This window comes from Saccharopolyspora montiporae, assembly GCF_015209505.1.
Taxonomy (GTDB): domain Bacteria; phylum Actinomycetota; class Actinomycetes; order Mycobacteriales; family Pseudonocardiaceae; genus Saccharopolyspora; species Saccharopolyspora montiporae.
Map to the genome: position 1 here is coordinate 1 of NZ_JADEYC010000004.1, position 57,243 is coordinate 57,243.

49 protein-coding genes and 2 riboswitches (1 of these 51 only partly in view) are annotated in these 57,243 nt (G+C 71.3%); of the genes, 28 read left to right on the plus strand and 21 right to left on the minus strand.

The annotated features are described in order from the left end of the window. Positions 1 to 99: 99 nt before the first annotated feature. Positions 100 to 1,200 carry a glycine cleavage system aminomethyltransferase GcvT gene (gcvT, locus tag IQ251_RS01910; RefSeq protein ID WP_193926657.1) on the minus strand — a complete coding sequence of 367 codons (1,101 nt, stop codon included), beginning with the start codon at positions 1,198 to 1,200 and terminating at the stop codon, positions 100 to 102. 117 nt (positions 1,201 to 1,317) lie between these two features. Beyond that, positions 1,318 to 1,417: riboswitch (glycine riboswitch) on the minus strand. Further along, positions 1,418 to 1,507: riboswitch (glycine riboswitch) on the minus strand. 77 nt (positions 1,508 to 1,584) lie between these two features. Next, a complete protein-coding gene (locus tag IQ251_RS01915; RefSeq protein WP_193926658.1) occupies positions 1,585 to 2,241 on the minus strand; it encodes a TetR/AcrR family transcriptional regulator in 657 nt (218 codons plus the stop codon). A 138-nt stretch (positions 2,242 to 2,379) separates the two neighbouring features. On the opposite strand from IQ251_RS01915, the gene IQ251_RS01920 reads away from it, so the two are divergent. The 5 genes from IQ251_RS01920 (at position 2,380) to IQ251_RS20180 (ending at position 7,484) form a co-directional block, all read left to right on the plus strand. Continuing rightward, entirely contained in the window at positions 2,380 to 3,558 is a 1,179-nt protein-coding gene (locus IQ251_RS01920; RefSeq protein WP_193926659.1) for an acyl-CoA dehydrogenase family protein, read from the plus strand. Positions 3,559 to 3,682: 124 nt separating this feature from the next. Next, on the plus strand, positions 3,683 to 3,835 hold the full coding sequence (locus IQ251_RS01925) for a hypothetical protein (RefSeq protein WP_193926660.1): 153 nt from the start codon (positions 3,683 to 3,685) through the stop codon (positions 3,833 to 3,835). 390 nt (positions 3,836 to 4,225) lie between these two features. Further along, a complete protein-coding gene (locus tag IQ251_RS01930) occupies positions 4,226 to 5,188 on the plus strand; it encodes an NAD-dependent epimerase/dehydratase family protein (protein ID WP_193926661.1) in 963 nt (320 codons plus the stop codon). Then, entirely contained in the window at positions 5,185 to 6,615 is a 1,431-nt protein-coding gene (locus tag IQ251_RS20175; RefSeq protein WP_370591146.1) for a hypothetical protein, read from the plus strand. Before IQ251_RS01930 ends, IQ251_RS20175 begins: the two co-directional genes overlap by 4 nt. A 56-nt stretch (positions 6,616 to 6,671) precedes the next feature. Then, complete coding sequence (locus IQ251_RS20180; protein WP_370591147.1) at positions 6,672 to 7,484, plus strand: glycosyltransferase family 2 protein; 813 nt, start codon at positions 6,672 to 6,674, stop codon at positions 7,482 to 7,484. Here the strand turns inward: IQ251_RS20180 and IQ251_RS01940 are convergent. Further along, the gene (locus IQ251_RS01940; RefSeq protein ID WP_193926662.1) at positions 7,453 to 7,950 is read right to left on the minus strand and encodes a GtrA family protein; all 498 of its coding nucleotides are present in this window, start codon (positions 7,948 to 7,950) and stop codon (positions 7,453 to 7,455) included. The genes IQ251_RS20180 and IQ251_RS01940 overlap by 32 nt on opposite strands. A 213-nt stretch (positions 7,951 to 8,163) precedes the next feature. Between IQ251_RS01940 and IQ251_RS01945 the strand changes: the two genes are divergently transcribed. After that, on the plus strand, positions 8,164 to 9,351 hold the full coding sequence (locus tag IQ251_RS01945; RefSeq protein WP_193926663.1) for an NAD-dependent epimerase/dehydratase family protein: 1,188 nt from the start codon (positions 8,164 to 8,166) through the stop codon (positions 9,349 to 9,351). A gap of 66 nt (positions 9,352 to 9,417) precedes the next feature. Here IQ251_RS01945 and IQ251_RS01950 read toward each other — a convergent pair whose 3' ends face one another. After that, a complete protein-coding gene (locus IQ251_RS01950) occupies positions 9,418 to 9,888 on the minus strand; it encodes a DUF6069 family protein (RefSeq protein ID WP_370591148.1) in 471 nt (156 codons plus the stop codon). Between the two features lie 1,151 nt (positions 9,889 to 11,039). Between IQ251_RS01950 and IQ251_RS01955 the strand changes: the two genes are divergently transcribed. Then, positions 11,040 to 11,789: a M23 family metallopeptidase gene (locus IQ251_RS01955; RefSeq protein WP_193926664.1), complete on the plus strand. Its 750-nt coding sequence runs from the start codon at positions 11,040 to 11,042 to the stop codon at positions 11,787 to 11,789. A 97-nt stretch (positions 11,790 to 11,886) separates the two neighbouring features. On the opposite strand, the gene IQ251_RS01960 is transcribed toward IQ251_RS01955, so the two are convergent. From IQ251_RS01960 to IQ251_RS01975, 4 genes are all read right to left on the minus strand, one after another. Next, the gene (locus tag IQ251_RS01960) at positions 11,887 to 12,711 is read right to left on the minus strand and encodes an RNA polymerase sigma factor SigF (RefSeq protein WP_370591149.1); all 825 of its coding nucleotides are present in this window, start codon (positions 12,709 to 12,711) and stop codon (positions 11,887 to 11,889) included. Then, positions 12,708 to 13,148: an ATP-binding protein gene (locus IQ251_RS01965; RefSeq protein ID WP_193926665.1), complete on the minus strand. Its 441-nt coding sequence runs from the start codon at positions 13,146 to 13,148 to the stop codon at positions 12,708 to 12,710. Before IQ251_RS01965 ends, IQ251_RS01960 begins: the two co-directional genes overlap by 4 nt. A 96-nt stretch (positions 13,149 to 13,244) precedes the next feature. Further along, the gene (locus IQ251_RS01970; RefSeq protein WP_193926666.1) at positions 13,245 to 13,874 is read right to left on the minus strand and encodes a vitamin K epoxide reductase family protein; all 630 of its coding nucleotides are present in this window, start codon (positions 13,872 to 13,874) and stop codon (positions 13,245 to 13,247) included. Then, on the minus strand, positions 13,871 to 14,602 hold the full coding sequence (locus tag IQ251_RS01975; protein WP_193926667.1) for a DsbA family protein: 732 nt from the start codon (positions 14,600 to 14,602) through the stop codon (positions 13,871 to 13,873). Before IQ251_RS01975 ends, IQ251_RS01970 begins: the two co-directional genes overlap by 4 nt. A 142-nt stretch (positions 14,603 to 14,744) precedes the next feature. Between IQ251_RS01975 and ligD the strand changes: the two genes are divergently transcribed. The 10 genes from ligD to IQ251_RS20410 all read left to right on the plus strand — a co-directional run bounded on the left by ligD (position 14,745) and on the right by IQ251_RS20410 (position 28,801). After that, a complete protein-coding gene (gene ligD / locus IQ251_RS01980; protein WP_193926668.1) occupies positions 14,745 to 15,740 on the plus strand; it encodes a non-homologous end-joining DNA ligase in 996 nt (331 codons plus the stop codon). 377 nt (positions 15,741 to 16,117) lie between these two features. Continuing rightward, a complete protein-coding gene (locus IQ251_RS01985; protein WP_193926669.1) occupies positions 16,118 to 16,978 on the plus strand; it encodes an acyl-CoA thioesterase in 861 nt (286 codons plus the stop codon). Between the two features lie 62 nt (positions 16,979 to 17,040). Then, a complete protein-coding gene (locus IQ251_RS01990; RefSeq protein ID WP_193926670.1) occupies positions 17,041 to 18,267 on the plus strand; it encodes a PucR family transcriptional regulator in 1,227 nt (408 codons plus the stop codon). A gap of 217 nt (positions 18,268 to 18,484) precedes the next feature. Beyond that, on the plus strand, positions 18,485 to 19,945 hold the full coding sequence (gene lpdA, locus IQ251_RS01995) for a dihydrolipoyl dehydrogenase (RefSeq protein WP_193926671.1): 1,461 nt from the start codon (positions 18,485 to 18,487) through the stop codon (positions 19,943 to 19,945). A 33-nt stretch (positions 19,946 to 19,978) separates the two neighbouring features. Next, a complete protein-coding gene (gene pdhA / locus IQ251_RS02000) occupies positions 19,979 to 21,103 on the plus strand; it encodes a pyruvate dehydrogenase (acetyl-transferring) E1 component subunit alpha (RefSeq protein ID WP_193926672.1) in 1,125 nt (374 codons plus the stop codon). Between the two features lie 114 nt (positions 21,104 to 21,217). Then, entirely contained in the window at positions 21,218 to 22,210 is a 993-nt protein-coding gene (locus IQ251_RS02005; RefSeq protein ID WP_193926673.1) for an alpha-ketoacid dehydrogenase subunit beta, read from the plus strand. 28 nt (positions 22,211 to 22,238) lie between these two features. After that, positions 22,239 to 23,540, plus strand: a complete 1,302-nt coding sequence (locus tag IQ251_RS02010; protein ID WP_193926674.1) for a dihydrolipoamide acetyltransferase family protein — start codon at positions 22,239 to 22,241, stop codon at positions 23,538 to 23,540. 265 nt (positions 23,541 to 23,805) lie between these two features. Continuing rightward, complete coding sequence (locus IQ251_RS02015) at positions 23,806 to 25,053, plus strand: acyl-CoA dehydrogenase family protein (RefSeq protein WP_193926675.1); 1,248 nt, start codon at positions 23,806 to 23,808, stop codon at positions 25,051 to 25,053. Between the two features lie 548 nt (positions 25,054 to 25,601). Then, positions 25,602 to 26,153 (plus strand): DUF4232 domain-containing protein, encoded by a 552-nt coding sequence (locus IQ251_RS02020; RefSeq protein WP_193926676.1) that lies wholly within the window; start codon positions 25,602 to 25,604, stop codon positions 26,151 to 26,153. Between the two features lie 29 nt (positions 26,154 to 26,182). Beyond that, positions 26,183 to 28,801, plus strand: coding sequence for a DUF8189 domain-containing protein (locus IQ251_RS20410; RefSeq protein WP_228045984.1), 2,619 nt, complete (start codon positions 26,183 to 26,185; stop codon positions 28,799 to 28,801). Between the two features lie 118 nt (positions 28,802 to 28,919). Here IQ251_RS20410 and IQ251_RS02035 read toward each other — a convergent pair whose 3' ends face one another. Continuing rightward, the gene (locus tag IQ251_RS02035) at positions 28,920 to 29,237 is read right to left on the minus strand and encodes a hypothetical protein (protein ID WP_193926677.1); all 318 of its coding nucleotides are present in this window, start codon (positions 29,235 to 29,237) and stop codon (positions 28,920 to 28,922) included. A 230-nt stretch (positions 29,238 to 29,467) separates the two neighbouring features. Here IQ251_RS02035 and IQ251_RS02040 point away from each other — a divergent pair, with 230 nt between their 5' ends. Together IQ251_RS02040 and IQ251_RS02045 are read left to right on the plus strand one after the other, a co-directional pair. After that, complete coding sequence (locus IQ251_RS02040) at positions 29,468 to 30,343, plus strand: helix-turn-helix domain-containing protein (RefSeq protein ID WP_228045985.1); 876 nt, start codon at positions 29,468 to 29,470, stop codon at positions 30,341 to 30,343. Then, positions 30,340 to 30,582, plus strand: coding sequence for a DUF397 domain-containing protein (locus IQ251_RS02045; RefSeq protein WP_193926678.1), 243 nt, complete (start codon positions 30,340 to 30,342; stop codon positions 30,580 to 30,582). Before IQ251_RS02040 ends, IQ251_RS02045 begins: the two co-directional genes overlap by 4 nt. Positions 30,583 to 30,655: 73 nt before the next feature. On the opposite strand, the gene IQ251_RS02050 is transcribed toward IQ251_RS02045, so the two are convergent. Together IQ251_RS02050 and IQ251_RS02055 are read right to left on the minus strand one after the other, a co-directional pair. Then, a complete protein-coding gene (locus IQ251_RS02050; RefSeq protein ID WP_370591150.1) occupies positions 30,656 to 31,063 on the minus strand; it encodes a DoxX family protein in 408 nt (135 codons plus the stop codon). Positions 31,064 to 31,119: 56 nt separating this feature from the next. Further along, positions 31,120 to 32,133, minus strand: coding sequence for an ABC transporter substrate-binding protein (locus tag IQ251_RS02055; RefSeq protein WP_193926679.1), 1,014 nt, complete (start codon positions 32,131 to 32,133; stop codon positions 31,120 to 31,122). 197 nt (positions 32,134 to 32,330) lie between these two features. Here IQ251_RS02055 and IQ251_RS02060 point away from each other — a divergent pair, with 197 nt between their 5' ends. The 5 genes from IQ251_RS02060 (at position 32,331) to IQ251_RS02080 (ending at position 38,079) form a co-directional block, all read left to right on the plus strand. Next, positions 32,331 to 32,546 (plus strand): hypothetical protein, encoded by a 216-nt coding sequence (locus tag IQ251_RS02060; protein ID WP_193926680.1) that lies wholly within the window; start codon positions 32,331 to 32,333, stop codon positions 32,544 to 32,546. 79 nt (positions 32,547 to 32,625) lie between these two features. Beyond that, positions 32,626 to 33,939 (plus strand): M20 family metallopeptidase, encoded by a 1,314-nt coding sequence (locus tag IQ251_RS02065; protein ID WP_193926681.1) that lies wholly within the window; start codon positions 32,626 to 32,628, stop codon positions 33,937 to 33,939. A 74-nt stretch (positions 33,940 to 34,013) separates the two neighbouring features. Next, complete coding sequence (locus IQ251_RS02070; protein WP_193926682.1) at positions 34,014 to 34,721, plus strand: M50 family metallopeptidase; 708 nt, start codon at positions 34,014 to 34,016, stop codon at positions 34,719 to 34,721. Positions 34,722 to 34,770: 49 nt separating this feature from the next. Next, the gene (locus tag IQ251_RS02075; RefSeq protein WP_370591151.1) at positions 34,771 to 35,667 is read left to right on the plus strand and encodes an oxidoreductase; all 897 of its coding nucleotides are present in this window, start codon (positions 34,771 to 34,773) and stop codon (positions 35,665 to 35,667) included. A gap of 249 nt (positions 35,668 to 35,916) precedes the next feature. Beyond that, complete coding sequence (locus IQ251_RS02080; protein WP_193926683.1) at positions 35,917 to 38,079, plus strand: diguanylate cyclase domain-containing protein; 2,163 nt, start codon at positions 35,917 to 35,919, stop codon at positions 38,077 to 38,079. Between the two features lie 73 nt (positions 38,080 to 38,152). On the opposite strand, the gene IQ251_RS02085 is transcribed toward IQ251_RS02080, so the two are convergent. Beyond that, positions 38,153 to 39,547, minus strand: a complete 1,395-nt coding sequence (locus IQ251_RS02085) for an LVIVD repeat-containing protein (protein WP_193926684.1) — start codon at positions 39,545 to 39,547, stop codon at positions 38,153 to 38,155. Positions 39,548 to 39,850: 303 nt separating this feature from the next. Between IQ251_RS02085 and IQ251_RS02090 the strand changes: the two genes are divergently transcribed. Then, positions 39,851 to 40,606: a DUF305 domain-containing protein gene (locus IQ251_RS02090; protein ID WP_193926685.1), complete on the plus strand. Its 756-nt coding sequence runs from the start codon at positions 39,851 to 39,853 to the stop codon at positions 40,604 to 40,606. Positions 40,607 to 40,667: 61 nt separating this feature from the next. Here IQ251_RS02090 and IQ251_RS02095 read toward each other — a convergent pair whose 3' ends face one another. From IQ251_RS02095 to IQ251_RS20195, 5 genes are all read right to left on the minus strand, one after another. Then, positions 40,668 to 41,027, minus strand: a complete 360-nt coding sequence (locus IQ251_RS02095; RefSeq protein ID WP_193926686.1) for a GntR family transcriptional regulator — start codon at positions 41,025 to 41,027, stop codon at positions 40,668 to 40,670. 2 nt (positions 41,028 to 41,029) lie between these two features. After that, on the minus strand, positions 41,030 to 42,016 hold the full coding sequence (meaB, locus tag IQ251_RS02100) for a methylmalonyl Co-A mutase-associated GTPase MeaB (RefSeq protein ID WP_193926687.1): 987 nt from the start codon (positions 42,014 to 42,016) through the stop codon (positions 41,030 to 41,032). A gap of 30 nt (positions 42,017 to 42,046) precedes the next feature. Further along, positions 42,047 to 44,245, minus strand: a complete 2,199-nt coding sequence (gene scpA / locus IQ251_RS02105) for a methylmalonyl-CoA mutase (RefSeq protein WP_193926688.1) — start codon at positions 44,243 to 44,245, stop codon at positions 42,047 to 42,049. After that, positions 44,242 to 46,110 carry a methylmalonyl-CoA mutase family protein gene (locus IQ251_RS02110; protein ID WP_193926689.1) on the minus strand — a complete coding sequence of 623 codons (1,869 nt, stop codon included), beginning with the start codon at positions 46,108 to 46,110 and terminating at the stop codon, positions 44,242 to 44,244. Before IQ251_RS02110 ends, scpA begins: the two co-directional genes overlap by 4 nt. Positions 46,111 to 46,360: 250 nt before the next feature. After that, entirely contained in the window at positions 46,361 to 46,741 is a 381-nt protein-coding gene (locus IQ251_RS20195; protein WP_370591152.1) for a DUF8847 domain-containing protein, read from the minus strand. Between the two features lie 45 nt (positions 46,742 to 46,786). On the opposite strand from IQ251_RS20195, the gene IQ251_RS02120 reads away from it, so the two are divergent. After that, positions 46,787 to 49,312 carry a DEAD/DEAH box helicase gene (locus IQ251_RS02120; protein WP_193926690.1) on the plus strand — a complete coding sequence of 842 codons (2,526 nt, stop codon included), beginning with the start codon at positions 46,787 to 46,789 and terminating at the stop codon, positions 49,310 to 49,312. 83 nt (positions 49,313 to 49,395) lie between these two features. Then, complete coding sequence (locus tag IQ251_RS02125; protein ID WP_193926691.1) at positions 49,396 to 49,809, plus strand: universal stress protein; 414 nt, start codon at positions 49,396 to 49,398, stop codon at positions 49,807 to 49,809. A 3-nt stretch (positions 49,810 to 49,812) separates the two neighbouring features. Here the strand turns inward: IQ251_RS02125 and IQ251_RS02130 are convergent, their stop codons facing one another. Beyond that, complete coding sequence (locus IQ251_RS02130) at positions 49,813 to 51,048, minus strand: benzoate/H(+) symporter BenE family transporter (protein ID WP_228045986.1); 1,236 nt, start codon at positions 51,046 to 51,048, stop codon at positions 49,813 to 49,815. 338 nt (positions 51,049 to 51,386) lie between these two features. Between IQ251_RS02130 and IQ251_RS02135 the strand changes: the two genes are divergently transcribed. After that, entirely contained in the window at positions 51,387 to 53,480 is a 2,094-nt protein-coding gene (locus IQ251_RS02135; RefSeq protein ID WP_193926693.1) for a tetratricopeptide repeat protein, read from the plus strand. On the opposite strand, the gene IQ251_RS02140 is transcribed toward IQ251_RS02135, so the two are convergent. The 3 genes from IQ251_RS02140 to IQ251_RS02150 all read right to left on the minus strand — a co-directional run. Beyond that, positions 53,475 to 54,677, minus strand: coding sequence for a CDP-glycerol glycerophosphotransferase family protein (locus IQ251_RS02140; RefSeq protein ID WP_193926694.1), 1,203 nt, complete (start codon positions 54,675 to 54,677; stop codon positions 53,475 to 53,477). The genes IQ251_RS02135 and IQ251_RS02140 overlap by 6 nt on opposite strands. 578 nt (positions 54,678 to 55,255) lie before the next feature. Continuing rightward, positions 55,256 to 56,953, minus strand: coding sequence for a formate--tetrahydrofolate ligase (locus IQ251_RS02145; protein WP_193926695.1), 1,698 nt, complete (start codon positions 56,951 to 56,953; stop codon positions 55,256 to 55,258). Then, a protein-coding gene (locus tag IQ251_RS02150; RefSeq protein WP_193926696.1) for a methylenetetrahydrofolate reductase crosses the window boundary here: on the minus strand, positions 56,950 to 57,243 show its final stretch. 549 nt of this gene lie beyond the right edge of the window; the window shows 294 of its 843 coding nt (coding positions 550–843); its start codon lies beyond the right edge, outside the window; it ends in the stop codon at positions 56,950 to 56,952. The genes IQ251_RS02145 and IQ251_RS02150 overlap by 4 nt, the downstream gene beginning before the upstream one ends.

Genomic DNA, 57,243 nt, shown 5'->3' on the forward strand with positions numbered 1-57,243 from the left:
TCGTCACCGACCGCCGAAGCGACCTCCGGATCCACAGCGGCCAGCTGGTCGTTGAACAGGTCCGGTGTCGACATGGTGTTGCCTCCTGGTTCGATCTTGTCAGGCGTTGCGGCGGTAGAACGGCAGCTCGACGACCTCGACCGCGACGCCCTTGCCGCGGATGTCGACCTGCAGTGCCGTTCCCGGCTCGCTCACCGCCCGGTCCACGTAGGCCATCCCGATCGGGTGGCCCAGGGTCGGGGACGGGGCTCCGCTGGTCACGACGCCGACCTCGGCGCCGGACTCGTCGAGCACCCGGTAGTCGTGGCGGGGGGCGCGCCGCTGCTGGGTGGTCAGCCCGACGAGCGCGCGTTCGGTGGGCTTCTCCGCGGCCGCGGCCAGCGCCTGCTTGCCGACGAAGTCGCCGGGCTTGTCCAGCTTGACCACTCGGCCGAGATTGGCGTCGTACGGGGTCAGCCGGTCGGAGAGCTCGTTGCCGTACAGCGGCATGCCCGCTTCCAGCCGGAGCGTGTCGCGGCAGGCCAGCCCGGCCGGCTTGAGGTCGTGTTCGGCGCCGGATTCGGTCAGCGCGCGCCAGACGTCTTCGGCGTCCCCGGGCGCGGTGAACAGCTCGAAACCGTCCTCGCCGGTGTAGCCGGTGCGGGCCAGCAGCACGTCCTTGCCCGCCACCTGGCTCGGATAGCCCGCGTAGTACTTGACCTCGGTGAGGTCGGTGCTGGTCAGCGGGCTGAGGATCGCGGCCGCGCGGGGTCCCTGCACCGCGATCAGCGCGTACTCGTCCGAGGCGTCGTGGAAGGCGGCGTCGAAACCGGTGACCCGTTCGGCGAGTTCGGTCGAGACCACCGCCGCGTTGGCCGCGTTGGCCACGATGAGGAACTCCTCGTCGGCCAGCCGGTAGACGATCAGGTCGTCGAGCACACCGCCCGCGGCGTTGCACAGCATCGTGTACCGCGCCCGGCCTGCGGTGATGGCCGAAGCGTTCGCCACCAGCGCGTAGTCCAGCGCTGCGGCCGCCTGCGGGCCGGTGATGCGGATCTCGCCCATGTGGGACAGGTCGAACAGCCCGGCGCTGGTGCGCACCGCGGTGTGCTCGGCGGTCTCCCCGGCATAGCGGACCGGCATGTTCCAGCCTGCGAACTCGGTGAACGTCGCCCCGAGGGCTTCGTGCACGCCGTGCAGGGGTGTCGATCGGGGCGGCATGTGGTGCGACTCCTTCTGGTGGGCGCGGGCCGGCGGTCGAGGCCGCCGCGGCGCGCTGAATCCACCATATCCCGGGCTGCCCCGCCCGCGGCCTGCGCGGCTGTGCGCTGGCCGGGCGGTCTCCCCGGAGTCATCTGGCCTGAGAGTTTCGCCACCGGTCGGGTGGCTTGCACCGTGGGCGAGGAGCGTGCTGCTCCTGCTTTTCTCCAGTGTCGCCTGCTGTCGCGCGGTAGCGGTGCCTGAGAGTTTTCTGGGGAGTTGTTGCTCCTTCGGCGCTCCGGGGCGGAGTCTCTCCCGCACGACGTCGTCGGCGCGTGTTTTCGATTGTGCGTACAGAACGTTACGAAGCGGCCGGGGCCGGGTCAACCGAACGCGATGGTGATCTCACCGGGGTTGTGCTCCGACCTGTCCGTCCGGAGCCCAGGTCAGCTGCCCGTGCAGCGTGCGGAGCCCGGCGATCAGCGCTTCCAGCGCGAGCTCGAAGCTGTCCGCGTCGATCTCCGCCGCGTGTTCGCGCAGCAGGTGCGCGCGGTTGAGGTGCGGGAGCTCGTCGTAGAGGCCGGGTTCGTCCGGGAAGCCGCCGGAGAACGATGCCAGCGCCGATCCGACGACCAGGTACTTCGCCGAGGCGCCGATCATCGTCGCATACCGCTGCGGCCAGCCGGCCCGGGTGAGCCCGCCGTGCACGGCATCGGCGCGCTGCAGGGCGTTCTCCCGCCGGTCGGGTCCGGTCGCCAGCAGCGGGACCAGGTTGGGGTGCGCGGCCAGCGCGGCCCGGTAGGAGCGGGTCCAGATGCGCAGGCCGGTGGCCCAGTCCGCGTCGAACCCGGACACGTCCACCGCGGCCATCACCCCGTTGGCGATCTCCTGCAGCAGCTCGTCCTTGGTCGCGACGTGGTTGTACAGCGACGCCGCGCGCACCCCGAGGCGTTCGGCGAGCCTGCGCATGGACAGCGCTTCCAGGCCGTCCGCATCGATGATCTCCAGGCCGGTCTGCCTGATCCGTTCCGGGGACAGGCGGGGAGTGGTGGGTCTGGGCACGGTCGGCCTTTCCTCGTCGCGGTGCTCCTCGGCGGGGCTGTCGGTGCAGCCGGGGGTCTTGCCGGTCGGGGTGCGCGCTCTTAGGCTGCCACAAAACTAACGCTGTTAGTAACAGGCTCCTCGCCGAAAGGACCGACGATGGTCGACTTCTCGCTGTCGGACACCGAACGCGACATCCGCGACTGGGTGCGCAACTTCGTGCAGCGCGAGCTGGTCCCGCTCGAACCGGAGGTGCTGCGCCGGGAGCGCGCCGGCGAGCGCGGGCTCACCAAGCAGGAGCAGCAGGACCTGCAGGACAAGGCCAAGCAGGCGGGTTTCTGGGGCGTGCAGACCCCGGAGGAGTACGGCGGCATGGACCTGTCCGCCGTGATGACCGCGCTGATCGAGATCGAGCTCGGGCGGACCTTCGTGCCGTTCCGGTTCGGCGGCAGCGCGGACAACATCCTGTTCCACGCCAACGAGGAGCAGAAGCAGCGCTACCTGCTCCCGACGATCGAGGGCACCCGCAAATCCTGCTTCGCGATCACCGAACCCGGTGCGGGATCGGACGCCAAGAACATCCGCGCCACCGCGCACCGCGACGGCGACGAGTGGGTGATCAACGGGGAGAAGACCTTCATCACCGGCGGGATCGACGCCGACTTCACCATGGTCTTCGCCGTCACCGACAAGGCCAAGGGCGCCGACGGCGGGGTGACCTGCTTCCTCGCTGACCGCGACATGGGCTGGACCTCCGAACCGATCGAGATCATGGGCGAGTGGGACCGCCAGCCCGCCTCGATGGTGTTCGACAACGTCCGCGTCCCGCACGAGAACGTGCTCGGCGAGGTCGGCGGCGGTTTCAAGCTGGCGATGCAGTGGATCGGCCGCGGTCGCTACATGCTGCCCGCCCGCGCGCTGGGCGGCTGCGAGCGGCTGGTCGAGATGGGCATGGACTACGCCCGCAACCGCGAGACGTTCGGCGCGCCGATCGCCGACCGGCAGGCGATCCAGTGGATGATCGCCGACTCCGCGGTGGAGATCGAGGCGCTGCGCTGGCTGGTGCTGCAGGCCGCGTGGCAGATCGACAACGGGATGGACTCCCGGCACGCGCAGTCCATCGCCAAGCTCTACGGCGGCACCCGGGCCAACGAGATCGTCGACCGGGTCATGCAGATGCACGGCGGGATGGGCTACACCCGCGAACTGCCGGTGGAGCGCTGGTACCGGGACATGCGGCTGCTGCGCATCTTCGAGGGCACCGACGAGATCCAGCGGCGGACCGTGGCGCGCAACCTGCTCAAGGGGCACGCCTCGGTCAGCGGTGTGCTGGGCTGAGCCGCGCGGGTTCCGGGCGGGCGCGTTCCGCCCGGGACCGGTGTTCACCCGCTCGCGATCTCGGCGGGCCTCGGCGCCCCGGTAAGCTCGGTCCGGTCGTCGAACACCGAGTCCGGGAGCTCGCATGTCGTTGTTCAAGAAGGTCGCCGCGTTCGCCAAGAGCCCGCAGGGGCGGCGGGCGATCAAGCAGGCCAAGCGGTACGCGCAGGACCCGAAGAACAAGCAGAAGATCGACCAGGTCAAGAACCGGGTCCTGGGCAAGGGCGGCAAGGGCTGACCCTGCTGCGCGCGGAATGCCCGGCATGCCGCGCGCCCGCTGCGCCGGTGGTCGTACCGCTCGGCGCCTTCCCGCTTCCCGGCGCCGCCGCGATCCTGCCGGCGCCGGGGGCGGAAGCACGAATTCCGCGCATTCCGCCCGGCCCGTCCGGCTCGGCGAATGGTGTGCCGCGAATCCGGATCGCCCGGAATCCGCGGCTGCGCGAAGAATCCCACCTGCCGCCCGTTCGGGGCCCGGAAAAGCCCACCGGTGCGCGCGGATCCTTCCCACGGGAACGGATTCTGCGCCCATCCGGGAAGAATCAACGCAATTCCGGTGAAATCGGGCACAACATTTTCACTCGAATGGGTGTAATCCGAATGGGTGGAAAAGAACGCTAGGGTCGGCCCCGTGCCAACCAGCTCCGCCGCCTCCGCCGAGAACTCCCCCCGCGTCGTCGTCACCGGTGGATCCGGATTCGTCGGCCGCGCCGTCGTCCGCGCGCTCACCGCACGCGGGACCCCCGTCACCGTCGTCGACCTGCAGCCGCTGCCGGACGAGCTGCGCAGTGGGCTCGTGGAGCATGTCCAGGGCGATCTGCGCGAACCCGCCGTGCGGTCGGCCGCCGTGCCCGACGGCTGCGCCGGGATCGTGCACCTGGCCGCGATCACCTCGGTGCTGCGCTCGATCGAGCACCCCGCGCAGACGCACGAGGCGAACGTGGCGGTGACCCAGGAACTGCTCGAACTGTGCCGGGCGCGCGGCTGCGGTCGGATCGTGCTGGCCTCCACCAACGCCGTGGTCGGCGACATCGGGCACGCGCGCATCACCGAAGACCTGCCGCTGCGGCCGCTGACGCCCTACGGCGCCACCAAGGCCGCCTGCGAGATGCTGCTGTCCGGCTACGCCGGGTCCTACGGGATCGCCGCCGCCGCGCTGCGGTTCACCAACATCTACGGCCCGGGCATGGCGCACAAGGACAGCTTCGTGCCCCGCCTGATGCGCGCGGCCGCGGCCGGGACCGGCGTGCAGGTGTACGGGGACGGGCGGCAGCGGCGCGATTTCGTGCACGTCGACGACGTGGTCCGGGGTATCCTCGCCGCCTTCGATGGCGACTACAGCGGCACCGCGATCATCGGTGCCGGTGAATCGTTCTCCGTGCTGGAGCTCGTCGACGCGGTGCGCGCGGCGACCGGCCGCGAGATCCCGCTGGACCACGTGCCCGCCAAGAACGGCGAGATGCCCGCGGTGATCGTGGAGATCGAGCGGGCGCGGCACGACCTCGGCTACCGGCCCTCCACCGGGCTGACCGACGGGCTGCGCACGGTGTGGGAGGACTTCCGGCGGACCGACGAGCTGTCCGAAGTGTCATGATCCGGGGCGTCCGGACCGGCTCGGTGCCCGGTTTCCTGCGGCGGCACTGGCTGCTGGTGCTGCTGCTGGTGGCGGGACTGGCGCTGCGCGTGGTGGTACAGCTGGCATACCGCCCGGCGCTGCTCTACATCGATTCGTTCCGCTACCTGGCGGACCTGGGGGTCTTCTACCCTGGCGGGATCAACCCGATCGGCTACGGGGCCTTCCTGCTGCCGTTGCTGACCATCGGCGACCTGGCGTTCGTCGCCGCCGTGCAGCACCTGCTGGGCCTCGGCCTGGGCGTGTGGATCTACGCGCTGCTGCGCAGGCACGGCGCGCCGAACTGGCTGGCGGCGCTGGCCGCTGCCCCGGTGTTGCTGGACGCCTACCAGCTGCAGATCGAGCACAACATCATGTCCGATCTGCTCTTCCAGGCCGTGCTGCTGGGCGCGGTGCACCTGCTGACCCGCGCTCGCCCGGGCCCGCGCACCGCCGCGCTCGCGGGTGTGCTGCTGGGCTGCGCCGTGCTGGTGCGGCTGGTCGGGGTCACCCTCGTGCTGCCCGCCGCGGTGTTCGTGCTGCTGGCCGCCGGATGCCGGCCCGCGGACGGCTGGCGCCGCCGGATCCGCTCGGCGGGAGCGCTGGTGGCCGGATTCGCCGTGCTGCTGGGCGGTTACGCGGTCTACAACCTCGCCTGGACCGGGGTGCCCGCGCTGAGCGGCTCCACCGGCAGCGTCGTGTACGGGCGCACCGCGGTGGTGGCCGACTGCCCGGCGCTGGACCTCACGCCCGCCGAAGAACTGGTGTGCCCGGACGAACCGGTCGCGCAGCGCGAGCTGACCGGGATCGACCACTACATCCACTTCTACGCCGTGCAGCACCGCGTCGCCGAGGAGCTGCCGGAGGGCACCGATCTCGGCTCGGTGCAGGGATCGTTCGCGCGGAAAGTCCTGCTGCACCAGCCCGACGACGTGCTCGCCGGTGTGCTCACCGACTTCCTGAAGGGCTTCGCGCCCACCCGGACGCAGGCCCCGGGCGACGTTCCGCTGCACCGCTGGCAGTTCCAGACCGAGTATCCGCTGCACGCCGAGCAGTGGTACGTGGCCGAGTGGGCCGAGCTGCACGACGGCGGAACCGTGCACGCCGATCCCGAGCTGGCCGGATTCCTGCGCGCCTACCAGCTCGGCGGCGGCTACACCCCCGGCACGCTGCTGGGGCTCGCGTTCGTCCCCGCCGCGCTGGCCGTGCTCGGGGTGGGGCGGGCCCGGCGTTCCGGACTGCGCGCGATCTGCCTGCTGCCCGCCGGTCTCGCGGTCGCCGTGCTGGGAACCGCTGCCGCCATGGAGTTCTCCTGGCGCTACCAATTGCCCGGCCTCGTGCTGCTGCCCGTGGCAGCGGCGCTGGGCTTGACCGCACTGTTCGGCCCGCGCACCGGGAACGAGCGATGACCGCGACACGGCCGGGCGCCTCGGCCCGGAACACGACCGAGACCCCAGGAGCTCCGATGCTGCAGCCCTTCCCGGACACCGTCGACGCCGCCGCGTTGGCCGAGTTCGCCCGGTGCCACGCCCCGGACCGGTTCGCGCCGGTCGTCGTGCTCATCGCGGCCTACGACGAGCAGGACGCGATCGGCGGGGTGCTCGCCGCGATCCCGGACCGCTGCTGCGGGCTGCCGGTCGAAGTGCTGGTGGTGGTGGACGGCGCCACCGACGCGACCGCGCGCGTGGCCCGCGAGCACGGGGCCCGCACCTGCGAGGTGCCGGTCAACCGAGGGCAGGGTGCGGCGCTGCGGCTGGGCTACCATCTCGCCGAGCAGCGCGGTGCGCAGTACGTGGTGACCACCGATGCCGACGGGCAGTACGACCCGGCCGAGCTCGACCTGCTGCTGCGCCCGCTGCTGGACGATCGGGCCGATTTCACGACGGGTTCGCGCACGTTGGGCAGCAGCGAGCGGCCCGCCCTGCTGCGCAGGATCGGTACCCGGGTGTTCGCCACCGCCGTCAGCGCGCTGACCGGTAGGCGCGTCACCGACACCTCGTTCGGCTTCCGCGCGATGCGCGCACAGGTCCCGGTTTCGGTGGCGCTGCGCCAGCAGCAGTACCAGTCGGCCGAACTGCTCGTGGGTGTGCTCAGCCGCGGCTATCGGGTCCACGAGGTGCCGATGCGGATGCTGGCCCGCACGGCCGGCAGCAGCAAGAAGGGCAACGACCTGGTCTACGGCTACCGCTACGCGAAGGTCGTGCTCGGCACCTGGTGGCGGGAGCGCCGGTCGGGCCCACCGGAGGTCAGCAAGGGGGTGGTGGGCGATCGCGGGTGAACACCAGCCGGTCGATGAGGAAGAACTTCAGCACGAACATCGCGGCGTAGGTACCGGCGAACGCCGCCCACACCACGGCCACCTGAGCCGACCGCTCGTCCGGGAACGCGCTGTGCGCCAGGCCTTCGGCCAGGTGCGTCGCCGCCGCGGCCAGCAGGGCGGTGAGCACCGAGATCGTGCCGTAGCGCAGCAGTTGTCCGCGCAGCCCGACCCTGCCGCGGTTCCCCCAGGTGCGCCGGTTGAGCGCGAAGTTGGGCACGGCGCCGGCCAGCCACGCGGCGACGGTGGCGACCACCGGCGCGGCACCGAGCGAGTAGCTGAGCAGGAACACGACCTGGCTGATGGCGGTGGCCACGACGGAGGCCGCGGCGAACCGGGACAGCAGGTGCCAGTACGGGCGCGGTCGGCCCGCGTGCTCGGCGCCGGTGTCTCGGGTGGCGTGCTGCACGGTCTCCTCCAGGTTCATCGTCCGCGGTCCGGTACCGGAAGGCTGCCGTCCGCGGCGGCCGCGGTCATGTCGTCCCGTGGCAAAGGGGACACTTCGCAACCAGCGGAAGGAATGAGAACATGCCGAATGTTATATCCATCGGGTGAAGCCGTTCCTACTGGCTTGACTTAGCGGATTCTGGGTTTCGGCGTCCGGCACTCCTGACGCCGACATGACGAGAAGGAGAACGGCGTGCGAATCCTGGTTCTGGGTGGGGACGGTTACCTGGGGTGGCCGACGGCGCTGCATCTGTCGGATTGCGGGCACGAGGTGGCGGTGGCCGATAACTGCGCGCGGCGGGGGTATGACCACGAGTTGGGTGTGGACAGCCTGGTGCCGATCGAGTCGATGCAGGTGCGGGTGGATGCGTGGCGGGAGGTTTCGGGCAGATCGATCGAATGGTACTTCGGGGATCTGGTGGATGCGGGGTTCACGACGGAGATGATTCGTGAATTCCGGCCGGACACCATTGTGCATTTCGGTGAACAGCGGGCGGCGCCGTACTCGATGATCGATCGGGCGCATGCGGTGTATACGCAGCACAACAACGTGGTGGGGACGTTGAATGTGCTGTTCGCGATCCGGGAGGTGGATCCGGAGATCCATCTGGTGAAGCTGGGCACGATGGGGGAGTACGGGACGCCGAACATCGACATCGAGGAGGGGTGGCTGGATGTCGAGCACAACGGTCGGCGGGATCGGGTGTTGTTCCCGAAGAAGCCGGGCAGCTTCTACCACTTGAGCAAGGTGCACGACTCGCACAACATCGAGTTCGCGTGTCGGGTGTGGGGGTTGCGGGCCACGGATCTGAATCAGGGTGTGGTCTATGGGCAGGAGACGGCGCAGACGGTGCGGGATGCGCGGTTGGCGACGCGGTTCGATTACGACGCGGTGTTCGGGACGGTGTTGAACCGGTTCGTGATCCAGGCGGTGTTGGGGCATCCGTTGACGGTGTACGGGTCGGGGTCGCAGACGCGGGGGTTGATCGATGTGCGTGACACGGTGGAGTGCATTCGGTTGGCGTCGGAGTCGCCGGCGGTGGCGGGGGAGTTCCGGGTGTTCAACCAGATGACGGAGTCGTTGTCGGTGGCCGAGATCGCGAAGGTGGTGGCGGGGGCGTTCGAGGGGTCTGCGTCGGTGGAGCAGTTGGACAATCCGCGGGTGGAGCAGGCTGAGCATTACTACAACGTGCGGCATACGGGGTTGGTGGAGTTGGGTCTGCAGCCGCATCTGTTGTCGGAGACGTTGATCGAGTCGTTGTTCCGGGTGGCGCAGCGGTATCGGGATCGGGTGGATGTGGCGGCGATGCGTCCGTCGGTGGACTGGCGCGCGCCGAGCAGTCCTGTCCGCGTCCGCGACGACTCCGCAGCGCAGGGCTGAACCTGCCGCGCGGCGGCGAAGGCTCGCGGCCCGGCGGGTGCACCTGCGCCCCGCCGGGCGGCGCGGCTACCAGCGGCGCAGAGCGCTGGCGGCGACGCCGCTGATCAGCGTCCCGATCGCGAGCCCGATCAGGACGATGAGCAGGCTGGACGCGATCTGCGTCTCCAGATCGGCGGTGGTCGTGGTGAACGGCTGCAGCGCGCACACCACGGTGACCAGGCCGACGATCCAGCCGAAGAACGCCTGCGGGCGCGGCGTGGTGACCAGCAGCGCGTGCATGAGCGCCGTGGCCACGATCGCGGCCGCGGCCGCGCCCACGCACAGGTACGCGGTGTTCACGTCGCCGAAGGTGCCGTGCCGGGAGGGGCCGAGCACCGGGATGTGCAGGATGCCGCGGATGACGACGACCCCGGCGAGCCCGACCAGGGCCGCCACCAGCGCCGTGGCCACGCCGCCGGTCCACAGCAGCCTCGGGTTGGGGCCGGGGTCGGAGCTCCGGTCAACGTCGTACATCGGTCGCGTGTAGTCGTCGACCACGGCCTGCCTCCTCGGGCTCCCGGAAGGGCGGTGCGGGGGCGAGAACCCGATGCTGGCTGGGCCCGGCGGGTCCCGCAACGGCAGGCGCAGGATGGTGCGGTCCGTTGGATGCGGGGCGCGGTGACGTCCGGTTGCGGCGCCGGACCCGGTTCACCGGCACGGAACGGAGCCGTTTCGGTGCACACTGTCCTGCATTCGACCATCCGGGTGAATGCCGGTGCGCCGCTGGGTCTGGAATATGCCACGCGCAGCAGGCACACTAGGTCTCGAACGTGGCGGTCGCGTTAAAGGCCGCGGTACGGGGAGCGGTGCCCCGGGCACGGAGCGTGAGCTGCGAACCCGGGGCGCCTACCGTGCGTCGGGGGGCTTCCACACGGACTACCGAACAGTAACTCGGTTGGTTGAGGCCCGGCGATACGGCACGTGGGTAGATATGGCCGGGCAGTGATCGCTCGGATCCCGCGATCGCCTGCCCGGGATGTCGCGGCCGGTGGCGGCCGCCGCCGCGACACCGTTCGACGCGGCCGCTGCGCCTCGGGCGCCTTCCGCGTCTCCGATCTCCGCCTGCCGGACGTCCCGCGTGCCGGATGGGATCGACGTCCTCCGCGCCGGGTACTCCCCGCCGTCCTCGTCCTCTCGCTGCCCGGTGTTGCCGCGCGTCCGAAAAGTCCCGTCATGGCGTGGTCTTCGGGGTCGGTTCCGGTCCGGTGCGGCGGTTCCCGAGGTCGGCCGCCGCGGGTGTGCGCAAGGCCACTCGCGTTCGCGATCCGGGATGCTGCGGCCCGATCCGATCGGCGTCCGCGGATCCCCGCGCGGACCCGGGGCGACCGCCCGCACGCCGGTCGCGGGGAGATCGACATCTGCTGTGCCAGTGGAAACCGGTCCGTTCCGGAATGGGTCGGCCGACCCGGTGGTGGTGGCGTCGTTCCCCGGAGCTCCCGCCCGCGCTGCGTTACACATTGTGACAGGGATAGCGATTCGGAGTCGGAGAAATAGCTCCGTTCGAAGGTCGTCTTGCGCGTGGTCGTCACCCTCGGCTACGTTCTTCGCTCGTGCATCACGGTTCGGTCACGGATGCATCTCTCCGCAGAGATCTTCCGCGCTCCCCCCGGGCGGATGTGGCCGGACTCCCCGAAATGCGAAAGGTGAAGATGGGCAAGCACCGCGCTCAGGGCGGCCGTCCCCCGAAGGCCGCCCTGTCCGGTCCGAACAAGCTGTTGGCCACCGCCGCGGCCACCGGAGCGCTCGTCGCCGTCGGACAACCCCTGGCCGGCGCCGGCGGCGATGCCACGCCGAACGTGGACCTCGCCGTCGGCGGCACGCAGGAGGGCCCCACCTCCGTGCAGCTCGTCTCCGCGGAGACCGAGGGCGCGCCGGACGTGCTGGAGCGGTTGCAGACCGCCCGGTCCGTGGAGGCCGACCGGATCGCCCGCGCGCAGGCCGAACAGCAGGCGCGCGCGGAAGCCGAGGCCGAGCAGCGGCGCGAGGCGGAGGAGCGGGCCGCGTGGCAGGCCGGGTTCACCAAGCCGGCCGAAGGCGGGTACAGCTCCGAGTACGGCGAGCGCGGCGGCAGCCAGCACCTCGGGCTGGACATCGCCAACGACACCGGTACGCCGATCCGTGCCGTGACCGGTGGCGAGGTGATCAGCGCCGGGCCCGCGGACGGGTTCGGGCAGTGGGTCCGGCTGCAGCACGACGACGGCACCATCACCGTCTACGGCCACATCGCGACGATCGACGTGAGCGAAGGTCAGACGGTCGACAACGGCGAGCAGATCGCGACGATGGGCAGCGAGGGCCAGTCGACGGGCCCGCACCTGCACTTCGAGGTGATCGAGGACGGCAGCACCAAGATCGATCCGCAGCCCTGGCTCCAGGAGCGCGGCATCGAGCTGGAGTGAGCGACCGCTCGCACGACCGCGGGGCCGGAAGAGCCCCGCCCCAGGCGACCGCCCGGGCCCGACTACCCCCGACGGGCCCGGGCGGTCCTCTATCGCCCTACTGCTCCGGGGCGCCGCCGTCCGGTTCGGCCGGAGTCTCCTGGAGCCGCTGGCGCAGCCAGGTCAACGTCCGGGACAGCAGCCGCGAGACGTGCATCTGGGAGATCCCGACCTGCTCGGCGATCTGCGTTTGGGTCATGCCCCGGAAGAAGCGCAGCAGCAGGATCCGGCGCTCCCGCTCCGGCAGCTCGCCGAGCAGCGGGCGGACCATCTCCCGGTTCTCCACCTCGGCCAGCTCGGTGTCGTCGTCGCCGATCGCGTCGCCGAGCGGGATCTCGTCGGTGTCGGTGAGCAGCTCGTCCAGCGAGGCGCTGCGGTACGCGTTGCCCGCTTCCAGTCCCCGGTACACCTCGTCGGTGCTGATCTCCAGGTGCTCGGCCAGCTCGCTGGGCGTCGGCGCCCGGCCCAGTTCCTGGGACAACCGGGCGATCGCCGAGGAGACCGACAGATGCAGTTCCTGCAGCCGCCGCGGCATCCGCACCGCCCAACCGGTGTCGCGGAAGTGCCTGCGCACCTCGCCCATGATCGTGGGTACCGCGTAGGACAGGAAGTCCACGCCGCGCTCCGGGTCGAAGCGGTCCACCGCGTTGATCAACCCGAGCGTGGCGACCTGGGTGAGGTCCTCCTGCGATTCACCGCGGTGGCTGAACCGCCGCGCGATGTGCTCGGCAACCGGCAGGTGCTCGGTCACCAGCCGGTCGCGGAGCTCGGTGTATTCCGGGCGTTGTTTGTCGAGCTTGGCGAGTTCCGCGAACAGTGGCGCGAGCTCGTCGTAGTGCTGGTTGCGCGATTGGGCCGTCGAGTCCGGAATCGCTCGCTTCACACCTGAGCCGCCCGTCCCTTGGTCAATTCGATCCGGACCAGGTGGCTGCCGTCGGCAGCCTCGTCCGACGCGACCGAGGTTGACACACTGTCGGCCAGGGCGCTGAGCACGCGCCAGCTGAAGGTGTCCTTGCGTGGCCCCAGGCCGTCGGTGCTGTGCACCTCGGCGGCGACCGCGATCCCGTCGCCTCCGGTGCGGAAGCGGCAGACCAGCTTGCTGGACGGAGCGGCCAGCCGGATCAGCGACGAGCACACCTCGTCGACGGCCAACCGCATGTCCGCGATCGAGTCCACGTCGAAATCCGCGCGCATCGCCAGGTCGCCGACCACTGCCCGCAGTACCGCGAGCTGGGTCGGATCGGCGGCGACGCGGACCTCGACCAGGTCCGCGTCGGCCGCTTCCGGCTCGACCTGCGCGACTTCGCGCTCCACACTCATCCAGGGCCACCTCGTCTCGATCGTGCGGGTGCAGGCGCATGCTGGGCTGTCCGCCACCTGGTACCCGACGCCCGCACCGAACAAACGGGCGGCACGTCACAGCATGGTGGTCCAGTAACCCCAGAACGCCTGCAGGATCAGCACCACGATCACCAGATACCACACCACGAGGACGAGGCTGTGGAACCGGCCCAGTGCCGCGCCGACCGACCGGCCGAACCCGAGGTGCCCGGCGGTCAGGTTGTGCAGCGTGGTGTACCAGAACAGCGGGATCGTCACGACCCACACGACCATGCAGTACGGGCACAGCGCGCCGATGTCGTACAGGCTCGCCACCACCAGCCAGTGGATGAACACCAGGGCCAGCGTGGTGCCGATCTGCATGCCCACCCAGAACCAGCGCGGCGGCCGGAAACCGGTCAGCAGCGCGACCCCGGCGGTCACCACGACGGGGAAGGCCGCCACGCCGAGGATCGGGTTGGGGAAGCCGAACAGCGCTCCCTGCGGGCTGTCCATCACCGAACCGCAGGAGATGATCGGGTTCAGGCTGCAGGTCGGGACGTAGCCCGGATCCGTCAGCTTCTCCAGCTTCTCCAGCAGCAGCGCGAACGAGGCGCCCAGGCCGATCAACCCGCCGAGGACGTAGAGCCAGGCGAGTCCGCGGGAGACGGGAGCGGGACCCCGGCCGGTGGCCGGGGTCGCGCCCGCGAAGTCGGTCGCCGTCATTTCTGCAGTTCCTCGTCGATCTTGCCGCGCAGTTCCTGGTTGACCTGGTTGAGGTCCTGACCGGTGGAGTTGAACTGCTCACCGTTGACGAAGATGGTCGGTGTCCCGGACACGCCGGCCTGCTGGCCGTCCTGCATGTCCCGGTCGATCCTGGACTGCACCTGCTCGGAGTCCACGTCCTGCGCGTAGCGCTGCATGTCCAGGCCGATCCCCTCGGCATAGCCGGCGAACTGCTGGGTGGCCTTCGCCGGGTCCCGCGCGTAGTCCTGGCCGCCGGGCGCTACCGCCCACTCCTGCCAGTTGTCGTAGATCGCGTGGTACATCTCCTTGTACTTGCCCTGCAGCGCGGCGGCTTCCGCCGCCTTGGCGGCCGGCTGGGCCAGCGGGTGCATCTCCAGCGGGAAGTTGCGGGTGACGAAGTTGATCCGGCCCTCGTAGTCGGCTTCGATCTGCTTGGTCACGCCCTCATAGTACTGCTGGCAGCTCGGGCACTGGTAGTCGAGGAACTCGACCACGGTGACCTTGTCGTCCGGCGCCTCGACGAGCACGTTGCTGTCCGGGTTGCGCAGCAGCTCCGGCGAGACTCCGCCTTCTCCTCCGCCACCGCCCCGGTTGAACAGCAGCACTCCGCCGATCACGACCACCGCGACCACCACGACGATCGCGGTCAGCAGCAGGTTGATCGACGTACCGCTTTTCTGGGTGACTGGATTCGTATTCTTCGGCATTGGCGCTTCCACTTCCGGCGGTAGGGCGGGCGTGCCTGAGCACTCTGCCGCCAGTTTCCCGCATTCACACGAAGGTGGAAGTGACCGGGGGGATATCGGTGCCCGTTTTTTCCGGCGGTGCGGTCGGGTAGTCGGGTGAGTGATGAGCGGTCCGCTGCGGTTGCTGGATCCCGCCGAGGAAGGCTTGCTGCGCTCCTGGGGCGGGGGCACCTGGCACGCGCCCTGCCTGGCGACCCGCACCGACCAGCGGTTCTCCGACCCCAGCTGGGTTTTCGAGCGCAAGCTCGACGGGGTGCGCCTCATCGCGGGCAGCGACGGTGCCGGGCCGCAGCTGTGGACCCGCAACGGCAAGCGCGCCGACGCCGCCTACCCGGAGATCGTCGAGGCGCTGGCCGGGCAGGGTGCCGACCGGTTCGTCTGCGACGGCGAGGTCGTGGCCTTCGAGGGCAACCGCACCAGTTTCGCCAAGCTCCAGCGGCGCATCCACCTGACCGATCCGCGCGCGGCGCGGCGCACCGGGGTCGCGGTGCGCTACTACGTGTTCGACCTGCTGGCCTTCGGCGGCGTGGACCTCACCCGCCTGCCGCTGACCACCCGCAAGCGCCTGCTGCACGAGTGCTTCGCCTTCGCCGACCCGCTGCGGTCGAGCAGGCACCGCGTCGGCGACGGCGAGCGGTTCTTCCGGCTCGCCTGCTCCCGCGGATGGGAGGGCCTGATCGCCAAGCGCGCCGACCGCCCCTACCGCGCCGGGCGCAGCCGGGACTGGCTCAAGCTCAAGTGCGTGGCCGACCAGGAGTTCGTGGTCGGCGGCTACACCGAGCCCCGCGGCAGCAGGACCGGTTTCGGCGCGCTGCTCGTGGGCTACTACCGCGACGGCAGGCTGCACTACGCGGGCAAGGTCGGCACCGGGTACGACGACCGCACCCTGCGGGACCTGCGCGGCAGGCTGGACCGGATGCCGCGGGCGAGCTCACCGTTCACCGAGGACACGGGAGAGCGCGACGCGCACTGGGTCGACCCGGAACTGGTCGCCGAGGTCGGGTTCACCGAGTGGACCGCGGACGGGAAGCTGCGCCACCCGCGGTTCTCCGGACTGCGCACCGACAAGCCCGCGTCCGAGGTGGTCCGCGAGTCGTGACGCCGCGGCGGTCTCAGCGGTGCTGGACGCTGATCGACGCCTCGTCGGCGGTGCGCGGACCAGCGGAATCCGGCGGGGCCCAAGCAGCGAGCGTCACGGTCATCACGACCATGGCCACCGTTCCGACAACCGACACGAGTGTGCGGCTGCTGCTGCTCTGCATGATGCCTGCCCCCGGCTTCTGACGTGCGTTCGTTCTGCGTTCGGGATGCCGCGCTGCGGTGTTTCCCGGACGGGGTGTCGTGGTGCGAGCGCGAAACGTTAGCCGTTTCCGGGAGGTTTCCCGGATGTGACGCACGACTCGCCCGGGCGGCGGTGTGGTGTGGTGCCGGTCACCGCAGCTTGATCGCGGGTGGCGGGCGTAGTTGATTCCTGGCATGGACGCTCCCCGGCTCGCCGACCTGCTCGATCTCGACGGCCCGCCCGCACCGGGTGCGGACCGGTTCCGCGGCGCTACCCAGGCGATCCCCGTGCAGCGGCTGTTCGGCGGGCTGCTGCTCGGCCAGTCGCTGGTCGCCGCGGGCCGCACAGTCGCGGACGGCCGCCCGGTGCACTCGCTGCACGCGCTGTTCCTGCGGCCCGCCGACCCGCAGCTGCCGGTGGACTACGCGGTGGAGCGGATCCGGGACGGCGGGGCCACGTCGGCGCGCCGGGTCAGCGCTTTCCAGGACGGTGCGGAGGTCAGCACCGCGCTGGTGTCCTTCCAGCGCACCCGGGACGGCGTGCGGCACGCCCCGGCCCCGCCACCGGTGCCTCCCCCGGAGGACCTGCTGCCGCTGCACGAGCGCGCGGCAGCGGCCCGGCTGCCCGAGTGGTGGAGCCTGCCGCGCCCGGTGGAGCTGCGGCACGCCGACGATCCGCCCTACCCGCCGCCGGTCCCGGCGCGCGAGGGCGACCGGCACCGGGTGTGGCTGCGCTCGGCCGCGAAGCTGCCGGACGAGCCGCTGGTGCACGCCGCGGCGCTGGCCTACGCCTCGGACATGACCCTGCTGGAGCCGGTGTTCCTGCGGCACGGGCTGGACCGGCACGAACCCGATCTGCGGCTGGCCAGCCTGGACCACGCGATGTGGTTCCACCGGCCGCTGGGCGCCGACGAGTGGCTGCTCTACGACCAGGACTGCCCGCTGGCCGAGGGCGGCCGGGTGCTCGCCCGCGGAGGCGTGTTCGACCGGGCGGGCGAGCAGGTGGCGACGGTGGCGCAGGAGGGGTTGTTGCGCCTGCCCCCCGGGTCCGGCTGAGCCGTACCGGCGCCGGATTCGCGGCACCGGCGCCCAGGTGCGCGGTCGGTATCGTCGCGGGCGTGGTAGCCGATCCTGCCGAGTCCCGTACCCGCACCGAGCCGCCCGCCCGCGTCACCCACGAACTGGCCAGGGCGCGGTTGGACGACGTCGAAGAGCTCACCGAGCGTCTGCTGGCGGCGATCTTCACCGACAACCCGGAGTGGACCGACTACAGCCCGGTGCCCCGCGAGGACCTGTGGGAGGGGTGCCGCCAGTACCTGGAGCGGGTGCTGCAGATCCTGTCCGGGCGCGTGCCCGGGCCGGACGGGGACGACGTCGCCGAGGAGATCGGCAGGCGGCGCGCCGAGCAGGGCGTCCCGCTGGAGGTCATGCTGCGCACCTTCCGCCTCGGCGGGCGCGTGGTCTGGGAGGCGCTGCTCGACCAGGCGCAGCGCGACGGAGCGGATCCGGACGCCGTGCTGGGTGTGGCGACCTCGATCTGGACGGTCATCGACGGCTTGTCCTCCACGCTGTCCACCTCGTACCGCAACACCGAACTGGAGCGGTTGCGCCGCGACGACCAGCGCCAGCACGCGCTCATCGAGGACCTGCTGTCCGGTCGGGCCCGGGACACGGCTTTCGCCCAGCGCACCGCCAAGGAACTGGACCTGCCGACCACCGGCCGCTACCTCGTGGTGGTCGCCGAGATGTCCGCGGACGGCAGCTTCGCGCTGCGCGGGCAGCAGGATGCGCTGGCCGGGCTGCACCTGCGTTCGGTGTGGCAGGTGCGGGCCGACTCGTTGGTGGGACTCGTGGCCGTGGAGCAGCAGGACCCCCGGCTGGCGCTGGACGTGCTGCGCCCGCTGGCCCGGGGCCGGGTGGCGGTTTCGCCCGCCGTCCGCGGGCTCGCCGAGATCGGGCTCGCGCACCAACTCGCGCTGACCACGCTGGGCACGTCGGCGCACGGGGCGGCGGAACTGGTCACGCTGGACGAGCGCTTCCCGGAAGCGCTGCTGGTGCAGTCGCCCGACCTGGCCCAGCGGCTGCTGCATTCCCGGCTGGGCCCGGTGCTGGAGCTGCCGGTCAAGGAGCGGGACATGCTGCTGGAGACGCTGACCGCGTGGCTGGAGGAGAACTGCTCCACGGCCAACGCGGCGGTGCGGTTGCACTGCCACCGCAACACCGTGCTCAACCGGCTGCACCGGATCACCGCGCTGATCGAACAGCCCCTGTACGGCCGCAGCGCCTACGTGTCGTTGTCGCTGGCGCTGTCCGCGCTGCGGCTGCGCGACGGCCTGCGCGAGTGACCGCAGCTCCTGGCCGTGCGCACGGCCCGTGTCCGCTCGGATGCAGGACGTGTCCGCCCCCGGGCGAAATGTGCGACCTGCACAGTCGCGCTCCGGCAAGTCTGGGCGAGCGGGCATAGCGCGCGAGTGGGCCCTCTCACGAAACTCTCCGGAGAGTTTTCGCCCGCGCTGGCGCGGGTTTTCTGGCGATCGTGGGCAGGCAAAGGAGCACAGCGAAGTGCAGGAGTTCGACCTTCTCGTCGTCGGCGGTGGCCCCGGCGGGTACGTGGCGGCCATCCGGGCCGCGCAGCGCGGTCTCTCGGTCGGCGTCGTGGAGAAGGAGAAGGCGGGCGGCGTCTGCCTGAACTGGGGCTGCATCCCCACCAAGGCGATGCTGCGTTCGGCAGAGGTCTACGAAACCGTCCTGCACGCCGCCGATTTCGGCATCAACGTCGAGGGCGTCAGCGTCGACTACGACGCCATCACCCGGCGCAAGGACGGCGTGGTCAAGGGCCTCACCGACGGCGTCGCCGGTCTGCTCAAGACCAACGGCGTCACGCTCATCGACGGGCACGCCCGGTTCACCGGGGCGACCACCGCCGACGTCTACGCCACGGGTGAATCCCCGATCGGCGCCGGCGGCCCCCGCTACGCCGCCGAACCGGAAGGCGCGCAGCCGATCGAGCAGGTCAGCGCGCGCGACGTCATCATCGCCACCGGTTCGGTGCCGGTCCAGCTGCCGCTGCCCGGCGCGGACCTGCCGGGCGTGATCACCTCCGACGGCGCGTTCGGGCTCACCGAGATCCCGAAGCGCATCGCCGTCATCGGCGGCAGCGCGGTGGGCGCCGAGTGGGCGAGCCTGTTCAACACGCTCGGCAGCGAGGTCTCCATCATCGAGATGCAGTCGAGCCTGGTACCGGCCGAGGACGCCGAAATCGGCAAGGCGCTGGGCCGCTCGTTCGGCAAGGCCGGCATCAACGTCGTCACCGGCGCCTCGGTCACCGGCATCGAGCAGACCTCGACCGGGCTGCAGGTCGGCTTGGACGGCGCCGGGTCCGGGCCGATCGAGGCCGATGTGGTGCTGGTCGGCGTGGGGCGCAAGCCGAACACCGCGCAGCTGGACCTGGACGAGGCAGGCGTGCGCACCGACGAGCGCGGGTTCGTCCAGGTCGATGCCCAGCTGCGCACGAATGTCGAGCACGTGCACGCCATCGGCGATGTCACCGGCAAGGCGCTGCTCGCGCACGTGGCTTCGCACCAGGGCGTCGTCGCGGCCGAGACGATCGCCGGCCACTCCGCGCACATCGACTACGGCGTGATCCCCGCGGCCACCTTCACCCACCCCGAGGTCGCCAGCGTCGGGCTCACCGAGGCGCAGGCGAAGGAAGCCGGGCACGAGATCGTGGTCGGCAAGATGCCGTTCGCCGCGCTGGGCCGCGCGAAGTCCTACGGCGACACCGACGGCTTCATGAAGATCGTGGCCGGTGCCCAGCACGGCGAGGTGCTCGGCGTGCACGTCATCGGTCCGTCGGCCAGCGACCTGATCACCGAAGGTGCGCTGGCCATGACGCTGGAGGCCACGCTCGACGAGCTGGCCGACACCATCCACGCGCACCCCACCCTCGGGGAGATCGGCATGGAGGGCGCCATGGTCGCGCTCGGCCTGCCGATCCACGTGGCCCCGCCGAAGAAGCGCTGACACCCGAGTTCCGTCGTTCGAAAGGGGATCGTGATGGCGCCGCAGACTGCCACCCGCAGCAAAGCGTCTTCCCGCAGCACCAGCACCAAGGCGCGCCGCTCCACGAGCGCGGCGCGCAGCGCGGGCCACGGCCGGTTCTCCGGGGAATCCCCGGAGAAGCTCCGCGACCACTTCCGCGAGATGACCCTGATCCGCCGCTTCGAGGAGCGCGCCGCGCAGGGCTACACGCAGGCCAAGATCGGCGGGTACTGCCACCTCAACCTCGGTGAGGAGGCCACGGTCGTCGGGCTGATGCACGCGTTGCGCACGAGCGACCTGCTGTTCACCAACTACCGCGAGCACGGCTACGCCATCGCCAAGGGCATCGAGCCGGGCCGCGTGATGGCCGAGCTGTACGGGCGCACCACCGGCACCTCCAAGGGCTGGGGCGGCTCGATGCACATGTTCGACGTCGAGAACGGGCTGCTCGGCGGGTACGGCATCGTCGGCGGGCAGATCCCGCTGGCCACCGGTGCGGCGATGGCCATCGACTACCGCGGTGGCGACGAGGTCGTCATGTGCCAGATGGGCGATGGCACCACCAACATCGGCGCGTTCCACGAGGCGCTCAACATCGCGGCGCTGTGGAACCTGCCGGTCGTGTTCGTCGTGGTGAACAACCAGCTCGGCATGGGCACCACCGTCGAGCGCTCCTCGGCCGAATCCGAGCTGCACAAGCGCGCTTCCGCGTACCGGATGCACGGTGAGCGGGTGGACGGCAACGATGTGCTCGCCGTGCGCGAGGCGGCCGACCGGCTGGTCGAGCGGGCCCGCAGCGGCGGGGGGCCGGCGCTGCTGGAGACGGTCAGCGACCGGCTCAAGGGCCACTCCGTGGTCGACCCGGGCAAGTACCGCAGCGACGAGTCCGCGCAGGCGGCGCGGCAGAACGACCCGGTCGTGGCACTGCGCGCGGAGCTGATCGAGGCCGGGATCCTGGACGAGGACGCGGCGGCCGACATCGAGACGAAGGCCCAGGCCGACGCCGACGCCGCGGTCGCCTTCGCCGATGACAGCCCGCACCCCGACCCGGCGACGCTGTTCGACCACACCTACGCCACTCCCGTGGCCAACGATTCCCGGCGCCTGCCCGCCGATCCGGTTTTCCCATCATCGTTCTGACGAACGGCGCCAGCCGCGTTCGAAACAGCCGCTGAGCGACACCCCGCCACAAGTGCCGCGCCCCCTCCCGGTCCGTTCGGGAGGGGCGCGCGGTCCCGTCCAGGAGAAACCCCCTTGGCCGTCATCACCTACCGCCAAGCGCTGCACGACACGCTGCGCGAGGAAATGCACCGCGATGAGGACGTCTTCCTCATCGGCGAGGAAATCGGAGTCTTCGAAGGCTCCTACAAGATCACCGCCGGGATGCTGGAGGAGTTCGGCGAGAAGCGCGTGCGTGACACGCCGATCGCCGAGGAAGGCTTCGTCGGTGCCGCGGTCGGCGCGGCCATGCTGGGCCTGCGCCCGGTCGTGGAACTGATGACGATCAACTTCTCGCTGATCGCCCTGGACCAGATCGTCAACCACGCGGCCAAGATCTACGGCATGTTCGGCGGCCAGACCAGCGTGCCGATGGTGCTGCGCACCCCGGGCGGCGGCGGGCAGCAGCTCGGCGCCACGCATTCGCAGAACATCGAGCTCTACTACGCCTTCGTGCCGGGCCTCAAGGTCGTCGCGCCGAGCACGCCCGCCGACGCCCGGGCGCTGCTGAAGGCGTCCATCGCCGACGACGACCCGGTGCTGTTCCTGGAGAACCTCGCGCTGTACAACACCAAGGGCGAGGTGCCCGACGAGCCGGAGCCCGCCGAGATCGGCAAGGCCAAGGTGACCCGCGAGGGCTCGGACATCACGATCATCGGCTATTCGCGGATGGCGATGGTGGCCGGGCAGGTCGCCGAGCAGCTGGAGTCCGAAGGCATCAGTGCCGAGGTCGTCGACCTGCGCAGCCTGCGCCCGCTGGACCGGGAGACCGTGGTCGAGTCGGTGCGCAAGACCGGCTGCGCGGTGGTGGCCGAGGACGACTGGCTCACCTACGGCATCGGCGCGGAGATCGCCGCGTCGATCTCGGACGGCGCTTTCGACCACCTGGACGCACCGGTGCGCCGGGTCGCGTCCGCGGAGGTCCCGCTGCCGTACGCCAAGCCGCTGGAGCGGGCCGCCCTGCCGTCCGCGGAGTCGCTGACCACCGCGGTGCACGAGACTCTCGACGCCGTCGGCCACCGCCGCTGAGTTCGACCGCGTTCAAGCGAGGAAGACGATGACTGAGATTCAGATGCCGAGGCTCTCCGACACGATGGAGGAGGGCGTCATCGCGACCTGGCACAAGCAGGTCGGCGACACGGTCGAGCGCGGCGACGTCGTGGCCGAGATCGAGACCGACAAGGCCATCATGGAACTGGAGGCCTTCGACGCGGGCGTGCTGGAGAAGATCCTGCTCGCCGAGGGTGCGACGGTGCCGATCGGAACGCCGATCGCGGTGCTGGGCGACGGGTCGGGTGCCGCGGCCGAATCCGCCGAAGCCCCCGCGGCGGCGCCCGCCGAAGCCCCCGCGGCCGAGCCGGTCGCGGAGGGTCCCGCCGCGGAGAGCGCGGCCGAACCGGTGGCCGCATCCGCGGAGCCCGCCGCTGGGCGCGGTGTCAAGCCGAAGGCGTCGCCGCTGGCCAAGCGGGTCGCCAAGGAGCAGGGCGTGGATCTGGCCCAGGTGCGCGGCACCGGACCCGGCGGGCGCATCATCCGGGTGGACATCGAGGCCGCGGCGCAGCAGGCCGGTTCCGCATCCTCGGCCCCCGCCCCGCAGGACGCGGGAGCACCGGCTCCCGCACAGCCCGCCCCGTCCCAGGCTGCGGGGTCCCAGAGCGCAGCCGATCCGGACGTCGAGGAGATCCCGCTCGGCACCATCCGGAAGGTGACCGCCAAGCGGCTCACCGAGAGCAAGCAGCAGGCCCCGCACTTCTACCTCACCAGCGCGATCGACGTGACCGACCTGGTGGCGTTCCGGGCCGAGCTCAACCAGCGGCTGCAGGCCGCCGACGGGCCGAAGGTCAGCCTCAACGACCTCGTGGTCAAGGCCGTGGCCACGGCGCTGCGCGCGAACCCGTCGGTCAACGTCTCCTTCGGCGGGGACACGTTGCTGCAGCACAAGCGGATCCACCTCGGAGTGGCGGTGGCGATCGAGGGCGGTCTGGTGGTGCCGGTCATCACCGACACCGACCGCAAGAGCGTCTCGGAGATCGCTGCGGAAGGCCGTGAGCTGGCGGGACGCGCGCGGGACGGCAAGCTCAAGGCCGACGAGATGAGCGGTGGCACCTTCACCATCTCCAACCTCGGCATGTTCGGCGTGGAGCAGTTCTCCGCGGTGATCAACCCGCCGGAAGCCGGCATCCTGGCCGTCGGTGCGGTCGACGACGAGGTGAAGGTGCGCGAGGGTGAGTTCGTCGCGCGCAAGATCATGCGGGTGACGCTGTCCGCCGACCACCGCGCGGTGGACGGCGCGGTCGGCGCGGCCTTCCTGCAGCAGTTGACCGGTCTGCTGGAGGACCCGCTGCGCATCATCGCCTGACGTTCCCGCCCCGGGCTCGGCCCCTTCCGCGACGACCTGCGTCTCGCGGGAGGGGCCGTTCTCACGTCTCGACCAGCGTCCCGCGCAGCCGCGTCCGAGCAGGTCAGCGCACTCGGGGACGTCCCGGCGTCCCGGGAACGGTCCCGTGCGTTGCGGACGCGGTCCGTCCGCCGGATTCTCCTGCTGCGGCCGGTCATCCGGTCGTCGACCGCCGGTGCGGGGGGATACGCGCCGCGCGGTCGCGTGAGCGTGAAGGGGGAACGAGATGGACGAGAGGACCGGACCCGACGGGTACTTCCTGACACTGGCGCACCACCGGTTGCGGGAGCAGGTGCGGCACTTCGCCGAATCGCGCATCGGCCCGCACGTGGCCGAGATGGAGTGCTCGCGCCAGGTCGAGCAGGACCTGGCGCGGTTGATCGCCCGGCAGGGCTGGATCGGGGTGACCGTGGGCCGCCGCTACGGCGGCCTCGGCCTGGGGCACTTGGCGAAGACGCTGATCGTGGAGGAGTTGTCCCGGGTCAGCGGGGCGATGGGTGCGATGGCCCAGGCGTCCCAGCTCGGTGTCGCCAAGATCCTGCACTTCGGCAGCGGCGAGCAGAAGCGCCGGTGGCTGCCCGGGATCGCGGAGGGCGCGTGCCTGCCCACGATCGCGGTCACCGAACCCGACAGCGGTGGGCACGTCGCCGGGATGGCGGCGACCGCGGTGCGCGACGGCGATTCCTACCTGCTCAACGGGCGCAAGGTGTTCGTCGGCAACAGCCACGTCGGCGATGTGCACGGGGTGGTGGTGCGCACCGGCCCCGGTTCCCGCGGCATGTCGGCGTTCCTGGTGGAGGCCGACCGCCCCGGTTGCGTGCTCGGCGAGCACCGGCCGGCGATGGGGCTGCACGGGTTCAGCTTCGGCGAGCTCGTGTTCCGGGATTGCCGGGTGCCCGCGGCGAACCTGCTGGGCGGGGAGGGCAGTGGGCTGCAGGTGGCCTATTCGTCCAGCGTGCTGTACGGGCGGCCGAACCTGACCGCGGTCGCGTTGGGCATCCACCGGGCGCTGGTGGAGGAGACCATGGCGTTCGCCGCGCGGCAGACCCGGTACGGCGCCGCGCTGTCCGAGGTCGGCGCTGTCCGGCAGAAGCTCGGTGAGATGCAGTCCCGGTTGATGACCGCCAAGCTCGCCGCCTACCACGCGGTGCACCTGCTGGACCGCGGTCTGGCCTGCGATGCCGAGCTGATGAACGCAAAGCTGATCAACGTCGAGCTCGCGCTGGATTCGGCGCGCTCGGCGATGGAGGTGCACGCGGCGTGCGGGTTGAGCGCGGACCGGCCCGTGGAGCGGTACCTGCGCGATGCCTTCCACATCTTCGCGCCGGCCGGGACGTCCGAGGTGCAGCGGTTGCGGCTGGCCGAGGAAGGGCTCGGTGAGTCGCGGACTCCGTGGTCGGTGCGGTTGGGGGACCGGGTCCGCTGCGACGTGCGCAGCTCCGTCGGTGGTGAGCGCCTCGTGACGGCGTTCTGAGCGCGGCGCGAAGGGGACCGGTTGATGTGCGCGTGCACATGATTCCGGGGCGGGCGCATCCCGCCGGGTCTCCTGCGCGTCCCACGGGAGCCGGATCGCGGCAACGCGGTCCGCGCCGGGGCGCCGGTGCTGCGGCCGACCTACTGGGGGTGGTCGGCCGCAGCACCGCGCGGGCGCGCGATTCTGAATCGATCTTTCCGTGCAGAATCGGTTCCGCCTGCAGCGCAGGAATTTTCGCTATTCGGCCAATGCCTTCCCCTGTGCGCGGATAATCATATTGAACGCATTTCAGAAGCTTGTCGGGTTTCCGGGGAATGGAAACGCGATTCTTGTGCAGTTTTCCTGACAGTTCGCTTCCGGCTTTGCCAGACTCCTGCGCGTCCGAGTGATCACGAACTGTGCCCGGGTTCTTCCGGGTTGGGGGTGTCCGGTTGTCTTTTCGCGCGCGCAGCGGCGCGATCGCGGTCGTGGGTGCGGTCGCGTTCGTCGGGATCGCAGGCTGTTCCGGGTGGCCGCCACCACCGGCGTCGGAGCAGGAGAAGGAGACGGTGACCGTCCAGCAGCCGCCGCCCCAGCCGCAGGGGGCGGAGGAGGGCGGCGGCGAGTCCGCCGAGCCCGGAGCCGGTTCGGGGGAGGAGTCGGGATCCGCGGAGGACTCCGGTGCCTCCGAATCGCGGGAGCCGGAAGCGGAGGACGCGATGGCGTGCGCCGCGGACGAGCTGCAGGCGAGCTTGGAGCCGGACAACAACCGCGAGGCGTCCGGGTCGCGCACCATGCTCCGGGTGACCAACGTGGGCGGGCGGATGTGCCAGCTGCGCGGCTACGGCGGCATCCAGTTCCTGGACTACGAGGGGAATCCGGTGGATACCGCGCTCAACCGCACGGAGTTCAACCCGCCGACGATCACTTTGCAGCAGAGCCAGAGCGCGGGCATGGACCTGACCTGGGACATCTACCAGGAGCCGTGCGTCGAACCGGAGACGCTGCAGTACACGCCGCCCGGCGATGACGAATCGGCGCAGGCCGTGTGGGGTCTGGGCGCCGTGTGCCGCGGCGGTCTGGTCGACGCGACCGCCCTCCGCAACATCTGGGGAGGCTGAAACGACGTGCGAATTCGGGGAGGTCGAGAATGACGCAGCCGCTCGTCTGGCTGGTCGACGTTCTGCGCGGGGCCGGGCTGAACGTGCACGAAACCGAGGGTTGGCGGGAGCGCGCGGCTGACGGTCAGCCTCCGGAACCGATCGGTGTCCTCCAGCACCACACGGCGTCATCCAGCACACCGGACGATCCGGTACCCGCCATCGGGACGTGCGTGGACGGTCGTTCGGGTTTGCCCGGGCCGCTGTGCCAGGCGCTCATCGGCCTCGACGGTTCGATCCACTTGATCGCGGCGGGGCGGGCGAACCACGCGGGTGAGGTCAAGGAATCCGGGCCGCTTCCGGCTGCCGGGAGCGGGAACGGGATGTACATCGGCTTCGAGTGGGACTACCAGGGCGTAGACCAGCACCCGTCGCCGCACCAGTACGACGCCGCCGTGCGCGCCACGGCCGCGGTGCTCAGGCACCTCGGGAAGCCGCCGGAGCACACCCGGGGGCACAAGGAGACGTCCACGACGGGGAAGGTCGATCCCGGGCACGTGGACTTGGACCGCTTCCGCGCGGATGTCGGTTCGGCGATGGCCCCGCCTCCGCCGAAACCACCCCAGGAGCCGCCGGGTCCGCCACCGCAGCAGCCCGGCCCGCCCCCGGGGCCGCCACCGGTGCCCGATTCGCCGCCACCGCGGGGCGGCGATCCCGGACCGCCCGACCCGGCTGTCATGCGGGTGGTCTTCCTGGTCGGCAAGCATATGAACGTGTCCGACTACCTGATGCTCGCCGCGTTCGAGGCCGGGTTGGTCGAATCCCAGATGTCGAACCTGAACTGGGGTCACAGCTCGTCGCTCGGAGTTTTCCAGCAGCGGCCGGAGTGGTGGGGCACACCGGAGCAGCTGGTGGACGTGCGCTATGCGGCGACCAAGTTCTTCGAAGCGGCGTTGGAGAAGGAACGGGAGAACAACCGCCGCAGTGCCGGTGAACTCGCCCAGGACGTGCAGGATTCCGCGCACCCGGGGCGTTACGACCAGCGGGAGCAGGAAGCTCGGCGGTTGATCGACGAGACGGCGAAGGCGGTGCACCCACCGGCGCCGCCGCCCGGGCAAGGACAGCCGCCGGGTCCACCGCCGGGGCAAGGTCAGCCACCTGGGCCGCCACCGGGAGGGCAGCAACCACCGCCGGGTCCACCGCCGGCGCAAGGTCAGCCACCTGGGCCGCCACCGGGAGGGCCGCAACCACCGCCGGGTCCACCGCCGGGGCAAGGGCAGCCACCTGGGCCGCCACCGGGAGGGCAGCCACCACCGCCGGGTCCACCGCCGGGGCAAGGTCCGCCACCTGGGCCGCCACCGGGAGGGCAGCCACCACCGCCGGGTCCACCGCCGGGGCAAGGTCAGCCACCTGGGCCGCCACCGGGAGGGCAGCAACCACCGCCGGGTCCACCACCGGGGCAAGGTCAGCCACCGAATCACGGTCGGCCTCCGAGCCCGCCGCCAGGGCAAGGTCAACCGCCGGGCCCACCGCCCGGCCAGGGGCAACGACCCGCTCCCGGTCGCCCGCCCGGCCAGGCCCCGACACCCGGTCCGCCTCCGGGCCAGGGCCAGCAGCCGCCCGGACAGGGCCGGCCGCCCGCGCCGGAGCCGCCGCCTCCGCCGGAGCCGGTGCGGCCCACCGTGTTCGGCTCACCGGTCATTCCCGGCGCCGACGGCGCGCTCTCGGCGTTCGGCAGCAGCACCATCGGCGAGGTCGTCACCGCGTGGCAGGTCGCACCGGATGCCGACTGGGTCGGTTGGCTGGGTCTCGGCGGAGAACCCGCGGGCAAGCCGGTCGTGGTCCGCGAGCCCGATGGTGCGTTGTCGTTGTTCGTGCGGGACACCGAGGACCGGATCGCCACCGCCTCCCGCCCGCGGGACGGCGCCAAGTGGGGAGAGTGGAAACCGTTGGGCGGCACCGTCGCCGAGGATCCGGTCGTGGTGGTCCGGCCGGACGGTGCGCTGGCCCTGTTCGCGGTGAGCCGGGACGGGAAGCTGGTCACCACGGCGCAGGCCGGCCGGGACGGGGACTGGACCGAGTGGGACGACCTCGGTGGTGACCTCGCGGGGCGGCCCGCGGTCGCGCTGCGCCCGGACGGCACCGCGTCGGTATTCGCCCGGAACGCGGACGGCGAGATCGCCGTCACCGAGCAGGGCACCGCCGGTGCCGGGTGGTCCCCGTGGCAGGGACTGGGCGGCAGCATGTCCGCCGACCCGGCGGTGACCACGCTGCCGGACGGCACGATCGCGCTGTTCGCGGTCGGCAACGACGAGCAGCTCTACGTGATGTCCCACCCGGGACAGGGCGGGCAGTGGACCGGGCTCGGCGGTGATGTCGCCGGGACGCCCGCGCTCGCGCTCGGTCGGGAGGGGCGGATCACGGCGCTCGTCCGCACGGAGGGCGGTGCGCTGCGCGCCACTGAGCAGCAGGTCGCGCACGCCGGGTGGTCGGCGTGGTCGGACCTCGGCGGTGAACTGGCCGGGGATCCGATCGTGGTGAGCCGCGCGAACGGGGCTTGCACGGTGTTCGGCGTCGCGGAGGACGGCGACATGGTCGTGCTGGAGCAGGACGAACCCGACGGCCAGTGGGGATCGTGGCGCGAGCTGGTCGATTCACTCAAGGCATGACGACCCGGTGGGTGCCCGATGTGTCCGGGCATCCACCGGTTCCCACGCAACTGGCTGTCCGATGTGGACGAACGATGCGGGCCGCCGCGGCGCGACTCCCGACTCCCGGGGCGGATCCTCACGTCTCGGCGGGCGTGGCTGCGTCGGCGTTGAACCACACCAGGCGCGCGCGGATGTGCTCGCCCCGGGCGAAGCCGCGCAGGGCTCTTTCCGGCGTTGACAGGCTCATGCGCAGTCCGCTGTCTACGCCGACGACCTCCGCGCGATCGTCGAACGCGAGGCCCCACGCCGCGATCCTGCCGTCGATGCGTTCGCCGTACTCCTGCACCACGGCGAACACGAGAGGCGCGAAGTCGGCGACCATCCCCTCCAACAACGCGGCGAACTCCTCCTCGCACAGCGGCGCAGTTCCGGAAGGGGTGTGCGCTGTGGCCATGTTCGTCCCTCTTTCTGAGTGTGGGGCTTACCGGCGATGGGTGCCGTTGGTCATTGGGGCGGTCGACCAGCTGATGTGCGGTGTTCGGTAAGTCTAAATTTTGAGTTACCAAGAGCGTGATAGCTTGATCGAATGATCTTGGGGTCGGCTTCTTGCGTCCCGCGGGGCTACTGCGGCAAGACCGCGCTGCTGGCGTATGACGCGGCAGGATGCGGGGATGACGGGAGGCGATGGGCATGACGGACACTCCGATGAGTCCCACGGTGTGGCGCCGTTGGTTGGCATTCGAGCTGACCAGGCTTCGCCGCGTTGCGGGTCTGGAGCAGAAGGACGTGGCCAAAGCGCTGCGGTGCACCGTGACGAAGGTGTCCTACATCGAGAACGCGGAACGCCCGGTCGTGCTGCGAGATCTCGATGAAGTGCTGCTGGGGCTGTATGGGGTGCCGGAGGATCGCTGGTCGTCCTACCTGCAAGCCGCGAAAAAATCCCGACAGAAGGGCTGGTGGGAGCGTTATAGCGCTGACGCGCTGCCCGAGTGGCTGTCGCTGTACATCGGTTTGGAGCAGGGCGCGGAACAGTTGCGGGTTTACGACGCCCAGCTCATCACCGGGGTCTTGCAGACCGAGGACTACGCCCAGGCGATCGTCCGGCGTGGGACGGCTGAGCTGACCGAGGAGCAGATTTCCCGCCGCGTCGAGTTCCGCAGCTCACGCCGCGCAGTGCTGACGCGGGAACTCGATCCGCTTCGACTGTGGGTTGTCCTGGACGAGGCAGTGCTGCGGCGAGTGGTCGGCAACCGGGCCGTCATGCGCGATCAGCTTCAGCACCTCGCCGACGTCGCTGATCAGGCCAAGGTCACGTTGCAGGTTTTCCCGTTCGAGCACGGGGCGCATCCCGGCATGCAGGGGCCGTTCACAATCTTGGACTTCCCGTGGCCGACTGATCCCGGTGTGGTTTACATCGAGCACCGCTCCGGCGCCGTCTACTTGGAGACTCCTGCCGAGATTAAGGATCACACCGTTGCTTTTGAGCATCTGTGCGCCCATGCTCTTCCCCCGGACGAATCGGTCGCACTGATCCGTGACATCGCAAGGGAGTATCAGTGACCAACTTTCCGCAGTCGCACGTCACCGCGGGTGAGCTGGACAACGCCACGTGGCGGAAGTCCAGCTTCAGCAACGATCAGGGTCAATGCGTCGAGGTCGCTCCGTTGGCGGATGGTTCGATCGCGGTGCGCAACAGCAACCGCCCCGACGCCGGGGTCGTGCTGTTCACCGGTGCTGAGATGGCGGCGTGGATCGAGGGCTGTCGGGCCGGCGAGTTCGACGACCTCGCCGGAGCGTGACGCCTGCGCGCGCCCGGAGGCTCTCCGCGGCCGGGGGAGCCGGAACCGATATCTAGTCCGGTGTGGACGGACATCACCGGTGCGGTGCTGGTGCCCGGCGGTGGGCGCGGATCGACTCGGTGATCAGCGGGATCTGCCAGAACAGCTGCGCGATACCGATCGTCGCGGCGACCCGGCCTTTCGGCCACCAGTCGACGGCCAGCTGGACCTTGGCGGGCAGGACGGCGACGAAGAACCCGCAGGCCAGCGCCGCCGAGGTCCGCCGGGTGCGCGAGACGCTCAGCCCGGCGCCGATGCCCAGCGCCGCGATGCCGGACACCCGGGTGTAGGTGCGTGCCGGTCCGGGCAGCTGCGCCGGGATGATGCCGTCGAAGAACCGGGGCACGGCGAAGTGCAGGGTCCCGCCGGTGAGCAGGACCGCGGCCAGCCGCAGTGCCGGGGTCTGGTCCGCGGCACCGGGATCCACCTCGCGCTCGTCCACCGCTGCAGTGTCCCGCCGCGTGCCCGCGCCGACCAGCCCCACCTGCAGCGCTGCGGTCAGCGGGCGGCTTCGACGAGCTTCGGGGTCAGCCGGTCGAGCACGAACGGGATGCTGGAGACGGTCGCCGAGCCCAGCGCCATGGTCAGGTCGTAGTCGTCCAGCAGCACCAGCGAGCCGCGGCGGGCGGCGGGCAGGTTCATCAGCAGCTCGTCGTTGCGGACGGCTTCCACGTCGGTCGGCTGCGCGGTGGTCACCACGACCACGTCGGCGTCCAGCAGCCCGACCTGCTCCTTGCTGATCTTGACGTTGAACTTGCCCTCGTCATCGAGGTCGGCGATCGAGGGGGACAGCCGCATGCCCAGCTGCTCCAGCAGCACGGTCCGCGCGTCCTTCTTGCTGTACGCGGCGTAGGTGCCTGCCGAGTCGGTGCGCACCACGACGTGCGTCTTGCCGTCCAGCTGCGGGCTCTCCCGGCGGGTGCGGTCGATCTTGCCCTGGGTGTCGGCGATGAGTCGCTCGGCCTCGGCCCGCTTGCCCACGGCGCGGCCGATCGTCTCGGCCTGCACCCGCCAGTCCACGCCGTAGTCGATGGATTCCGGCGGCTGCGCGACGACGGGGCCGAAGCTCTCCAGCCGGTTGTACTGCTCCTGGGTCAGTGCGCTCTGCACCGCGGTGACCACGTCCGGAGCCAGCGCGATGATGCTCTCCACGTTGACTTCGGTGCCGAGCACCTCCGGGCGCTGCCCGTCGAGCCGCCGCTGCGCCCACGGGCCGACACCGCTGCTCCACGGGCCCCACTTGGTCAGCCCGGCCGGGATGATGCCCAGGGCCAGCAGCACGTCGTGGTCGGTGATGCCGAGGCTGACGACGCGCTCGGGAGCGCGGTCGATCTCCGCGGTGCCGAACCGGTTCGGGACGCTGACCGGGAATCCGGGACCGGAGGGCCCGTCCGGGCCCGCGCCCTGCCCGCCGCCGGAGCACGCCGCCAGGCCTGCCGCGATCAGTCCGGTGGCACCGGCCAGGAAGCTCCGGCGGCCGAGCCGGGAGCCAGCTGCTGGAAGAAGATCCATCACCGCATCCTTCTGTTCCGGGTCGGGCGAGGCCCCGAGTGCGCAAGCAAGGCTAACCTAACTCACCCGTTCAGGGGAGGGGGATCGCGCTGCCGGGCCCCGCTCGTGCTGCGGATCACGTCCACCGCTCGTGCGGCGTATCCTGGGCGGAAGCGCAGGCGCACGACGCGGGTCGGCCCGCGGGATCGGGAGTCGCCATGAACGATGATGACGTTTTCGCCCGGCGCTGGGTGCTCTCCGAGGACGAGCTGCTGCGGATGCTGTGGCGCAGCCACGCAGGGGAGAACCCCGATGTGCTGCTGCTGGAACTCTACGCGGAGCGGTCGCAGGGCAGGCGCAACCCGGGGCCGTTCGCCGCCCGCTCGACCCGGCCGCGCCAGCCGCGCCACCTCCGGCACCGGACCGCCCGCTGACCGCACACTGCCGGAGGCCGGGCACTCCGCGCCGCGCTGTGCCACCGGACCTCTAGGCAGACCGTAGGGTTCCGGTGTGATGCGTGAGCCAGTTCAGCCGGATGATTCTTACCTGCGGTCGGTCGAGGCGGCCACCGCGCGCGCCGTGGCCGAGGCCGAGCCGCTCAGCTCGGAGCACGCCGGAGCCGGGAGCGACCTGCTGGCCCGTGCCGAGCGGGCGGTGCAGCGCAACGCGGAACCGCTCGTGGCGCTGAGCCGGGACCTGCACGCGCACCCGGAGGAGGCGTTCGTCGAGCACCGCTCCGCCGCGGCCGCCGCAGACCTGCTGCGCGGGGGCGGATTCGAGGTGCAGCAGGGCGTCGGTGGGCTGGACACCGCCCTGCTGGCCCGGGCCGGTTCCGGGCACCCGCACGTGGCGGTGCTGGCCGAGTACGACGCGCTGCCGGGCGTCGGGCACGCCTGCGGGCACAACATCATCTGCACCGCCGGGCTCGGCGGGTTCCTGGGGGCCGCCGAGGTGGTGGGCGACACCGGGGGCGCGGTCAGCCTCATCGGCACGCCCGCCGAAGAGGGCGGCGGCGGCAAGGAACTGCTCGCCCGGGCAGGCGTGTTCGACGACGTGGACGCCGTGGTGATGCTGCACCCGTTTTCGCACGACATCGCCGCGCACCCGTTCATGGGCCGGCGCCAGGTGGAGGTGGTCTTCCACGGCGTCGCCGCGCACGCCGCCGCCCAGCCGTTCATGGGGCGCAACGCGTTGGACGCGGTGGTGGCCACGTATCAGGGCGTGGCCGCGTTGCGCCAGCACATGCCGTCCACGGACCGGGTGCACGGGATCATCACCGACGGCGGCAAGCGCGCCAACGTCGTCCCGGACCGCGCCGCGGCGGTGTTCTACGTGCGCTCGCACGAGCCGGACTCGCTGCGCGACCTCGCCGGACGCGTCGAGGCCATCGCCGAGGGGGCCGCCACGATGACCGGCTGCGGGCTGGAGCTGGTGTGGGACAGCAGCCCCGCCTACCTGCCGATCCGGCACAACCGCGCCCTCGCCGCCCGGTGGGCGGAGCATCAGGCCGGGCGCGGGCGCACCTCGCTGCCGCACGGCGTCGTGCCCGACTACCTCACCGGCTCCACCGACCTCGGCAACCTCAGCTACCGGATGCCCGCCGTGCACGCCATGATCGGGCTCGGTGACGAACGGCTCTCGCTGCACACCGCGGATTTCGCCACCGCGGCCGGCGGCGGTGCGGGCGATCGCGCGGTGTTGGACGGTGCGGTCGGGCTCGCCGGGACCGCGGTCGACTACCTCGCCGATCCGCAGCTGCGCGAGGCGGTGCACGCCGAGTTCGCGCAGGCAGGCGGCGCGCTGGACGTGGCGGATTTCTTCGGCTGAATCCGGTCGGCGGGGGCGGGGACACGCGCCCGTAGGCTGGACGCGTCCCCGCCCCCGACCCGCGAGAACCTGCCTTGGACGAGATCGCACGGGACTACACCGCCGACCTGCTGGGTTCGTCGAGCCTGGCCGCGCTGCTGACCGCACTGGTGTCGCTGGTGCTGGTGGCCAACCGCGGGACGTGGCCGCTGCTGCGCAACGTGATCACCATCGCGCACGAAGGCGGGCACGCGGTGATCGCGTTGCTCAGCGGGCGCAAGCTCAACGGGATCCGGCTGCACTCGGACACCTCGGGACTGACCGTGTCCACCGGCAAGCCCACCGGCCCCGGCATGGTGTTCACCCTGATCGCCGGATACCCGGCGGTCCCGCTGCTCGGGCTGGGCGGGGCGTGGCTGGTCGCCGCCGACCGGGCGCAGCTGATGCTGTGGATCAGCATCGGTCTGCTGGTGCTGATGCTGCTGGCGATCCGCAACGCCTACGGCGCGCTGTCCGTGCTGATCACCGGCGGCGCGCTGTTCGCGGTGTCCTGGTACGCGCCCCCGGCCTGGCAGGCCGTGTGCTGTGCGCTGGTGAGCTGGTTCCTGCTCATCGGCGGGCTGCGGCCGCTGGGCGAACTGCGCTCGAAGCGGGCCCGCGGCCGGGCACCGGACTCCGACGCCGACCAGCTGGCGCGGCTGACCGGGCTGCCCGGCACGGCGTGGCTGTTGCTGTGGCTGCTGGTCGGTCTGGCTTCGCTGCTGGTGGGCGGTGCGCTGCTGCTGCAGATGCCGCAGCTGTGAGCCGACCCCGGTGATTGCCCCCGGCCACCGGGTGGAGCAGCATCGCGGCGTGAGCACGAACAGCGAAGCATTCCCGATCCTGCCCGACAAGACCGTCCGCCGCGTCGGCTTCGGTGCCATGCAGCTCGCCGGCCCCGGGGTGTTCGGCCCCCCGCAGGACCGCGAACGCGCGCTCGGTGTGCTGCGCCGCGCCGTGGAGCTGGGCATCGACCACATCGACACCAGCGACTTCTACGGGCCGTGGGTGGTCAACGAACTCATCGCCGAGGCCCTGCACCCCTATCCGGAGGGGCTGCTGCTGGCGACCAAGATCGGCGCCTACCGCGACCAGCACGGCGGCTGGCCGCCGCTGGGACACCCGGACGCGCTCAAGGCGCAGGTGCAGGACAACCTGCGCAGGCTGCGCCGCGAGCAGTTGGACCTGGTCTACCTGCGGCACACCGTCGACCAGCCCGGCTACACCTTCGCCGACCAGGTCGGTGCGCTGGTCGAACTGCGCGAACAGGGTCTGGTGCGCGGGATCGGGCTGTCCAACGTCTCGGTCGAGCAGTTCGAGCAGGCGCGCGCGATCACCGCGATCGCCGCGGTGCAGAACAGCTACAACGTGGTCGACCGCAGGTCCGCTCGGTTGCTGGACCGCACCGCCGAACTGGGTACCGCCTTCGTCCCGTTCTTCCCGCTCGGCTCCGGTTTCGCCGGCAGCAGCCGGGCGCGCGAGGACGCCGTGCTGCAGCGCGTCGCCGAGCAGCGCGGCGTCACCCAGGCGCAGGTCTCCCTGGCGTGGCTGCTGCAGCGCTCGCCGAACATCCTGCTCATCCCCGGCACCGGCAGTCCGGAGCACCTGGCGGACAACACCGCGGCCGAGCAGGTGCGGCTGGATCCGGGTGAGGTCGCCGAACTGGACGCGGTGGTGGCCGAGGGCAGTGGGCTCGAAGCGCCGTTGTGAGCGGCACGCCGTGCGGGGTGCCGAGCGGGTTGGTGGCACCCAGTAAGCTCGTCGCCACGCGGAGGCGTGAACGTGCCGGCCGGGACTTGACCGAACGAGCGACAGGCGTTCCGATCAGTGGCCGGGCCGTGGCCTGCGCGGGACCGGGGCGACACGACGGCGGCGCTGCGCGGCGCCGCCACGCGGGAGTGAAGCGCGCGTGACGATGCGGGCGGACGGCGAACGAGACCGGCCGGACAGGCGGGCGTGATGGAGGACCTTCGGGCAGTCGGGGAGCGCAGCTCGGCCGGTCCGCCCTGGGGTGCGGCGGACTGGCGGCAGCGGCTCGCCCGGGACTGGGCCGCCGCGCTCGGCCGCGCCTCCTACATCCCGCTGGCCCGGGACGCCGTCGAGGACGGCCTCCTGGCGCTGGTCGACCGGACCGTCCACGCGCTGGAGCACGAACCCGAGGCGGTGCCGGAGGCGGGCCGGGTGATCGGTGCGCGCCTGGTGCGGATGCACGCCACCGGTGAGGACAGCCTGCAGGTGACCCTGGACGTGCTGCGCGAGGCGCTGGGCCCGGTGCCGCACGTCCCGGCGGATCTGGTGCTGCAGCTGGTGTCCGGGGTCGCCACCGGGTACGCGGCGGCCGACCGGGAGAACACGTTCCTGCAGCAGGAATCCATGCAGAAGGCCCTGCTGCGCTCCAAGATCAACGCCGATCGCGAGCTGCGGGCCGTGGAGACCCGGTTCGCCGAGGTCTTCTCCACCACGCCGACCGGGGTGGCGATCTGCGCGCTGGACGGCACGTTCCTGCAGATCAACCCGTCGCTGGAGAACATGCTCGGTTACCGGGCCGAGCAGCTGCGCTCGATGACCATCCACGACGTGTTCGTGCCCGAGCAGGCCGCGGAGCTCACCGCGACCTACCGCGAACTGGCCGCCGAGGGCGGGCAGGCCGTCGGCGCACCGCCGCGCCGCACGCTGGAGAACGTCGGCCTGGTGCGCGAGGGCGGCGAGCCGATCACCACCGGGCTGGCCGTGTCCGTGCTGCACGGGCAGGAGGGTTCTCCGCCGCAGCTGGTCACGATGGTCCAGGACGTCACCGAGCAGCACCTGCTGCAGGAGCGCTTCCGGCACCAGGCCCTGCACGATCCGCTGACCGGGCTGCCGAACCGGACCTGCTTCCGCAGCAGGCTGCAGACATCGTTGGCGAACATGCCGGGCAGTGCCCGGCTCGCGCTGTACCACCTGTCCGTGGACGGGTTCGAGCTGATCAACGACGGGCTGGGCTACGAGGTCGGCGATCAGGTGATCAAGGCCGTCGCGCGGCGCCTCGACGAGCTCGCCGGCGGTGAGCAGGGGCTGGTCGCCCGCTTCGGCGGTACCGAGTTCGCGGTCCTGCTGGCCGAGCGGCCGGACACGCCGCCGGTGCCGGAGCTGATCACCGCGATCAACGCGGCGCTGGACGAACCCGTCTACATCGGCGAGTACGGCATCGCCCCGTCGGCCTCGACGGGCGTGGTGCAGCGCGCGGTCGCCGACGGCGACGCCGAGGAGATGCTGTGGGCGGCCGAGACCGCGCTGCGCCGCGCGGAGGCCGAGGGCAAGCGGCAGTGGGCCCTGTTCGACCCGGATCGCGCCCCGGAGGAGCGCATCGGGTCCCGGCTCGCCGCGATCATGCCCGGCGGGCTGCACACGGGCGAGTTCGATGTGGTGCACCGGCCCAAGGTGCGGCTGGACGACGGCGGGCTGGACGCGCTGGAAACCGGGATCCGGTGGGACAGCGCGGAAGCGGGTGCCATCGGCAACGACGAGTGCTTGCGGCTGGCCGAGCGGTCCGGCGTGGTGCTGCCGCTGCGCGACTGGTTGATCGCGACCGCCTGGGACGGCCTGCGCGAGTGGTATGGGGACGGGTATCGCGTGCGGCTGGACCTGTCGTTGAGCCCGCACCAGGCCGCCGATCCCGATCTGCTCGCCGCGGTGCGCCGGGTGCTGGAGGGCGGTGGCGCACCGGTGGAGGCGCTGCGGCTGTGCGTCCCGGTCGCGGCGCTGGAGCACGGCCAGGAGGCGCGGGACAACATCCGCCACCTGGCGGCAGGCGGAACTCCGCTCGCGCTGGGCGGTTTCCGCGGGTCGCCGCCGGAGATCGCACTGCTGCGCGATGTCCCGGTCGAGGCGGTGCGGCTGCATGCGGAACTGGTGGATCTGGTGCACACCGCGGAGTTCGGCGAGTCGGCCGAGGTCCGGGCGGTGCGCAACCTGATCGGCCTGGTGCGCGAGTGCGGGGTGCAGGTCTGGGTGGACGGGCTCGGCGAGGTGCAGCAGGAACGCCGCTGGCACGAGATGGGCTGTTCGGCGGCGACCGGTCCGCGGTGGGGTGATCCGGTCCTGTCCTTCGACGTCCCGGCCCTGGTGGACCGCTGGACGTGACCCGCGGGCGGGTCAGCACCCGAGTGCGCCCCGGCTCCCGAACTCGGGAACCGGGGCGCGTGCGCTGCTCGGGTCAGCTGCCGTAGACCGGTTGGGTCTGCGGGTTGAACTCCTCGAACCGCACGTCCTTGGCCGGATCGGTGCGCTCGTCGCGGATGTCGATGACGTCCAGGCCTTCCTGGATCCCGCTGGAGTAGATGTGGCCGTTGTAGTAGTACGCCGACCAGGATCCCGCCGTTTCCAACGCGTTCTCGTCGAACGGGGTGCGGTCCAGGTAGCCGATCTCGTGCGGGTTCTGCGAGTCGCTGAAGTCCCAGACCGAGATCCCGCCCTGGTACCAGGCTTGCACCATGATGTCCGAGCCGGCCACCGGGATCAGCGACCCGTTGTGCGCCACGCAGTTCTCCGTGTCGGCCTGGTGCCGCGGGAGCTTGTAGTAGCTCTGGAAGTCCAGCTGCGGACCGTCCCCGCCGCTGGTGATGTCGTAGATCCCGTTGGCGCCGCGGGTCGGGCCGGTGGCCTCGTTGCAGGTGGCCGCCGAACCGCCGCCGAGCTCGTCGGTGAACACGACCTTCGTGCCGTCGTTGTTGAACGTCGCCGAGTGCCAGAACGCGAAGTTCTCGTCATCGGTGACCTGTTCGATCACCCGGGGCTTGGCCCGGTCCGAGATGTCCAGCAGCACCCCGTCGCCCATGCAGGCGCCCGCCGCGAGGTCCTTCTCCGGGAACGCGGTGATGTCATGGCAGCCGGTCGTCTCGCTGACCTCGGGCGATCCCGGGTTGCCACCGTCCGGGAACAGCACCGGCGCATCCACCAGCACCGGTTCGGCCGGGTTGTCCCGCGGGACCTCGACGATGGAGATCTGGTCGTGCGGCGGCTGGCAGTTCGGGAACTCCGGTGCCGGCCCGTACGAGGACACGTACAGGAACACCGACTCGCCTGCCCGGTCCGGGACCAGCGTGTGCGTGTGCGAACCGCACGCGGTGGGAATCGCCGAGACGTAGCGCGGTTCGGCCGGATCGCTGACGTCGAAGACCTTCATGCCTTCCCAGCCGCCCGGATCGGCCGCGTCGGTCTCCTCGCTGGTGCAGCTGTCGTCCGAGCGCGGGTAGTCCGTGGACACGAACAGCAGGTTCCCGGAGATCGACACGTCGCCCTGCCCGCCCGGGCACACCACCTGCGAGGTGATCTCCGGCTTGGCCGGATCGGAGATGTCGTAGACGGTGAACCCGTCGTAGTTGCCGACGAACGCGTGATCGCCCTGGAACGCGATGTCGGTGCCGTAGGCGTCGACCGTGTCGAACGGCGGCTGCTTGGGCACGTTCGCCACGTGTTCGACGTTGTCGCTGGAGACGACTTCGCGCTCGGCCTGCGTTGCGCTGACCGGGCGTTCCGGCGCGGGTTCCGGGCCGTCGTGCGGTGGTGTGGCCGCGGAGGGCGCGGCGAGGACCAGGGCCGATGCGGCCACCGCTGTGGCCGTTGCGATGGCGCGGCGTCTGCGCCGCCTCGACCGGATGTTCGCGAACAACAGATCCACCCCTCAGTTCGTTCGACCCGCACCGGTACTGCTGGGCCCGGCTCGTGCCGGGTCCGCGGGCCGCCGCGGGCGGGTTCCCCGCACCGGTGCGGCAGCCGCCGTGCTCGGACGTTCGCGCGAACCGGCGGTCGGCGAAAAGCGGTACCCGTGCACGACTCCGGATCAGTATGCTCGTGCCCGATTGGTGCCCCAATCCACCGAGTGGGCGCTTCGACTGGTCCGAGGAGGATCCGCATGGCCGCCGGCAGCACGTCCACCCGGTACCGGTTGCGCGCGGGCACGTCCGCGGTGCTGGCGGCCGCGGTGTTGAGCGGCTGCTCGGCCGCCGAGTCCGAGCGGGAACCGGATCCCGGGCCACCGGTGGTGCTGCCGGGTTCACCCGGGGAAGAACCGCAGGTCGTCGACCCGGAAAGCGCCACCGCTGACCGTCCACAACGGACACCCGAGGTGGAGGCGGAGTACCTGCGCGGGATGATCCGGCACCACGAGCAGGCGCTGCAGATGACCGACCTGGCCGAGGACCGCGCGCAGCACCCGCAGGTGCGCGCGCTGTCCGAGCGGATCGCCGCGGCGCAGGGCCCGGAGATCGGCGCCATGCGCGGCTGGCTGGGCGCGCGGGACCTGCCGCAGCCGGAAGCCGCGCAGCACGGCGAGCACGGCGACCATGGTGATCCCGGGGCTCACGGCGAGCACGGGGGTCATGGCGAGCATGGGGGTCATGGCGAGCATGGGGGTCATGGCGAGCACGGCGATATGCCGGGCATGGCCACCGACCAGCAGCTCGCCGAGCTGGCCGACTTCGCCGGCACCGACTTCGACGGCCGGTTCCTGCAGCTGATGACCGCGCACCACGAGGGCGCCATCCGGATGGCCACCGACCTGCTGAGCACGGGTCGCGACGAGCAGGTGCACGCCATGGCGCAGGACGTCCTGGTCACCCAGCGCAGCGAAATCGGTGCCATGCAGGAGCTCGCCGCGGAACTGCGCTAGCGGAACCCAGCGGCGAGACGGGTCTGCCCGCACCCGGCGCCGGGCGGAGCCGAGCTCGCGGTCAGTCCGCGTCGAGGGCGGCGCGAACCACCGCCAGCGCCTGATCGCGACCCAGGCCCAGCGCGTGCACCGCGCGGGCGTACTCGGCCGCCGCCTCCGCCGCGCGCTGCGCGCTCACATCGCCGGCTGAGGCGACGAACGTTCCTGCGCGCCCGCGGGTTTCGATCAGGCCGGCCTGCTCCAGCTCGCGGTACGACTTGGCGACCGTGTTCGGCGCGATGCCCAGCTCGGCGGACAGGGCGCGCACCGTCGGCAACTTGCTGCCGACCGGGAGCTCCCCGCTGTTGATCCGCTCGGCGATGCCCCCGCGCACCTGTTCGAACGGGGGAACCTCGGAGTCGGCATCGACCGTGAGCTGCATCGTCACTCCTGCCGGAACGCGGACAGCAGTCGCTGGGCGGCCAGCGTCGCGGTCAGCCGCCCGTCGCGCACGCCGGACTCGACCTCGCCCAGCACCGCCTGCACCTGCGGATGGTGGGTCAGCTCGGACATCAGCTGGTCGCGCACCAGCGACCAGGTCCACTCCACCTGCTGGTCGCTGCGCTTGGCGGCCAGCTCACCGGTCGCGGACAGCGCGGCGCGGTGCTGGCCGACCTGCTCCCACACGGTGTCCAGCCCCTGCTTCTCCTGGCCGCTGCAGGTCAGCACCGGCGGCGTCCAGGTGGCGGTGGCCGGGGTCAGCAGCCGCAGTGCGCTGCGCAGTTCCTGCGCCGCCTTGCGCGCCTCGCCCGCGTGCTCGCCGTCGGCCTTGTTCACCGCCACGATGTCGGCCAGCTCCAGCACGCCCTTCTTGATGCCCTGCAGCTGGTCGCCGGTGCGGGCGAGGGTCAGCGCCAGGAAGCAGTCCACCATCCCGGCGACCGTGATCTCCGACTGCCCGACGCCGACGGTCTCCACCAGGACGACGTCGAACCCGGCGGCCTCCATCAGCACGATGGTCTCCCGCGTCGCGCGCGCGACCCCGCCGAGCGTGCCCGCGGACGGGGAGGGGCGTACGAACGCGTTCGGATCCGCGGCCAGCGCGGACATCCGCGTCTTGTCACCGAGGATGCTGCCGCCGCTGCGCGAGGACGAGGGGTCCACGGCCAGCACCGCCACCCGGTGCCCGGTGGAGGTCAGCTCGGTGCCCAGCGACTCGATGAACGTCGACTTGCCCACGCCCGGGACACCGGTGATGCCCACCCGGTGCGCCCCGCCGCTGTGCGGGAGCAGCTCCACCAGCAGCTGCTGGGCGAGTTCCCGGTGGTCGGCGCGGGTCGATTCGACCAGCGTGATCGCCTGCGCGAGCTTGGTGCGCGATCCGTCGAGCACGCCCTTGGCGTAGTCGTGGACGTCGATCGTGCGCGCCATGGTCAGGTCTTCCTCCTCGCGCTCGGCGGATCAGCCGCGCAGCTTCTCCAGCAGGTCCGCGGCCGCCTCGGCGATGACCGTGCCGGGCGGGAAGATCGCGCTGGCACCGGATTCGCGCAGCGCGTCGAAGTCCGCGGGCGGGATCACGCCGCCGACGACGATCATGATGTCCTCGCGCTCCTGCTCGGCCAGCGCATCGCGCAGCGCGGGCACCAGGGTCAGGTGTCCCGCGGCGAGGCTGGACACGCCGACCAGGTGCACATCGGATTCCGCGGCCTGCCGGGCCACCTCGGCGGGCGTCTGGAACAGCGGCCCCACGTCGACGTCGAAACCCAGGTCGGCGAAGGCGGTCGCGATGACCTTCTGCCCCCGGTCGTGCCCGTCCTGGCCCATCTTGGCGACCAGGATGCGCGGCCGCCGCCCCTCTTCCTCGGCGAACGCGGCGACCTGCTGCCGCGCGTTCTCCATGGCGTCCGACGGCCCGGCCTCTTCCCGGTACACGCCGCTGATCGTACGGATCTGCCCGGAATGCCTGCCGAACACCTTCTCCAGCGCGTCGGAGATCTCGCCGACGGTGGCCTTCTCCCGCGCCGCGTCCACGGCCAGGGTGAGCAGGTTGTGCTCCAGGTCGTTCGGCCGCTGCCCGGACATCGCCGCCTCGGCCGCGCCGGTGAGCCTGCGCAGCGCGTCCGAGCAGGCCGCGTCGTCCCGCTCCTCGCGCAGCCTGCGCAGCTTGTCCAGCTGCTGGGCGCGCACCCCGGCGTTGTCCACCTTGAGCACGTCGATCTGCTCATCGCCGTCGAACCGGTACTTGTTCACGCCGATCAGCGGCTGGCGTCCGGAGTCGATGCGCGCCTGGGTGCGCGCGGCCGCCTCCTCGATGCGCAGCTTCGGGATCCCGGCGTCGATGGCCTGCGCCATCCCGCCCGCGTCCTCGACCTCGGTGATGTGCGACCAGGCCCGCTCGGCGAGGTCCTGGGTGAGCCGCTCGATGTAGTAGCTGCCGCCCCACGGGTCGACGACCCGGGTCGTGCCGGACTCGCGCTGCAGCACCAGCTGCGTGTTGCGGGCGATGCGCGCGGAGAAGTCGGTGGGCAGCGCCAGCGCCTCGTCCAGCGCGTTGGTGTGCAGCGACTGGGTGTGGCCCTGGGTGGCGGCCATGGCCTCCACGCAGGTGCGGATCACGTTGTTGTAGACGTCCTGCGCGGTCAGCGACCAACCGGACGTCTGCGAATGCGTGCGCAGCGACAGCGATTTCGAGTCCTTCGGATCGAAACCGCCCACCAGCTTCGCCCACAGCAGCCGGGCGGCGCGCAGCTTGGCGACCTCCATCGCGAAGTTCATCCCGATGCCCCAGAAGAACGACAGCCGGGGCGCGAACGCGTCCACGTCCAGTCCGGCTTCCCGCCCGGCACGCAGGTATTCGACGCCGTCGGCCAGCGTGTAGGCCAGTTCCAGATCGGCGGTCGCCCCCGCCTCCTGGATGTGATAGCCGGAGATGGAGATGGAGTTGAACTTCGGCATCTTCTGCGAGGTGTAGGCGAAGATGTCCGAGATGATCTGCATCGACGGCTGCGGCGGGTAGATGTAGGTGTTGCGGACCATGAACTCCTTGAGGATGTCGTTCTGGATGGTCCCGGCGAGCTTCTCCGGAGCAGCACCCTGCTCCTCGGCCGCCACGATGTACATCGCCATGACCGGCAGCACCGCGCCGTTCATCGTCATGGACACGCTCATCCGGTCCAGCGGGATGCCGTCGAAGAGCTGCCGCATGTCGTAGATGGAGTCGATGGCCACCCCGGCCATGCCCACGTCACCGCCGACGCGCGGGTGGTCGGAGTCGTAGCCGCGGTGCGTGGCCAGGTCGAAGGCCACCGACAGGCCCTTCTGCCCGGCCGCGAGGTTGCGCCGGTAGAAGGCGTTCGACTCGTCGGCGGTGGAGAACCCGGCGTACTGGCGCACCGTCCAGGGCTGGTTCACGTACATCGTCGGGTACGGCCCGCGCAGGTAGGGCGCGATGCCCGGGTAGGTGCTCAGGAAGTCCAGCCCGGCGGTGTCCTCGGCGGTGTAGAGCGGCCGGATGCCGACGCCCTCGGGGGCCTCCCAGGTCAGCGCGTCGGACTCCTTGCCGGTGCTGGCCAGCAGTTCCTGCTGCCAGCGGTCCGGGTCGCCGCCGGGCTGCGGGGTTTCCAGCGGGATATCGGCGAAGTTCGGGATCTGCTGGGTCATCGGGCTACTCCCAACCTGCGCTGGACGTCGGTGAGCACCGCCAGCGCATCGCATCCGGTGAAGACGTAGTCGTCGACGCCGGCCGGTGGTTCGTCGCCGGGCTTGCCGGCCAGCAGCACTCGCTGGGCGCCTGCGTCGCGCAGCGCCTCGGCGGTCTCCGCGGCCCGCTCGGCGTAGAGCTTGTCGGTGGAGCACAAGCACACCACGGGGTTTCCGTCCCACCCGGCCACGACGTCCGAAGTGGACTCCGACGGCCCGCCTTCGGTGGCGTCGATCCCGCCCGCGGCGAACAGGTTGCGCGCGAACGAGGCCCGCGCGTTGTAGGCGGCCAGCGGTCCGATCGTGGCCAGGTGCACCGTCGGGCGTGCGCCGGTCGCGGCCTCGTGCTCCGCGGCGGAGGTCCGCAGCGCCTCGAACCGCTCGCCGTGGCGGTGCCGGGGCAGCCCGCCGCCCGGCCGCTGCGGAGCGGGATCGCGCTGCAGCGGCTGCTCGTCCAGGTTCGGGAACTCGCTGACGCCGATCACCGCGTCGGTGCGGTGGTCCAGCGCCTCGGTGCGCGCCTGCCAGGTGGTCGCCAACCGCTCGGCGACGGCGCCGCTGTCCAGCGCGGCGGGCATGCCGCCCAGGCCCTCGATGCGCTGGAACCACTCCCAGGCCGCCGCGGCGATCTCGCCGGTGAGCGTCTCCACGTACCAGGAGCCGCCCGCCGGATCGATGACCTGGGCCAGGTGCGATTCGTCCAGCAGCAGCGCCTGGGTGTTGCGCGCGATGCGGCGGGAGAACGCGTCGGGCATGCCCACCGCCGCGTCGAACGGCAGCGTGCTGATCGCCTGCGCACCGCCGACCCCGGCGGCGAAGGCGGCGATGGTGCCGCGCAGCATGTTCACCCACGGGTCGTGCCGGGTGAGCATGACCGGCGAAGTGACCGCGTGCTGCTGCTGCGGGAGTGCCCCGGCCCCGCTGCTGCGGGTGATCTGCGCCCACAGCTGCCGCGCGGCGCGCAGTTTGGCGATGGTGAGGAACTGGTCGGCGGTGGCGGCGAACCGGAACTCGATCAGTCCCGCCGCCGCGGCCACGTCCACCCCGGCGTCCACCAGCCAGCGCAGGTAGGTGGTCGCGGTGGCCAGTGCGCAGCCCAGTTCTTCGGCGTCCGAACCGCCGGCTTCGTGGTAGGGCAGCGCATCGGCGACCAGCGCGTGCAGCTGCGGGTACTGCTCGGGGCAGTGCCGGGCGAGCTGCACCGCGCCTTCCCGGTCGGCGGGCTGACCGGTCCGGGCCTGCTCACCGAGCGGATCGGCGCCGAGGTTGCCGCGCAGCGCCCCGGCCGGGACCCCGCGTTCGGCGGCCAGCGCCAGGTACTCCTCGGCGGCGCGGGTAGCTTCGGCCCCGCCGTCGAGCACGACGCTGATCATCTCCAGGTGGACGTCGCCGAGCAGCTCGGGCAGCGCCGCGACCGGCGTGCCGCCCGGCCCGAGGCGCAGCCACAGCGAGTCGGACCCGTTGTACAGGTCGGCGAGGATGTCCTTGTTGCCGCGCTGCGGATCCGGGCAGGCGTGCAGTTGGCGGACCTGCCAGCCCTCGGTGACGCAGCCCTGCGGTCGCGCGCCGCGCAGGTACGGCGCGAGACCGGGCAGTCCCGGATCGGCGGGGCGCCCCGTGTAGAGCGGGTGCACCTCGATGCCCTCGTAGGTCGTCGAGGCGAGCACGTCCTCCACCGGGCCGGGCGGTGGCTGCTCACCGATCGAACCTGTCTTGCGCAAGGCCTTCTCGACCTGCGACTGCCACTGCTCGTGGGTCGGCGCGGGGAAGTCCGCGGCCAAGGGCAGAGCGGGTCCATCGCCGCTCGACGTCGAGTGCGCCACCATGAGGACCGATGGTAAGCGGGCGCTGATTCCTGCGAACCCGGCGGCGCTGTGACGCGCGTCCCAACCGGAGGCTGCCGGCATCCGAATCGGTTCCGTGCGCTGCGGCTGCCGCGCGGCCGTTCCGAGCACCCTGTTCAGCCGCACGGCGGATTGCGCGCTCCAGTGGTCGATCTCATGCGCCGCGGCACCGTTACCGGGCCCCGGCACCGCGTGCCGGGCCGGCGTGCTAACGAGTCGCTTCCCCGGGGGCTCAGCTCGCCTGGTCGCGGCCGCGCAGGTGGTACTCCCAGCCGGCTTCGGCGGTGTAGTGCAACTGGTAGTGCGTCTCGATCTTCGGGCCGTCGTGCAGGTGGATGTGCCGCACCAGTCTGCCCAGCACGGCCTCCGAGTCGCGGAGGTCCTGGATCCGCCCGTCCAGCGGACCGCCCACGAAACGCACCCAATGACCTGTCACGATCTCCTCCCGCAGCGGCAGCGCCCGGTTCCATCGTCCACGTTCCCCGCCCGTGCGCGCGTTCGACAGCGCGGGCCGGATCAGGATCGCACCGGTGCGCCCGGCCGAGGAAGTCGCGCCTTCGGGGTAGCCACCTGCGCCGGAACGCCCGCGCAGCCGGCCCGTGGGCTTGCGCACCCCCGCTCGCCCGGGCGGATGCTGTGCAGGGACGATGGGCAGGCGATGCGCCTCACCGACCTCTTCCCGCCGTCCGGTCCGGACGCCCCCGATCCGGACGAGCTGCTGGACGCCTTCACCACCTGGACCGCCGACCAGGGCATCGGGCTCTACCCGGCGCAGGAGGAGGCGTTGATGGAGGTGGTGACCGGCGGGCACCTGATCCTGAGCACGCCGACGGGCTCGGGAAAGAGCCTGGTCGCGCAGGGGGCGCACTTCGCCGCGCTGGCGGCGGGCAAGCGCACCTTCTACACGGCGCCGATCAAGGCGCTGGTGTCCGAGAAGTTCTTCGCGCTGGTCGACGTGTTCGGCGCGGAGAACGTCGGCATGATGACCGGGGACAGCAGCGTGAACGCGGACGCGCCGATCATCTGCTGCACCGCCGAGATCCTGGCCAACATCGCGCTGCGCGACGGTGATCGCGCCGATGTGGACCAGGTGGTGATGGACGAGTTCCACTTCTACGCCGAGCCGGAGCGCGGGTGGGCCTGGCAGGTGCCGCTGCTGGAGCTGACCAGCACCCAGTTCGTGCTCATGTCGGCCACGCTCGGCGACGTCCGGTTCTTCCGGGACGACCTCACCCGGCGCACCGGGCGGGAGACGGCCGTGGTGAGCTCGGCGGAGCGGCCGATCCCGCTGAGCTTCCGCTACGCGCGCACCCCGCTGCACGAGACGATCGAGGAACTGCTGGCCGGGCAGCAGGCGCCGGTGTACGTGGTGCACTTCAACCAGGCCGCCGCACTGGAGCAGGCGCAGGCGCTGATGAGCGTCAAGGTCGCCTCCCGCGAGCAGCGCGACCGCATCGCCGAGGTGATCGGGGATTTCCGGTTCACCGCGGGCTTCGGCAAGACGTTGTCCCGCCTGGTCCGGCACGGGATCGGCGTGCACCACGCCGGCATGCTGCCCAAGTACCGGCGGCTGGTGGAGCAGTTGGCGCAGGCCGGGCTGCTCAAGGTCATCTGCGGTACCGACACGCTCGGCGTGGGCATCAACGTGCCGATCCGCACCGTGCTGCTGACCGGGCTGACCAAGTTCGACGGGGTGCGCACCCGGCACCTCAAGGCGCGCGAGTTCCACCAGATCGCCGGCCGCGCGGGCCGCGCGGGCTACGACACCTCCGGCTACGTGGTGGTGCAGGCCCCCGAGCACGAGATCGAGAACGAGCGGGCGCTGGCCAAGGCCGGTGACGATCCGAAGAAGAAGCGCAAGGTGGTGCGCAAGAAACCGCCGGAGGGCTTCGTCTCCTGGAGCGAGAAGACCTTCGACAAGGTCGTGGCCGCCGAACCGGAACCGTTGCGGTCGAGCTTCCGGGTCAACCACGCGATGCTGCTCAACGTCATCAACCGGCCCGGTGACGCCTACGCGGCGATGAAGCACCTGCTCACCGACAACCACGAGGACCGCCCGGCTCAGCGCAAGCTGATGCTGCGCGCGATCGCCATCTTCCGGGCGCTGCTGGCCGCCGGGGTGGTGGAGCGGTTGGACGAGCCGGATGAGCAGGGCAGGCGGGTCCGGGTGACCGTGGACCTGCAGTTCGACTTCGCGCTCAACCAGCCGCTGTCCCCGTTCGCGCTGGCCGCGATCGAACTGCTCGACGCCGACTCCGAAACCTACCCGGAGGACGTGCTCTCCGTCGTCGAGTCCACATTGGACAACCCGAGGCAGGTGCTGTCCGCGCAGCAGTTCAAGGCCCGCGGCGAGGCCGTCGCGCAGATGAAGGCCGACGGCATCGAGTACGACGAGCGCATGGAACTGCTCGAAGACATCACGCACCCCAAGCCGCTGCAGGAGATGCTCGAAGCGGCTTACGAGACCTACCGCAAGGGTCATCCGTGGGTCGGCGACCACGAGCTCGCGCCCAAGTCGGTGGCCCGGGACATGCACGAGCGGGCGATGAACTTCGTGGAGTTCGTCAACCACTACGGGCTGGCCCGCTCCGAGGGGCTCGTGCTGCGCTACCTCGCCGATGTCTACAAGGCGCTGCGGCACACCGTGCCGGACGACGCCAAGACCGAGCGGCTCACCGACATCAGCGAGTGGCTCGGCGAACTCGTGCGCCAGGTCGACTCCAGCCTGCTCGACGAGTGGGAGAAGCTGCGCAACCCGGGGGAGGAGACCCCGGTCGCGGTGCCCGAGCAGGCCGAGCCGTCGCGGATCACCGCCAACACGCGGGCGTTCCGGGTGCAGGTGCGCAACGCGATGTTCCGCCGCGTGGAACTGGCCTCGCGCAGGCGCTTCGCCGAGCTCGGCGAGCTCGATGCCGAGTCCGGGTGGGGTGCGCAGGCGTGGCAGGACGCGCTGGAGGACTACTTCGAGCAGCACGACCGGATCGGCACCGGCGCCGACGCGCGCGGCCCGGCCATGCTCATGATCACCGAGGAGTCCGACCGCTGGCTGGTGCGGCAGATCTTCGAGGACCCGGACGGCGACCACGACTGGGGCATTTCCGCGGAAGTGGATCTGCCGGCCTCGGACGAAGCCGGCATGGCCGCGGTCCGGGTGACCGCGGTCGACGACGCGCCGGCCGGCTGACCGGCCGCGCTCTGGCGGTGCGCGCGGCCCTCGCATACGATCCGGCCAGTTCGCCCCAGCGCCCCGCGGAGGGAGACCCGGACATGGCCAAGACCGTGGTGGTCGGCATCGACGGATCGAACGAGTCCAAGGACGCGCTGCGCTGGGCCGCGGACTACGTGTCCGTCCTCGGTGGTCTGCTGCACGCGGTCACCGTCTGGTCCCAGCCCGTCCAGCTCGGCTACCGGTTGCCCTACCCGGACGACGAGCTGAAGCGCCGCGCGCAGGAGTCGCTGGACGAGGCGATCAGTCCCATCCGAACCGAGTACCCGAAGCTCGACCTGCGCACCCACCTGCTGCGCGGCAACGTCGAGGACGAGTTCGTGCGGCTGTCCGAGCAGGCCGATCTGCTGGTCCTCGGCAACAAGGGGCACGGCACGCTGACCGGGGTGTTCGTCGGCTCGGTCGCGCTCAAGCTCGTGCACCACGCCCGCTGCCCGGTCACCGTGGTGCGCTGACCGCTACGCCGCGCTGCGGGAGGCCGGGAAGTCGGCGCGCTCCAGCAACCAGGACACGCCCACGCCGACCACCAGCCCCCAGAACGCCGAACCGAGGTTGAGCACCTGCACCCCGGAGACGGTGACCACGAAGGTGACCAGGGCGCCGAGCGCGCACCGCCCGCTGAACGCGGTGACGAACGAGTTCTGCAGCACGCGCAGCATCGCCAGCCCGCCCAGCGCCGCGATGAACGCCCCCGGCATGCCCAGCATGAACCGGGTCAGCGCCGGGGCGAACAGCCCCGCGACCATGGCCAGTAGCCCGCAGGCGATGCCCGCGGTGTACTGCCTGCTGCGTTCGCCGGAGGCGGTCAGCAGCGCGTTCGTCGGTCCGGACAGGCAGGTCGAGATCCCGCCGAGAAGCGAGCTCAACACCGACCACGCGCCGCACGCGGTCGTGGCAGCGTTGGTCGGCGGCTCGTGCCCCGCCTCGCGCAGTACCGCGACGCCCTGCGCGTTCTGCACCACCAGCACGGTGATCGCCAACGGTACGACCAGCTCGGCCACCGCTTGCCAGGAGAACACCGGCGCCTGCGGAACCGGGGCGGCCAGCCAGCCGTCGCCCGGTGCGAGGGAGAGCCGGCCGGCCAGCGCCACCGCCGCCGCACCGGCCAGCAGCGCGCCGATGATCGGCGGAATCCGGCTGCCGAGCGCCGAGCGCCAGGTCAGCAGCAGGAACGCGAGCACCATCGGCACCGCGACGAACGCATCGGTGACCACCGACCGCGCCAGGTCCAGGCCGAAGTCGAGGAACGCCCCGGCGACCATGGCCATCACGATCGGCATCGGCACGACCGCCAGCAGCCGCCCGGCCCAGCCGGTCGGGCCGAGCACCAGGATCAGCAGCCCGGTGATCAGGAAGGCGCCCACCACCTCCGGCCAGCTCAGGTGGGCCAGCGCCGGACCGACCAGCACCGTGCCCGGGATGGTCCAGAAGAACGAGAGCGGTTGCCGGTAGGTCCAACTCGCCAGCACGGTGAGCAGCCCGTTGAGGAACAGGATCGCGAACACCCAGGACGCCAGCTCCGCGGCGGAGAGCCCGCCCTGGCTGCCGACGGACAGCACCACCGCGATCGGGCCGGTGGCCGCGAAGGTCAGCCCGATGAACCCGTTCAGCGCGTAACGGGGGCCGAAATCCCGGCGGAATGCGCGCAGATCCGGGAGGGGACGCGGCGGATTCTCCAGCAGACCCCGATTCATATTCGGTGCAGCGCTTTTCATAGCCCTCCCGTCTCAATTCCCGCGCATGCGCGAAACCGCCGCCGGAACGGGGAATTCCGGTCGGCGGTGGGCACATGTGCGGTCGGTTCGGTTCGCGCTGGTCGTGCGGCGGATTCCGGTTGATTCCGCGCTGGTGGCGAATTCCGGCGGTCGTTTCTACCCGGACGCGTGCGGATTCCGGCAGTCCGATGTCAGCACCGTCACATCGACCGCGCCGACTCCGGGTGAACGCGCAGCGTGCCGAATCCGGTACGGGCCGTCGGTGCGGGCCGGTAGGGTGCCCGCCGGATGATCTCGCTTCGGCGACGGAGGGCGGCATGAGTGGCGGGCAGAACAGCGTCGACGGCGACGTGCACGGGACCGCGGTCCAGGTCGGCAGCGCGGACGAGGTGAACCTGATGCTGGGAGGGGGAGCCTTCGTGCCGGTGAAACCGAAGACGCTGCCGAGCGATCCGCTGGAACTGAGTTTCGCCAACCGCACCGCGGAGCTCGCCGAACTGGACCGGTTGTGCGCGCGGGCGCGGCAGGAAGGGCGTTCGCAGGTAGCGCTGTTGCACGGCATGGGCGGTATCGGCAAGACGCTGACCATGCTGCGTTTCGCGCATCAGGAGCAGGACCGGTTCCCGGACGGGGTGTTCTACGACGATCTCGGCGGCAACGACCCCGACGGGCCGCGCACGCCCTCCGAGATCCTGAGCGGCTTCCTGTACAAGTTGGGTGTGGACGGGTCCGCGCAACCCTCGACCGAAAAGGAGCGCGGCGCCGCGTTCCGGCATCTCACCGCCGACCAGCAGGTGCTGCTCGTGCTCGACGATGCCGCGACCGCGGCGCAGGTGCTGGCGCTGTTGCCGTCCTCGTCGCGCAGCGTCGTGCTGGTCACCGCACGCCGCGAGCTGTCCTTCTTGTCCAGCCGGGTTGCCTCCATCCCGGTGGAACCGTTCGAACCGGTCGCGGCGCTGGACCTGCTGACGGAGCGGCTCGGCGAGGAGGCAGATGGTGCGGGTCCGGAGCTGCGCGCGCTGGTCGAGGCGTGCGGCAGGCATCCGTACGCGCTGCAGCTCGCGGGGCGCCGGTTGCGCGGGCGCAGCTCGTTGCCCACGCGGGCGAACAGGATCGCGCAGAACCCGCTGACGCTGGACGAAGACGGAGAACCGCGTCTGAAGGGCCAGTTCGACAGCGCCTACGCCGAGCTCGGTGAGCAGGACCGGCGCACCTACCGGTTGCTGGCGGCGCACCCGCGCGGCGAGTTCTCGCTGGCCGCCGCGGCGGCGCTGCTCGGCGAGGACGTGGTGGACGCCGAGGACCGGGTGGACGTGCTCGCCGACCTGCACCTGGTCACCCGGGTGGCCCCGGAGCGCTACCGGTTCCACTCGCTGTCCCGCGCGCACGCGCAGGGCAAGCTCACCGCGGACGAGGACGTCGAGGACCGGCACCGCGCGACGGCCCGCATGGTGCGGCACTACCTGGATTTCACGATGCGCCGGGACGCGGTGCTGTCCGCGCGCAGGCGGCTGAACCCGGACTACGCGCACGTCGAACCCGCGCACCGCGGACCGGACGCGCACCGCACCGCCGTGCACGAGCTGGAGGCCGAACGCGGCGCGCTGCCCGGCGTGGTGCGCGCGGCGCACGAGCACGGCCTGCACGAGCAGACCTGGCAGCTGTGCGAGGCGCTGTTCACGTTCCTGGTGGATCGGGACTGCTACGAGGACCTGCTGGAAATCCTGCCGCTGGCAACGCCTTCCGCGCAGCAGTTGGCCGCCCCGGACGTCGAGGTCCGGATGCGCGCCCACCTGGGCTCGGCCTACTTCCTGGCGCAGGACTACGTGGCCGCTCGCGCGCAGTTCGAGCTCTCGCTGCAGCTGGCCGAACAGTGCGGGGACGTGCTGGGGCGGCAGAGCGCGCTGGAGTGGCTCGGGCAGATCCACGAGCGGCTCGGCGATCCGCAGGCCGCGCTGCAGTACTACGACGCGTCCCGCGAGGTGGTCCAGCAGGAGTTCGCCCCCGAGCGCCGCCCGCGGCCGCTCGCCCTGCACGGCATGCACTCCGGCCGGGTGCTGGTGGACAACGGTGAGCCGGAGCGGGCGCTGGACCGGTTGCACGCCGCGCACGAGTGCTTCGCCGAGCTCGGCGAGCAGGCCAACCCCGCGAAGACCGCGCTGTCCATCGCCCGCGCCCGGCTGCTCGGGCACGAACTCGACGACGCCGACCGCTGGGCCCGGTACGCGCTGGACATCTGCCGCGAGGTGCGGATGGTGCAGGACACCGCGGTCGCCTTGGAGCTGCTCGGCGAGATCAGCGCCCGCTCCGGGGACACCGCGGCCGCAGCCGAACACCGGCGCGAAGCGGGCCGATTGCTGTCGGCCCTCGGCGCCGAACGCGCCCGCGCCCTTCTCGACGAGCAGTCATGACACGGCGACGTGCGCGCCGTTGACGGTGATTCGGTCGGGGAGCTCGGCGAGGCCGAACCCCGCTGCGAGCCAGCGGTGCGCGGCCGAGGCGAACAGCGCGGGATCGCTGTCGCCGGTCGGGTCGGTCAGCCGGACCTGCTCGCCGTCCCGGGTGCGGACCGTGCAGGAGGTGTCGTCGACGGCTGCGGCCAGCTGGAGCCCGCGCCGGGTGCGCAGCGCGTCGCGCAGCCAGTGCTCGGCGTGCGGTCCCCAGTCGTCGGCGTCGTCGAGCACCAGGACGTCGGCCGCGGCCGATAACCGCCTGCCGGGGTGCGTGACGGTCGTCAGCAGATGGGCGCCCGAAGGAACCTGGTGCGGGGACAGCATTTCCGCCCGGAGCCGGTGCACGCGCAGGTCGGGGCCGGGGCGCAGCTCCCCGGTCGCGTACAGCGCGCTCGGCCGCCACCTCAGGCGCCCGGTGGGCAGCCCGGTCGGCGGATCGGCCGGCACCGGCGGTTCGCCGCGCGGTTCGTCCAGGCCCAGCATCGCGTAGCAGCGCGCCCGCACGCGTTCGGCCGCTCCGTCCGGGCACGAGGTGATCAGCCGGTGCGCCTCGTGCTGACCTGCGGCGGAGGTCATCGCCTTGCGCAGCTGGGGCGGCAGCGGTTGGTCGCGGCGCAACCGGGGCGCTCGGGCGCCGAGCGCGGCCACCGCGGAATCCGGGGCCACCGCGTGGTCCGGGAAGTGCCCGAACAGCACGGGGACCCCGGCGCCCGCCGCGTAGGCGGTCACCGAACTGTGGTCCCCGATGAGCACATCGGCGGCGGCTACGGCGGCTCGCCAGCCCCGCTCCGGCGCGACCAGCAGCAGGCCGGACCGGACGTGCGGCGCCAGCATCCGGTGCACGGTCTCCGGATCGTGGTGCGCCGACACGTTGGGATGGATGATCGCCAGCACCCGGTACCGGTCCACGTCCAGTTCGGCGAGGAGTTGTTCGTACAGCCCGAATTGGGAGCCCAGCAACGAGTCCGGCCGCCATGTCGTGCAGAGGGCGACCACGGTGCGCTCGTCGTCGGCGCCCAGTGCGCGCCGGTACCGGTGGCGCATCGGCAGGCTCGCGCGCAGCCGGTCGTAGCAGGGGTCACCGCTGACGAACGCGCGCTCGGCCGCCTCGGGGACCGCGGCGCGCAGCCGCTCCCGCTGCTCGTGGTGGGCCACCGCGATGGCCGAGGGGATCGTTTTCCCGTCGTGCAGCAGCTGATCCGGCGAAAGCCCGAAGGTTTCCGGTTTCCGGTTTCCGGTTTCCGGTTTCCGGTGTCCGGTTTCCGGTTTCCGGTTTCCGGTTTCCGGTGTCCGGTTTCCGGTTTCCGGTTTCCGGTTTCCGGTGCGATCTTAGTGTAGCGGATCCCGTGCGGAAGAGACAGCACCGGAATGTCTACATCGGACAAACCGCTGTGGCCGGCCGTGATGAGCAGCGCGAAACCGAGATTCGGCTCGTGCGCGGCGACCGGGTGGATCCCGCGCTCCGCGAACAGCTCGTGCAACCCGTTCGGCAGCGGATCCGCGCCGTTCCACCGGTAGTGCAGCTCGACCCGCGGATCCCCCTCGAACACGTCGACCACGTCCAGCAGCCGCGTCATCGCGACGACGTTGTCGGCCAGCACCAGCACGTGCCGGTCCGCGGAGAACGTGCGGTTGTCCGGGTTCTTCGCGCGCAGCGCGCGGTCCGCGGGCGGTGCATCGGGCTCGGAAGAACTGGCCATCCCGGCACGATAACCGCCCGCGGACCGCCGCCGTCAGCTCAGCCCGACGATCTCGCCGTTCTCGTCGAGATCGATGCTCTCCGCGGCCGGGTGCGAGCCCAGGCCCGGCATGGTGCGCATGTCGCCGCAGATCGGGTACACGAACCCGGCACCGACCGAGGCACGCACCTCGCGCACCGGCAGCACCCACTCGCTCGGCGCGCCCAGCAGCGCCGGATCCGAGCTCAGCGACAGGTGGGTCTTGGCGATGCACACCGGGAGCTCGCCGAACCCGTTGGCCTCGTAGTCGTCCAGCGCCCGGGCCGCGGCCGGCTGGTAGGACACCCCGGACGCCCCGTAGACCTTCGTCGCGATCGTCTCGATCTTGGTGCGCAGGTCCGCGGAGTCCGGGTACAGCTGCTGGAACGTGTTCGGCTCCTCGGCGGCCTCCACGACGGCCTCGGCGAGCTCCAGCGCCCCCTTGCCGCCCTCGCCGAAGTGCTCGCTGACCGCCACCCGCACGCCTTCTTCCTCGGCGACCTGCCGGATCGCCGCGTGCTCGCTGGGGTGATCGGTGGGGAAGGCGTTGATCGCCACGACCGGCGAGACCCCGTGCAACCGGATGTTGTCGATCTGCTTGCGCAGGTTCGCCGCGCCGGCCAGCACGTCCGCCGGGCTCTCGGCCAGCAGTTCCGGCGGCAGCGGTTTGCCCGCCACCACCCGGTGCCGCCCGGAGTGCGCCTTCAGCGCGCGAACCGTGGCCACCAGGACCGCCGCGTCCGGTCGCAGCCCGGAATTGCGGCACTTGATGTTGAAGAACCGCTCGGCGCCCATGTCCGCGCCGAAACCGGCCTCGGTGACCAGGTATTCGCTGCCGCGCACCGCGATCCGGTCGGCCACCACCGAGGAGTTGCCGTGCGCGATGTTGCCGAACGGGCCCGCGTGCACCAGTACCGGCGTGTTCTCCGTGGTCTGCATCAGGTTCGGCTTGATCGCCTCGCGCATGATCACCGCCATCGCCCCGGCCGCGCGCAGCTGCTCGGCGGTGACCGGCGCGCCGGACCGGCCGTAGCCGATTACGATGCGCCCGAGCCGTTCGCGCAGGTCGCGCAGCGAGTTCGACAGCGCCAGCACCGCCATCACCTCGCTGGCCGCGGTGATGTCGAAGCCGGCTTGCCGCGGGCTGCCGTCCGCGTGACCGCCGAGCCCGCTGACGATGTTGCGCAGCTCGCGGTCATTGGTGTCCAACACCCGGCGCCACGTGATCCGGTGCGGGTCGATGTCCAGCGCGTTGCCCTTGTGCAGGTGGTTGTCCACCATCGCCGAGAGCAGGTTGTGCGCAGCGGTGACCGCGTGCATGTCCCCGGTGAGGTGCAGGTTGAGCGCCTCCATCGGCACCACCTGGCTGTACCCGCCGCCGGCGGCCCCGCCCTTGATCCCGAAGGTCGGCCCCATCGACGGTTGGCGCACCGCCACCGCCGACCGCTTGCCCAGCCGGGACAGCGCCTGGCCGAGCCCGACCGTGGTCGTCGTCTTGCCCTCGCCGAGCGGCGTCGGGGTGATCGCCGAGACGAGCACGTAGCGGCCCGCGGGCCGGTCGGCCAGTTCGTCGACGGCCTCCAGCCGGATCTTGGCCACATCGGTGCCGTAGGGCTCCAGCAGGCCCGGGTCCAGCCCGAGCTGCTCGGCCACCTCCGGCAGCGGGCGCAGTGGTGTCGACCGCGAGATGTCCAGGTCGGACGGGATGCTCATGCCGGTACCTCCCGGAGCCGTTGCGCCAGTTCCTGGCGCCATTGCAGGGTTTTCGCGACCTCGTTGAACGTGAACAGGTGCCATCCGGCGACTCCGGACACGGGGTCGGCGAGGTGGTGCGCGAGTTCGTCGAACAGCGCTTCCGGCGTGTAGCGGGTCAGCAGCTTGGACACCACGCCGGGCTGCTTGCGCAGGAAGCGCAGCGAGTCCCCGAGCCCGATCTTCAGTGAGATCCGCAGCAGCCGGTGCATGTCCACCACTCCGGGAGCGCCGATGTGGATCGGCAGCGT

What these genes read in the sequence shown, in the direction of transcription:
- gcvT (WP_193926657.1), bottom strand. Translation starts at nt 1,200, where the DNA reads ATGCCGCCCCGATCGACACCCCTGCACGGCGTGCACGAAGCCCTCGGG.
- IQ251_RS01920 (WP_193926659.1), top strand. Translation starts at nt 2,380, where the DNA reads ATGGTCGACTTCTCGCTGTCGGACACCGAACGCGACATCCGCGACTGG.
- IQ251_RS01925 (WP_193926660.1), top strand. Translation starts at nt 3,683, where the DNA reads ATGTCGTTGTTCAAGAAGGTCGCCGCGTTCGCCAAGAGCCCGCAGGGG.
- IQ251_RS20175 (WP_370591146.1), top strand. Translation starts at nt 5,185, where the DNA reads ATGATCCGGGGCGTCCGGACCGGCTCGGTGCCCGGTTTCCTGCGGCGG.
- IQ251_RS20180 (WP_370591147.1), top strand. Translation starts at nt 6,672, where the DNA reads ATGCTGCAGCCCTTCCCGGACACCGTCGACGCCGCCGCGTTGGCCGAG.
- IQ251_RS01940 (WP_193926662.1), bottom strand. Translation starts at nt 7,950, where the DNA reads ATGAACCTGGAGGAGACCGTGCAGCACGCCACCCGAGACACCGGCGCC.
- IQ251_RS01955 (WP_193926664.1), top strand. Translation starts at nt 11,040, where the DNA reads ATGGGCAAGCACCGCGCTCAGGGCGGCCGTCCCCCGAAGGCCGCCCTG.
- IQ251_RS01965 (WP_193926665.1), bottom strand. Translation starts at nt 13,148, where the DNA reads ATGAGTGTGGAGCGCGAAGTCGCGCAGGTCGAGCCGGAAGCGGCCGAC.
- IQ251_RS01970 (WP_193926666.1), bottom strand. Translation starts at nt 13,874, where the DNA reads ATGACGGCGACCGACTTCGCGGGCGCGACCCCGGCCACCGGCCGGGGT.
- IQ251_RS01975 (WP_193926667.1), bottom strand. Translation starts at nt 14,602, where the DNA reads ATGCCGAAGAATACGAATCCAGTCACCCAGAAAAGCGGTACGTCGATC.
- ligD (WP_193926668.1), top strand. Translation starts at nt 14,745, where the DNA reads ATGAGCGGTCCGCTGCGGTTGCTGGATCCCGCCGAGGAAGGCTTGCTG.
- IQ251_RS01985 (WP_193926669.1), top strand. Translation starts at nt 16,118, where the DNA reads ATGGACGCTCCCCGGCTCGCCGACCTGCTCGATCTCGACGGCCCGCCC.
- pdhA (WP_193926672.1), top strand. Translation starts at nt 19,979, where the DNA reads ATGGCGCCGCAGACTGCCACCCGCAGCAAAGCGTCTTCCCGCAGCACC.
- IQ251_RS02010 (WP_193926674.1), top strand. Translation starts at nt 22,239, where the DNA reads ATGACTGAGATTCAGATGCCGAGGCTCTCCGACACGATGGAGGAGGGC.
- IQ251_RS02015 (WP_193926675.1), top strand. Translation starts at nt 23,806, where the DNA reads ATGGACGAGAGGACCGGACCCGACGGGTACTTCCTGACACTGGCGCAC.
- IQ251_RS20410 (WP_228045984.1), top strand. Translation starts at nt 26,183, where the DNA reads ATGACGCAGCCGCTCGTCTGGCTGGTCGACGTTCTGCGCGGGGCCGGG.
- IQ251_RS02035 (WP_193926677.1), bottom strand. Translation starts at nt 29,237, where the DNA reads ATGGCCACAGCGCACACCCCTTCCGGAACTGCGCCGCTGTGCGAGGAG.
- IQ251_RS02040 (WP_228045985.1), top strand. Translation starts at nt 29,468, where the DNA reads ATGGGCATGACGGACACTCCGATGAGTCCCACGGTGTGGCGCCGTTGG.
- IQ251_RS02055 (WP_193926679.1), bottom strand. Translation starts at nt 32,133, where the DNA reads ATGGATCTTCTTCCAGCAGCTGGCTCCCGGCTCGGCCGCCGGAGCTTC.
- IQ251_RS02060 (WP_193926680.1), top strand. Translation starts at nt 32,331, where the DNA reads ATGAACGATGATGACGTTTTCGCCCGGCGCTGGGTGCTCTCCGAGGAC.
- IQ251_RS02065 (WP_193926681.1), top strand. Translation starts at nt 32,626, where the DNA reads ATGCGTGAGCCAGTTCAGCCGGATGATTCTTACCTGCGGTCGGTCGAG.
- IQ251_RS02080 (WP_193926683.1), top strand. Translation starts at nt 35,917, where the DNA reads ATGGAGGACCTTCGGGCAGTCGGGGAGCGCAGCTCGGCCGGTCCGCCC.
- IQ251_RS02090 (WP_193926685.1), top strand. Translation starts at nt 39,851, where the DNA reads ATGGCCGCCGGCAGCACGTCCACCCGGTACCGGTTGCGCGCGGGCACG.
- IQ251_RS02095 (WP_193926686.1), bottom strand. Translation starts at nt 41,027, where the DNA reads ATGCAGCTCACGGTCGATGCCGACTCCGAGGTTCCCCCGTTCGAACAG.
- meaB (WP_193926687.1), bottom strand. Translation starts at nt 42,016, where the DNA reads ATGGCGCGCACGATCGACGTCCACGACTACGCCAAGGGCGTGCTCGAC.
- scpA (WP_193926688.1), bottom strand. Translation starts at nt 44,245, where the DNA reads ATGACCCAGCAGATCCCGAACTTCGCCGATATCCCGCTGGAAACCCCG.
- IQ251_RS02110 (WP_193926689.1), bottom strand. Translation starts at nt 46,110, where the DNA reads ATGGTGGCGCACTCGACGTCGAGCGGCGATGGACCCGCTCTGCCCTTG.
- IQ251_RS02120 (WP_193926690.1), top strand. Translation starts at nt 46,787, where the DNA reads ATGCGCCTCACCGACCTCTTCCCGCCGTCCGGTCCGGACGCCCCCGAT.
- IQ251_RS02125 (WP_193926691.1), top strand. Translation starts at nt 49,396, where the DNA reads ATGGCCAAGACCGTGGTGGTCGGCATCGACGGATCGAACGAGTCCAAG.
- IQ251_RS02130 (WP_228045986.1), bottom strand. Translation starts at nt 51,048, where the DNA reads ATGAATCGGGGTCTGCTGGAGAATCCGCCGCGTCCCCTCCCGGATCTG.
- IQ251_RS02135 (WP_193926693.1), top strand. Translation starts at nt 51,387, where the DNA reads ATGAGTGGCGGGCAGAACAGCGTCGACGGCGACGTGCACGGGACCGCG.
- IQ251_RS02145 (WP_193926695.1), bottom strand. Translation starts at nt 56,953, where the DNA reads ATGAGCATCCCGTCCGACCTGGACATCTCGCGGTCGACACCACTGCGC.